This is a genomic window from Amycolatopsis sp. NBC_01488, assembly GCF_036227105.1.
Classification (GTDB): domain Bacteria; phylum Actinomycetota; class Actinomycetes; order Mycobacteriales; family Pseudonocardiaceae; genus Amycolatopsis.
On record NZ_CP109434.1, the window covers coordinates 6,992,297 to 7,049,967 of the forward strand.

A 57,671-nucleotide genomic window follows, 5' to 3' on the forward strand; every position below is an offset into this window, starting at 1 on the left:
CGCTCGTGGGCGGTGCCGCGCGGCCTGCCGCCGGACTCCGCGGGCAACCGGCTCGCGGTCGCGGTGCCCGATCACGCGCTCGACCACCTCGCGTACGAGGACGACACGAAGAAGGTCGCCGACACCGGCTGGTGGGAGGAGCACGACCGGACGGACAAGCGGATCCTGTTCACCCTGCACGGCCGGACGGAGTCGGTCCGGTACGCGCTGATCCGCACCGATCGCGACTGGCTCCTGCACCGGACGCGTGAGCAGCCCGGCTAGACCGTCGGGAGCGTCGGCCGCTGTCCGCGCATCGCGCGGTGTGCCCAGCGGCCGAGCACGGCGAGCAGCGCGATCTCCAGCACCATCATCAGGCGCTCGACCAGGCCGGTCGCGACGGTCGGGAGATGGCCGCCGAGGACGACGTTCACCGCGAACGGCACGATGAACGGCAGGTAGAACGGGATCGCGGCCAGCGCCAGCCGCCGCGACCAGGTGGCGAAACGGCGCCAGCGGGGGTCGTCGCGGTGACGGCGGCCCAGCGCCCAGCCGACGATCGGCAGGCTCAGGCACGTCACGGCCGAGGCGTAGAGGTGGATCTTGCCGGTGGCGGTGATGGCGCCGCCCTGCGGGTCCTTGGCGAAGACGGCGACCGCGAGCAGGCTGACGCACCACAGCGCCTTCGCCGCCACCAGCGCCGGGTTGGCCAGCAGGCCCCGGCGGTAGAGCGCGACCAGCAGCAGCGCCGAGCCGGTGCTGGTGAGCAGCAGCGCGGCGTCCCACATCCAGCGGCCCGGGCTCAGCGCGTAGTCGCTGAGCATCGAGCTGACCGGATCGAGCGGCGCGAGCCGCCGGTCGAGGTGCAGCACGACGAGCAGCGCCATCGCGGTGGCGAGCGTGGCCAGCGCGCCGGGCACGAGCAGCCGGGCGCGGAGGGAGGGACGGACGGGTGCGGGCGACAGCATGTAGAGGGACACTCCCGGACGGCTCGGCTGGTTCAGGCGCAAGCCGGGGACGCTACCCGTGACCGTTTCGTGACCATCGCGGGACACGTCCGAGATGTGACGCGGCACACGTACAGATGTCGGTGATGGGGCGGTGGCGGTGATCGCTGGTGCTCCGCGGCGGCCTCTGGCCCGGCCTGGTGAGTCGGCTGGCGGCGCCGTTGGCTCCGCGCCCGCGGTCCGGCCGCGCTCGTGGTCGGCCTCGTGCCCGGTGGCCTGCTTCGCCGCCGCCGGCTTTCGCCTCGCAGGGCCCCGCGCAGCCGCTCGGTCCGGGTCGCGGGCGTCGCTTCCCGGGAAAGCGACCGCTCAGTGCTCGCCGTCCTGGGGGATCTCCGCGGAGTCCGTGAGCCGCAGCTTACGGCGCGCTCGCTGGTAGAACGTCGTCATCCCCAGCCGCACCACCCGCGCCGCGCTCGGGCGGGCGCGCAGGTCCAGGCAGTCGCCCGGCGACACGTAGCCCGCCACCTGGCCGTCGACCTCCACCGCCAGCCTGCCGCTGGTCGGCAGCAGCTCCAGCGTCACGTCGTCGTGCACCGACAGCACCACGCCCCGGCTGTACGCGGAGTGCGGCGCCGCGGGCGTCACCAGCAGTGCCTCCACCGCCGGGCTGGTGATCGGGCCGCCCGCCGAGAAGCTGTACGCCGTCGAGCCGGTCGGGGTGGCGACGACCACCGCGTCCGCCGAATAGCTCACGAACGGCTGGCCGCCGACGCGGACCGCGACCACCGCGCTGCCCTCACCCGGGACGCGGACCACGGCGATGTCGTTGAACGCCGTGATCTTCCGCCCCTCCAGCACGGCGTCCACGGCCAGCCGCGGCTCCACCGTGAACTGGTGGTCGTCGATGGCCGAGAGGGCGTCCGGCAGGTCGGGGACGTCGACCTCGGCCAGGAAGCCCAGCTTGCCGAGGTTGACCCCGAGCACCGGCGCGCGCTGCCCGTCGGCCAGCCGCATGGCCCGCAGCATGGTGCCGTCCCCGCCGAGGCTGACCACCAGGTCGGACCGGCGGCCGAGCTCCTCGGGCGTCACCCCGATCGCCGCGCAGTTCAGGCGGACGATCTCGTCGGCGATGCCGAGGATCTCGATGTTCCGGTTGCCGGCCCAGCCGAGCACGGCTTCGACGGCGGCCGCCGAGTCGCGGCGGGGGTGCAGCACGAGTCCCGCGGAGTGCATGTCAGCGGCCCCGGGCGGGCAGAGTACCGAGCGTCATGCGCTCAGTCTGCCCGCTCCCGCCCGTCGTCGCGAGAAGCGCAGCGCGCCGTCGTCGATCCGGCCGTGCCGCAGCTTGACGACGTCGTGCGCGTAGCTCATGCCCAGCGTCCACGGCGCCCGCGACCCGGCCTTCGGGAACTCGTCGATCGACCGCAGCACGTACCCCGCGTCGAAGTCGAGCAGCGGCCGCTCGGTGACCGCCGGATCGTCGTTGACCGGCACGCACTGGTCGTACCCGTGGCGGTCGAGGTGGCGCAGCAGCCGGACGACGTACTCGCCGACGAGGTCGGCCTTGAGCGTCCACGACGCGTTCGTGTAGCCGATCGTGAACGCGAAGTTCGGCACGCCGCTGAGCATCATTCCCTTGTACGCCATGGTTTCCGGCAGCTTGACCGGGTCGCCGTCGACGACCAGGTCGATGCCGCCGAAGGCCAGCAGCCGCAGCCCGGTGGCCGTGACGACGACGTCCGCGGGCAGCTCGTCGCCCGATTCGAGGCGGATCCCGGTCTCGGTGAACGACGCGATCCGGTCGGTGACGATCGACGCGTCGCCGTGGCGGATCGAGCGGAACAGGTCGCCGTCCGGCACCAGGCACAGCCGCTGGTCCCACGGCTGGTAGCGCGGCTTGAAGTGCGTGTCGACGGCGTACCCCGGCGGCAGCTGCTTCATCGCGGCCCTGCGGATCATCGCCTTGACCACGCCCGGGCGGCGCCGGCTCAGCTGGTAGATCAGCGTGCTCACGGCGACGTTCTTCCAGCGCGCGATCGGGTACGCCAGCCGCGCGCCGAGCAGTCCGCGCAGCCGGTTGGCCAGCGCGTCCTCCGAGGGCAGCGACAGGATGTAGGTGGGGGAGCGCTGCAGCATCGTCACGTGCTCGGCGCGGTCGGTCATGGCCGGGACGAGCGTCACCGCCGTCGCGCCGCTGCCGATCACGACGACCTTCTTGCCGGTGTAGTCCAAGTCCGCGGGCCAGTGCTGCGGGTGCACGACCGTGCCGCCGAAGTTCTCGATGCCCGGGAACTCCGGTGTGTGGCCGCCCGCGTAGTCGTAGTAGCCGCTGCACAGGTAGAGGAACTTCGCGGTGAACCGGACGGGCTCGCCGTCGTGCGCCGCCTCGACCGTCCACAAAGCGTCCTCTGTGGACCATTCGGCGCGGACCACCTGGTGCCCGAACCGGATCTGCCGGTCGATACCCGCCTCGGCGGCGGTGTCGCGGACGTACGCCAGGATCGACGGGCCGTCGGCGATGGCCGTCTCGCTGGTCCACGGCCGGAACCGGTAGCCGAGGGTCTGCATGTCCGAATCGGACCGGACGCCCGGGTAGCGGAACAGGTCCCAGGTGCCGCCGATGGCGTCGCGGGCTTCGAGGATCGCGTACGTCTTGCGCGGGAACGCCGTCCGCAGGTGGTGGGCGGCGCCGACGCCGGACAGCCCGGCGCCGACGATCAGGACCTCGACGTGCTCGGTCATCGCACGGCCTCCGTCCGCCGCGGACGCTTCAGCAGGCGCGTGAGCACGGCGTTGTAGTGGGTGGGGGTGACGCGGGCGAGCGCGTCGAACAGGTAGGCGTCCGGACCGACGAGGATCCGGGCCTTGCCGCGGTCGACGCCGGTGTGGATGATCGCCGCCGCCTTGTCCGGCGACGTCATCGTCATGGCCTCGAACTGCGCGGCCATCTCCTCGCGCGAGCGGCCCAGCCCGGTGGGGTCGCGGCGGACCCGGGCGTTGCGGGCGATGTTCGTCGTGATGCCGCCCGGGTGCACGGTGATCGCGCGGACCGCGCTGCCGGCCAGCTCCTGCCGCAGCGACTCGGTGAAGCCGCGGACGGCGAACTTCGCCGCGCAGTAGGCGCTCTGGTACGGCATCCCGAGCAGGCCGAACACGCTCGAGGTGTTGACGATCGCGCCTTCGCCCTGCTCGGCGAGGATCGGCAGGAACGCCCGCGTCCCGTGCACCACGCCGCGGAAGTTGATGTCGTGCAGCCAGTCGTCGTCCTCGGGCACGGCGTCGAGCACGCTCGAGGTGACCGCGACACCGGCGTTGTTGAAGACCGCGGCCAGCGGCGCCGGGAGCCACTCACGCACCTCGTCGGCGAACCGGAGCTGGTCCGCGGCGTCGCGGACGTCGAGCACGCGCGTGAGGACACGGCCGTGCAGCGCCGCGGCAGTGGCTTTCAAGCCGTCTTCGTCGACGTCGGCGAGGGCGACCGGCGCGCCGAGGCGGGACAACCGGGTGGCCAGTGCCCGGCCGATGCCGGACGCCGCGCCGGTGATCACCACCGGACGGCCGGTAATGCTACGGGGCCGTGACATCGCTGCTTCTCGCGTGGTCGCCGATGAGGTCGAGCAGCACCGGCCACGCGCCCGCGGGCAGGTCGTGGCCCATGCCGGGAACGGTTTCGAGGCGGGCGCCGCGGATCGCGCGGGCCGTGGCGGCGCCACCGGTGGGATGGACCATCCGGTCGCGGTCGCCGTGGATCACCAGCGTGGGCGCGGTGATCTTCTTCAGCCACGCCGTCCGGTTGCCGGACTTGAGGATCGCGCCGAGCTGACGGCCCACGCCGCCCGCCGTCGGATCGCGGTCCCAGCCCGCCCCGGCCTTCTCCCGCACCCACGCTTCGTCGAAGGGGAAGCCGTGCGAGCTGATGTGGCGGAACATCTTCACGGCGCTTTCGACGGCTTCGTCGCGGGACTTCGGCGGCTTCGCGCCCATCAGCCGCAACGTCGAGAGCGCCGGGCGGCCGATGAGCCGGGACCCGGTCGTCGACATGATCGACGTCAGGGTCCGGACGCGCGCCGGGTGCAGCGCCGCCACGGTCTGGGAGATCATGCCGCCCATGGACACGCCCGCGATGTGGGCGGTCTCGACGTCGAGGGCGTCGAGCAGGCCCACGGTGTCGGCGGCCAGGTCCTTGAGGTCGTACTGCTCCGGCGGGAAGCGGCCGGCGACCATCGCGGGCAGGCTCGACGGCCGGAAGCGCGGGTGCGTCGAGCGCCCGGCGTCGCGGTTGTCGAACCGGACGACCTCGAAGCCGCGGTCGGCGAGCTGCGCGCAGAACGCGTCCGGCCAGCTGTGCAGCTGCTGGCCCAGCCCGGCGACGAGCAGCAGCGGGTCGGCGCCGCGGTCCCCGATCCGTTCGTAGGACAGGGAAATCCCCCGGCCGGTGTCGGCGATCTCTTCGGTCACGAATCCCCTCCGGTGCTCCGGCGGCGCACGATCACGCGGCCGCCCTTGGCGGGGGCGTAGGCGACGCCCCGCGAGTGCCGGCGTTCGCCGGCTTCGGTCGTCGGCTCGAGCGTGAAGTCCCGCAGCAACGTCCGCAGCACGACGGTCAGCTCCATGGTCGCGAAGGCGGCGCCGAGGCAGCGGCGCGTGCCGCCGCCGAACGGGATCCACTGGTAGAGGTCCGGGCGCGCGCCTTCGAAGCGATGCGGATCGAAGGTGGCCGCGTGCGGGAACACCGCGTCGTCGTCGTGGATCAGGGCGATGCTGACGAGGACCGCGTACCCCTTCGGCAGCGTCCAGCGGCCGAGCCGGAAGCCGTCCTGCTTGACCTGCCGGGCGGTGAGGTCGATGACCGGGCGGGTGCGCTGCACCTCGAGGATCGTGGCGTCGAGGAGCTTCCCGTCGTCGTTCGCGAGTTCGTCGAGCAGCGCGGGGTGACGGCGGAGGCGTTCGACCGCCCAGGCCAGCGTCGTCGCCGTCGTTTCGTGCCCGGCGGTGAGGAGGGTGAGGAGCTGGTCGGAGATCTCGTCGCGGCTGAGGCCGGACCCGTCGTCGTAGCGGGTCTGCAGCATCATCGCGAGGACGTCGTCGCCGTCGGGGCGGGCCTTGGCGATCAGGCGGTCGACGATCGCGTCGTACCGGCGGCGCATCTTTTCGAAGCGGCGCCAGGGGTTGAAACGGCCCTTCTTGGAGATCGGCGCGACGGCCAGCCGGGAGCCGAGGGTGACGAACGGCGGGAGCAGCTCGCGCAGCTCGGCGAACTCGGCCCCCTCGGCGCCGAACACCGCGCGGAGGATGGCGTTGAGCGTGATCCGCATCATCGACGGTAGGGTCGCGAACGCTCTTCCGTCCGGCCAGCTCACCAGCTCACGGACCGTTTCCTCTTCGACGATCTTCTCGTAGGCCGCGAGGCGGCGGCCGTGGAAGGGCGGGACGAGGAGCTTGCGCTGCCTTCTGTGGTCGTCGCCGGACAACGCGAACATCGAGTGGGGGCCGAGCACCCGGCCCAGGTTGACCTCGAGGTTGTCGACGAGGTCCGGCCCGGAGGTGAACAGCTGCTTGATCTCGCCCGGGTCGCTGATCACGACGGCGCGGCCGAAGATCGGGACGTTCACGGTGAAGGCGTCGCCGTAGCGCTCTTTCAGCCGCCGCATGCCCCGCAGCGGGAACGTCAATGCGTAGGCGCCTTGAACGGCGCGGGGTGCGGTCGGCCCCGGCGGCAGCGTCGCCGCGGTGGTCATGGTCGTCATCGACCCTCCCGGAAGGTGGTACGCGAGCGTACCGTCGGTATGGTACGCCGGTGTACCATCGACGTTCAAGAGGAGGGGGTTGTAGCGTGACTTCCGTGGACGTCGACACCCGCCGGTTCCGGCAGCGGCTGCTGGACGGACTGGCGGCGTCGATCACCGAGAGCGGGTTCCGCGACACGACGGTCGCCGACGTCGTCCGCCGAGCCCGCACGTCCCGCCGGACGTTCTACGAACACTTCTCCAGCCGCGAAGAGTGCCTGATCGCGCTGCTGGCGGAGGCGAACCGCGCGATGATCCAGCAGATCTCCGACGCCGTCGACCCGCGCGCGCCGTGGGCCCTTCAGGTGCGCCAGGCGATCGAGGCGTGGATCGCCTGCGCGGAGTCCGAGCCGGCGATCACGCTGAGCTGGATCCGCGACGTCCCGGCACTGGGTGCCCAGGCCCGCGACCTCCAGCGCGACGCGATGGAGGGCTTCATCGCGATGACCCAGCGCCTGACGGACACGCCCGCGTTGCGCGCGGCGGGGATCAGCCCGCCGTCCCGCCAGCTGGCGATCATGCTCCTGGGCGGCTTGCGAGAGCTGATCGCGACCACGGTGGAGGACGGCGGGCGAGCCGAGGACGTGACGGAGGTGGCCGTGCGGGCGTCGATCGCGTTGCTCGGCCCGGCCTGAGTCCGCTCGCCGGTCAGGCGGTCACGGCGGGCCGGAGCACTTCCCGGCACCACGTCCGGAAGCTGGTCGACGCGACCGCCGCGGTCGCCCAATCCGCGTCGTAGACGCCCTCGTCCTGGGCGGCGAGCATCGCGACCGCGTCCTCGACCATCCGGTCGCTCGCTCCGCGGGCCCGGCGCAGCGAGGCGAAGTCGGCCAAGGCGACGCGGCGGTACCCGATTGGCCGCCCGAGCTCTTCGCTCATCACCTCGGCCATGCCGTCGGGGGTGAGCCGGTCGGGACCGAACACCGGGACGTCCTCCTGCCCGGTCCAGGCGAGGTCGCTCAGCAGGCCGGCGGCGGTGGCGGCGACGTCGCGGGTCGCGATCGAGGCGAGTGGCCGGTCTCCGGCGCAGGTCAGCGAGAACACGCCCGCCTCACGGATCGCGTCGAGCTGGCCGAGCAGGTTCTCCATGTAGAAGGGCGGGGACACCGCCCGGTAGGCCGCGCCCGATTTCTCGAATTCGGCGTCCATCGCGAAGGCCGCGGAGAGGACGCCCGCCGGGCGGCCCCAGCCGTGCCCGGCACTGCTCACGCTGACGACGTGGCCGACGCCGTGACGGCGGACGGCCGCGGCGCCGGCCCGGGCGAAGCCGACGTAGTGCCCTTCGGCGCTGGGCGCGGCGGCGTTGGGCGGGACGAGCCAGAACAGCGCGTCGGCCCCGGGCAGTGCGGCGTCGAGCGCGGCCGGATCGTCGTGGGTGCCGGTCACGACGTCGATCCGCTCGCGGACGTCGTCGTCCAGGCGGCCGGCGTCCCGGGCGATGACTCGGACCTTGCGGTTGCGGGCGAGCAGCTCGCGGACGAGCCGGTTGCCGATCTGCCCGGTCGGGGTGGTTACGACGATCATGGAACCCTCCTAAGATGAACCTGAACTCCGGTTCCGGATATAGCGCGCATCCTCGGGCCGTCAAGTAGGCTGGGCCGACCATGACCGCTTCTTCCCGCTCGCTGCGCGCCGACGCCCGGCGCAACCGCGATGCCATCCTCGACGCCGCCGGCGAACTGTTCGCCCGGCGAGGCGATGCCGTGCAGATGGACGAGATCGCCGACCGGGCCGGGCTGGGTGTCGGAACCCTGTACCGGCACTTCGCCGACAAGAAGGCGCTGCGCGCGGCGATCATCGGCCGCCGGTTCGAGGAGATGACCGTCCTCGCCCAAGCCGCCGAGGGGGCCGAAGACCCGTGGGTGGCGTTCGAGTCGCTGCTCCACGGCTACCTGGAGGCCGCGGAACCCGACGCCGCTTTCCGCTTCGCGCTCCTGGGTCCCGAGGAACCGGACTGGGGCGACATCGAAAGCCAGAAGACGGCGTTCTCGGCGATCGTCGAGCGCATCGTGCGGCGCGCGATCGAGGCCGGCCGGCTCCGCGCGGACTTCCGCCCCGGAGACTTCATCCTCATCACCCGGGGGGCGATGGCCAACATGACCGGCGCCGGCCAGTGGCGCCGGTTCGTCGACCTCCAGCTCGAGGGAATCCGCGCCACCGGGCGCTGAGCACGCGACGAGGGCGCGGCACCCGATGCCGCGCCCTCGTCGCTTCTGCCGATCAGGCGTCGAGGTCCTGGGCGATCAGCTCGGCCAGCGCGTCGACGGACTCCCGGGCCGCGTCGCCGTCGGCGGTCAGCTCCACCTCGTCCCCGTGGGCCGCGCCCAAGGTCATGAGACCCAGGACGCTGGCCGCGTCCACCGGATCACCGGCGACCCCGGACGTGATCTTGGCGATCCGGACCTTCGCGGGCTGACCGGCCGCCGTACGGGCGACCAGGCCGGCCGGGCGGGCGTGGAGCCCGACCGCGCTGGCGACTTGCGTGCGGCGTTGGTACACAGTGGACTCCTTCAGGCGTTGACGGGCCGGCCGGAAACGGCCGCGGAGCGTTCGGTCGCGCGGAAGCGCACCTGCTTCAACAGGATCACCGACCCGGCGGCGACGGCGGTGCCCACCACCAGTGCCAGCAGGAACAGCAGCGGGCTGCCGATCAGCGGGAGCACGAAGATCCCGCCGTGCGGGGCGCGCAGCGTCACGCCGAACGCCATCGACAGGGCGCCCGTGACCGCCGAGCCGAGCATGATCGACGGGATCACCCGGAACGGGTCCGCCGCCGCGAACGGGATCGCGCCCTCGGTGATGAACGACGCGCCGAGCAGCCACGCCGCGCGGCCGTTTTCGCGTTCGGCTTCGGTGAACAGCTTCTTCCGCACGGTGGACGCGAGCGCCAGCGCCAGCGGCGGCACCATCCCGGCCGCCATCACCGCGGCCATGATCTGCAGCGACGCCGTCGCGCCGGTGGTCAGGCCGCCGACCGCGAACGCGTACGCCGCCTTGTTGACCGGCCCGCCCATGTCGAACGCCATCATCAGGCCGAGCAGTGCGCCCAGCAGCAGCGCGCTGACGCCGCTGAGGCTGTTGAGCCAGTGCGTGAGACCCGACGTCGCGGCCGCGATCGGCTTGCCGACCACGACGTACATCAGCACACCGACCACGATGGACCCGAGCAGCGGGTAGACGACCACCGGCATGATCCCGCGCATCGCCTTCGGGACCTGGATCTTCTTGAGCGCCAGCACGACGCCGCCGGCCAGGAGACCCGCGACGAGGCCGCCGAGGAACCCGGCGTGGACGGTGACGGCGATCGCGCCGCCGACGAACCCGGGCGCGATCGCCGGGCGGTCGGCCATCGCGAAGGCGATGAACCCGGCCAGCACCGGCACCAGGAAGTCGAAGGCGGCGCTGCCGATCTGGAACATCAGCGCGGCCCAGCCGGCGACCGAACCCGCGTCGAAGTGCTCGGTGACCTTCGGCGCGTCGACGATCTGGTAGCCGCCCAAGGCGAAGCTCAACGCGATCAGCAACCCACCCGCGGCGACGAACGGGATGAGGTAGCTGACGCCGGTCATCAGCCACTGGCGGATCCGGGTGCCGGTCTTGTCGTTCGTACCGACCTTGCTCGTCAGTTCCGGAGCGGCCGGACCGGTGGGCACCGGTTCCCGTGCCGCGGCCTTCGCGCGTTCGAACAGCCCGGCGGCGTCGTTGATCGCGGCCTTGACCGGCGCTTCGACGATCGGCTTGCCGGCGAAGCGCTCCCGGCCCTGCACGGCCAGGTCCGCGGCGAAGATGACGGCGTCCGCGCTCGCGATGTCCTCTGTGGACAGTGGCTCGGACCCGGCCGATCCCTGCGTCTCGACGACGATCGTGTCGCCGTTGGCCTGCGCGGTCTGCTCCAGCGACTCGGCGGCCATGTACGTGTGCGCGATCCCGGTGGGACACGCGGTGATGGCGACGAACTTCATGGTCAGGACACCTCCTGGCGGATGTACTCGGCGACGGCTGCCGCGTCGGTCGCGTCGAGGAGGTGCTGCTTGAACTCCGCGCGGACGAGCCGGCGGGCGAGGGCGGCCAGGACCTTGAGGTGCTCGCTGCCGCCGCCTTCCGGTGCGGCGATGAGGAAGATCAGCTTCGCCGGGCCGTCCGGGGCGCCGAAGTCGACGCCCGCGGCGCTGCGGCCGAACGCCAGCGTCGGCGCGGTCACCGCGGCCGAGCGGCAGTGCGGGATGCCGATGCCGCCTTCGAGCCCGGTGGCCATCTGCTCTTCGCGGGCGGCGACGTCCTTGAGGAACAGGTCGAGGTCGGTCACCCGGCCGGCATCGACGAGCCGCTGCGCGAGCGCGCGGGTGGCGCCTTGCTTGTCGGCGGCGTCGAGGCCGAGGTCGACCAGGTCGGCGGTGATCAGGTCTGGGGTGGTCATGCGGCGGCTCCGCTGAGGGTGAGGGTGGGGTCGGCGTCGAGCACGCGCACCTGGTCCGGGTGCACGTCGTGCGGGGTGGGCATGCGGCTGCCCTCCTGCGTGACCGCGGCGGTGCCGTAGGCGACCGCGGTCCGCAGGGCTCGGGGGCCGGTCCCTCCCGCGTGGAGGAACCCGGCGAGTGCGGCGTCTCCGGCGCCGACGGTGCTGCGCACGGCGACCAGCGGGCCGAGCGCGTGGCAGGTTTCGGTCTCTTCGACGAGCACGGCGCCGCGCGCGCCGAGGCTGACCAGCACGCGGCCGACGCCACCGTCGAGGAGTTCCCGGCAGAACGCGACGACGTCGCCGAGCAGCGGCAGCGGTCGCCCGGCCAGCTCGATCAGCTCGTCGAGGTTCGGCTTGAGCAGGTCGGGCCCGCCCGCTGCCGCGGCGGCGAGCGGCGCGCCGGAGGAGTCGACGGCGACCTTCGCCCCGGCGTCGTGGGCCAGTTTCGTGAGCCGCGCGTAGAAATCGCCGGGTACGCCGGCGGGGAGGCTTCCGCAGCACACCAGCCATTCCGCGCGTGCGGCCAGCTCGACGGCGCGGCGTTCGAGCGTCGCGAGCTCGGCGGGGGAGATCTCCGGGCCGGGCTCGTTGATCTTCGTCGTGGTCCCGTCGGCTTCGACGAGCGTGATGTTGCTGCGGGTCGTCCCGGCGATCGGCACGGCGACGACCGGGACGCCTTCGGGTGCGAGCAGGTCGGCCAGTCGCTCGCCGACCAGGCCGCCGGCGGGCAGGAGCGCGACGGTCGGGGTGCCGGCGGCGGCCAGCGCACGGGCGACGTTGACGCCCTTGCCGCCGGGGTCGAGCCGCACGGCTTCGGCCCGGTTGACTTCGCCGCGGCGCAGCTCGGCCAGCCGGGCGGTCCGGTCGAGGCTCGGATTCGGGGTCACGGTGACGATCACGCCAGCACCACCTCCGGGCCCGCCTCTTCGAGTTCGGCCACGGCGCCGGCGTCGAGGCCGCTGTCGGTGACCAGGACGTCGATCTCGGCCAGCCGCGCGAACCGGCTGAGCTGGTCGGTGCCGTACTTGCTGTGGTCGGCCAGCAGCACCCGCCTGCGGGCGGCGGCGACCACGGCGGCCTTCACCGCGGACTCGGCCATGTCCGGCGTCGTGCAGCCGTGCTCGGCGGAAAAGCCGTTGGCGCCGAGGAAAGCGACGTCGACGAGCAGGCCGTCGAGGGCGTGCAGCGTCCAGGCTTCGACGGCGGCGAGCGTCGTCCCGCGCACGCGGCCGCCGAGGATGTGCAGCGTGACGCCCGGGCGGGTGGCCAGGATCGAGGCGACCGGGATCGAGTTGGTGATCACCGTCAGCTCGCGGTCGGCGGGCAGGAGCGTCGCGAGCCTGCTCGTCGTGGTGCCCGCGTCGAGCAGGATCGAGCCGCGGTCGGGCAGCAGGTCGAGCGCGGCCCGGGCGATCGCGTCCTTCTCGGCGGCGTTGGTCTGGTCCCGTTGCGCGACTTCGGGTTCGAAGTCGAGCCGCTCGACCGCGACGGCGCCGCCGTAGACGCGGCGGACGACGCCCTGGCGCTCGAGGACGCCGAGGTCGCGGCGGATGGTCTCGGGGGCGACACCGAGTTCGGTCGCGACGTCGTTGACGTCGACCCGGCCGTCGCGTCGTGCGCGCTGTGCCAGGAGCTGATGCCGTTCGGCGGCGTACATGCCCGTTCCTCTCCGATGTTTGCCCGTTGCAGTTTGATTGTGCCCGTTGTTACCGTACTGTCAATCCCCAGTTACGAGATCCTTTGCTCCCGGAGGTCCGCCATGCAGTTGTCCGGAGTCGGAGTCAGTCCCGGCCGGGTCGCCGGTCCGCACGTCGTCGTGGTCGCTGACCTGCGGGAACCGGATTCCACGCCGGTCTCGGGTGAGCTGTCCGCGGAAGCGGGCAAGATCGGGCCGGCCGCGGAATCGGTCGCCGCGGCGCTGTCCGATCGTGCCCGTTCCGTGTCCGGAGATGCCCGATCGGTCCTGGAGACGACGGCGGCGATGGCAGCAGACCCGGCCTTGCTCGCGTCCGCGGAGAAGCTCGTGCTCGAACGTTCCCTGTCCGCGCCGCGCGCGGTGTGGGACGCGGCGGGTGAATTCATGACGGCGTTGCGAGCGGCGGGCGGCTACCTGGCCGAGCGCGTCGCGGACGTCGCCGACGTCCGCGACCGGATAGTCGCGGCGTTGCTGGGACTGGCGCCGCCCGGTGTTCCGGACCTGACGGCGCCGAGCGTGCTGGTGGCGCGCGACCTCGCGCCCGCCGACACCGCCGGGCTCGACCCGGACCTCGTGCTCGCGCTGGTGACCGAGGAGGGCGGCCCGACGAGCCACACCGCGATCTTGGCCAGGGCACTGGGGATTCCCGCCGTCGTCGCGTGCGCCGGAGTCCTCGATCTGTCCGGACCCGGGCTCGTGGTCGACGGTTCCGCGGGCACGGTCTCGCCGGCCGACGGCCGCGTCGTGGCGCCCGCGCGGACGTCCCAACCGGTGTGGGACGGCGTCGGCAGGCTCGCCGACGGCCACCGCGTGAAGCTGCTCGCGAACGTCGGCTCGGCCTCGGACGCGGCCGCTGCTGCGTCGGCCGGGGCCGAGGGAGCCGGGCTGTTCCGGACGGAGTTCTGTTACCTGTCAGCGACTTCGGAGCCGACCGAGTCCGCGCAGCGAGCGGCCTACGCGGCGGTGCTGGCGCCGTTCGCCGGGAAGCCGGTCGTCGTCCGGACGCTGGACGCCGGTTCGGACAAGCCGCTCGCGTTCCTCCCGGTGGGCGCGGAACCGAACCCCGCGCTGGGCGTCCGCGGGCTGCGGATCGCGGTCGACCGGCCGGACCTGCTGGACCGCCAGCTGGCGGCGATCACCGCGGCGGCGGCCGACACGGGCGTCGAGCTGTCGGTGATGGCCCCGATGGTCGCGACGGCGGCGGAGGCGGCGTGGTTCGCCTCGCGGGCACGTGCGGCGGGGATCGCCCGCGTGGGCGTGATGATCGAGATCCCGGCGGCGGCGCTGTGCGCGGCGGAGATCCTCGCCGAGGTCGACTTCGTGTCGCTGGGCACGAACGACCTGGCGCAGTACGTCTTCGCGGCGGACCGCCAGCTCGGCGCGGTGGCCGCGTTGAACGACCCGCACCAGCCGGCGTTGCTGCGGCTGGTGGGCCTGGTCGCGGAAGCCGGTGCGGCGGCGGGGAAGCCGGTGGGGGTGTGCGGTGAAGCGGCGGCGGATCCGGCGTTGGCGCCGGTGCTGGTGGGGCTGGGCGTCACGTCGTTGTCGATGAACGCGGTGGCGCTGGCGGGCGTGGGCGCGGCGTTGCGCGCGGTCGACTTCGCCGAAGCCTGCTCGCGGTCTCAAATTGCGACTGCCGGGCGTCGGCGGCGGTCCTAGCGTCGAGGACGGCCGTGCTCGATTACGGGAGCCGGGCGGCCGATGGAGGCGACGATGAAGGCGCTGGTTTACCACGGTCCGGGTGCGAAGGCTTGGGAAGACGTCCCGGACGCCGCCGTCCAGGAGCCGACCGACGTGGTCGTGCGCGTCGACACCACCACGATCTGCGGCACCGACCTGCACATCCTGCAGGGCGATGTCGCCGCGGTCACCGACGGCCGGATCCTCGGCCACGAAGCGGTCGGCACGGTGACCGCGGTCGGGGACGCGGTCCGGGCGTTCGCGGCGGGGGAACGGGTGCTCGTCCCGGCCATCACCCAGTGCGGGCGGTGCGAGTACTGCGGGCGCGGGATGCCGTCGCACTGCCAGACGGTCGGCGGGATCGGCTGGATCTTCGGCCACCTCATCGACGGCACCCAGGCCGAACTGGTGCGCGTACCGTTCGCGGACACGTCGCTGCACGCGGTCCCGGACGGCGTCACGAACGAGCAGGCGATCTTCCTGGCCGACTCCTTGCCGACCGGGTACGAGGTCGGCGTCCTGGCCGGCCGCGTCCGCCCCGGCGACACGGTGGCGGTGGTCGGCGCCGGCGCGGTCGGGCTCGCGGCGATCCTGACCACGGGCCTGTGGGGCGCGTCGAAGGTGATCGCGGTGGACTCCAACAAGTTCCGCCTGGAGAAGGCCCTGGAGTTCGGCGCGACGGACGCGTTCGAAGCGGGCCCCGACACCCGCTCGGACGTCCTCGGCCTGACCGACGGCCTCGGCGTGGACGTCGCGATCGAAGCGGTCGGCTACCCCGAGACCCTGCGGACGGCGGCGTCGCTGGTCCGCCCCGGCGGCCGCATCGCGAACATCGGCGTGCACGGCGTGCCGGTCGAGCTGCCGATGCAGGAGATGTGGATCCAGAACCTGACGCTGACGATGGGCCTGGTGGACACGGTCTCGATCCCGACCCTGCTGAAGATGGTCGCGTCCGGCCGCATCCCGGCCGAGCGCATGGGCACCCACCGGTTCACGTTCGCGCAGCTGGAGGAGGCGTACGACGTCTTCGCCAACGCGGCCGCGAACTCGGCGCTGAAAGTGGTCATCACGCCTTAGGTGACGGTCGGATCCCCGAGCCCGAGCTCGGGCGGGCGCCCCCGCCGGTTGACGACGACGGCCGCGGACCTTACGGGCGAGGCGGAAACCCCGGGGCGTGACATCTCGAGCCGCAGCACGCGGGCGCCGGTGACGTCGAGGTCGATCGTCGCCGGCTTCCCGACCGCGACGGCGTGCTCGGACCGGGGCTTACCGTCGAGCAGCACGCGGAAGTGGCCGACTTGGAAGGGATCCCGGGCATCGTCGAGCACCCCGGCGACGGTGGTGAACCGCTGGTAGTGACCGCCGAGGTCCAGTTCGACGAAGCCCGGCCCGGTGGCGGTGGGCGTGGTGGGCCGCAGGACGATGCTGTGTTCGTACCGCACGTCGTCGATCGACGCCGCGCCGCGGCGCACCCCTTGGCTGGCGCACGTCCACGGCAGCTCGGCGGCGAGCACCGGCCGCGGTTCCCGTGCACCGCCGAGCCAGACCCCGCGGCGGGGCATCGGATACTGTCCCTGTCCGGTGATCGCGGCGAGGAGATCGGCGACGCCGGCCTCGGTGAACTCGCCGACGTGGTACCTGGCCGTCGAATGCGCATTGAGGAACGCCGGGATCTCGTCGATCGAGCGGCCGGGCAGGACGACGGGGAGGACCCGTTCAGTTTCGCGGCGCAGGTCCCGGGTCAGGTTGTCGCGGATGATCGCGGCTTCGAACTGGGAACCCCGGCCCTCGTGGGGCATCGCCGTGCCGTCAGCACGGCGTTTGTACTCGGCAGAAGCGATGACCAGGATGAAGTCCGCTTCGCTCAAGTGCTGGGTGGCCCACAGGGACCAGTCACGACGGACGTTGTCGTACCACGAGTCGAGGTGCACGTCCAAGCCGATGACGCCGCGCAGGAACGTCGCGAACTTTTCCACTTGAGCCTTGTGTTCGGGCGTGTCGTGCGCGTAGGTGACGAACACCCGGGGTACCTCGCGGTCGGACATCGGTCGCTCCTCGGGATCGGTCGGTGATTCACCGATCCGGGAGATCGGTATTCCGGAAACACTACGCGTGTGTAGCCGTGGCTTCTGTATTTGTCAAGGTGTCATTCGCGCCGTAACTTCGGGCGTGGCCAGTTATTGTCCTGTATCTGTCAGGTTTCCCACCTTCTACGTTGACGTCAAGCGGATCTAGGATGACATCCGCCTGGTGGGGAGCGGTGAAGGAGCGTCGGCACGCGTGTACGAGTTTGACGTGTTCATCAGCTACCGGCGCACCGCGAGCGACATAACGGAATGGATTCGCCACCATTTCCATCCACGTCTGTCGGAAGTGCTCGACAACAACCGCTACGAGGACGCGAAGATTTTCTTCGACGACCGGATGCGCACCGGGTCGAGCTGGCCGGGGGAACTGCGGTCGGTGCTGCAGCACTCCCGTGTGCTGGTTCCGGTCTGCTCCCCGAAATACTTCCGGGACGAACTGTGCCTGGCCGAGTGGTATTCGATGGCGGAGCGGGAGGCGCTCGGCACCGGGCCCCGGCGGCAGCTGATCTACCCGGTGATCTTCTGCGACTCCAAGAACTTTCCCGGCTGGGCGCACGAGCGGCGCATGCGCGACCTGCAGGAGTGGAACCACCCCTTCGAGCACTTCCAGACCGCGCCCGCCTACCTCGACTTCAACCAGGAGATCAAGCGGATCGCCGGGGAACTGGAGGACCTCATCGAACGGGCGCCCGAGTGGCGCGACGACTGGCCGGTGCGGACGCCGGCCCCCGAACCGCCGAAGCGGGCGCGGATGCCGAGGTTCTGACGGATGCCGGGATCGGTCTTCACCTTCTACTCCTACAAGGGCGGAGTCGGCCGGAGCTTCACCCTGGCCAACGTCGCAGTGCTGCTGGCTCGCTGGGGGCACCGGGTGCTCTGCCTGGACTGGGATCTCGAAGCCCCCGGCCTCGGCGACTACTTCCGGCCGCGACTGCCGGCGAAGCCCGCCGGGGGTGTGGTGGACCTCGTCGACGACTTCCGCTGTGGCCGGTTCGCGCCGGAGGCCCACGTCATGCGGCTGAAGGACGTCGGCGAACTCGACTTCGTCGCCGCGGGTACCGAGGAATCCGGTTACGTCGGACAGGTGCAGGAGATCGACTGGGCGGCCCTGTACGACGACGGGTTCGGCGAGTACCTCGAGCGGTGCCGTGAGCAATGGTCCGCCGAGTACGACTTCGTGCTCATCGACAGCCGCACCGGGATCTCCGACATCGGCGGGATCTGCACCGCGCACCTGCCGGACCACCTCGTCGTCCTGTTCACGGCGAACCGGCAGAGCATCCGCGGCGCGATGGACCTGGCCAGGCGCGCCGACACCGCGCGCAACCTCCTGCCGTTCGACCGTTCGCGGCTGACCGTCCTGCCCGTGCTGTCGCGGTTCGACAACCGTGAGGAGTACGACCGCTCTGAAACCTGGAGAGGCATCGTCGTGGACGAGACGGCCGAGCTGTACCGCCCGTGGCTCGACCAGTCGGTGACCGCGGAGACGATGTCGCGCCACCTCACCCTGCCGTACGTGTCCTACTGGAGTTTCGGCGAGCAGCTGCCGGTGCTGTCGGAGAAGACACCGAGCGCCGACCAGATCGGGTTCGCGCTCGAAACGGTCGCGGCGGTGATCGCCTGCCGCCTGGACCGCACCGACCTGCTGGCCGAGAACCGCGACGCCTACGTGGCGGCGGTGCGGGCGAGCAGGCAGGAGTTCAAGCACGACCTGCGGGTCAGCATCCCGCGGTCGTCCGTCGGCACGGCGAACAAGCTGGTCGCCGAGTTGGAGAAGCTCGACGTCCGCGTGGTGAAGTCGTTGTCGGGCGATCGCTCCCTGCTCGTGCGGGCCGAAGACGACGCTCGGCACCTGTGCCTGCTCGTCGACGGCAAGGTGAGCCGCTGGCAGTCCGCCGAGGTCGAGCTGTTCCTGCACCGCACCCTCGGCCAAGACCGCCGCGTGATCCCGATCCTGACAGCGGGCACCGAGGCGGCGTCCCTGCCGGGCTACGTCGGCAACCTCCGCTACCTGCGCCTCGGCGGTTCGCGCGGTCCGGCGGAAGTGGCCCGCGATCTCATCGGCCAGCTCAAGGGCTTCACCTCCCTCGTCGACGCGGGCGACGACGTCGACCTCGCGGCGGTGCTCACCCGGGCGCGCGGGTCCCGGCTACGCCCGTCCCGGTGGGACCTGGTGGACGAGCTGGTCACCGCCCTGCAGGCAGCCGCTGCCGCGGGCGACGGCGCCCGCACGAGAGAGCTGGCAGCGGACCTCGCGGTGGCGACGAAACCCCTCACCCCGAACGGCGACGGCCACCACCCGGCCCCGATCCCGACCCGCCAGTCGATCGACTGGCTCTTGCGGACCCTCGACGCCCGCGTGCAGACCACGACGCAGCAGCCGAACCACCGGAAGGATCACGGATGACCGACCGCCTGCCACACAAGGAAACCGCGGCAATGCTGACGCTGCTGGCGCTGGGCCGGGCGATACCCAACCCCGAGCTGGAGACGCTGGCGGGTTTCACGCTCACCGGCAAAGAACGCCGGCACCTCAAGGACATCGGATACATCACCAGCGAAAAGGTCGGTCGCCCCTTCGTGCACGAGCTCACCGCGAGTGGCTGGGTCTGGTGCCTGAAAGAGCTCGAAGAGCAGACCCCGCCGCCGCCTCGTGCGCAAAGCTCCCTCTGCTCCGCACTCTACGTCTTCGCCGGCGGTATCGGCGAAAGCCTCGAGCGCCGCGATCTCCGGTTCGCGGACATCTTCCCCTGTCCGGGTGGCACCATCGAGGACCGCATCCGCATCGCCTACCGGGAGCTGGTGACGGAACCCCGTGGTTGGGTCGGGCTGGTGGACCTGCGGCCGAAGCTCGGCGCGACCACCGAAGAGGTCGACGCTGCGCTGAAGGAGCTGAGCCGCGCCGGCAAGGTGCACCTGGTGCCCGAAGAGAACCGCAAGGCTCTCACCGACGCCGATCACGAGGCGGCGATCCGCATCGGCGGCGAAGACAACCATCTGCTCTCGATCGAGGCATCGTGATGGACGAGCTGACCGCACTGGCGACGCTGCGATTCGACTGGGCGGACACGCCGGACCACGTTTGGCGGGACTCGCCCTATCATGTCGACGGGCTGCACGCCGACGCCCTCGCCGCACTCGACACGGGCATCCGCGACGCCTCGGCCAGCGAGGGACCGAGCCCGATCGGGCTCGTGCTCCGCGGGCTGAAGGGCGTCGGCAAAACCCACCTCCTCGGTCTGGTCCGGCGGCACGTGCACCGGGCGCGGGGGTACTTCTTCCTCGACGACGTCACCGCGGCCGAGGCGTTCTGGGACAACACGGCCGAGGCACTGCGCCGTGGCTTCCTTCGGCTGGACGATTCGAGACAGTCACAGCTCAAGAGCTTCCTCCTGCGCGTGTGCCTGCGGGCTCAAGTCAGCGCCGAAGTCACCGACGCGATCCGTCGTGGACGCGGGCTGACCGTCGACCACGTCGAGGCATTCGTCGATGGCGTACACCGCCTGGACACGGTGGTCGGTGGCCAATGCGAGGATACGGCGCGAGCTCTGGTACTCATCGCGAGCCGGGACCGGGGCGCCAAGTACATCGGCGAAGACTATCTCGACGGGGACGAAGACCTCACCCCTGAGGCTCAGCGGTGGAACATCTATTCCCGGCCGAAACGGGCGCGCGTGCTCGTGGAGGAAATCACCCAGCTGCTCGCTCTTACGGGTCCGGTCGTGATCGCCGTGGACCAGCTCGACACCCTCGTCGCGCGGTCGATGAAGCGGACCCAGGAGATCGGCGACAGCACCGAGGAAGACCTGCTCGTCGCAGAGATCGCCGATGGGCTCATGGGGCTGCGGGAAGTCACCCGCAAGACCCTCACCGTGCTGGCCTGCCTGCCCAGCACCTGGGACCAGATCAAGTCGAAGGCAGCAGGCACCGTTCCCGACCGGTTCCGCGAGTCGGTGACTCTCGGGCGGATCCTCGACGCGGAGCTCGGCCGGGCGCTGGTCGCGAAGCGACTCGGTGTCGCCTACCAGAACATGGGCTTCACCCCGCCGCATCCGACCTGGCCCGTCGCTCCCGCGGCGTTCGACGAGCCGTGGGAACAGTGGACCCCGCGACAGATGCTCAAAATCATCGGCGCGCACATCGACGTGTGCCTGCGCACCGGACAGGTCAGCGAGCTCACTTCCTTCGACGAAAAGGTCTCGGTGCCGGTCACGCCCGTGCGGACCGTGGTGGCGGACGACCGGTTCGCCGAACTCGACGCCGAGTTCGGGAAGCTGAAGGCGGAAGCCGATCCGGAGAAGCTGCTCGCCGAGAAGACCGTGGACAAGGTGATGCCGGATCTCCTGTCGGCCGCTCTGCGCTGCTGGGTCACCGAGGTCGGCGACGACGACATGGAATGGTCGTGCGAACGCCAGAACGAGCGAAGCGAGGTGCACGCATGGCTGAGCCGGACGCTCGACGAGACCGCAGACCTCCAGGAGCACTGGGTCTTCCGGGCGATCGCGGCCCGGGATCCCCGTGCCGCGCTGAGCCGGTTCCGCAAGGCCAGGTCTGCGGCCGGGCAGCGGCAAGGAGTGGACAACCGGCATCTCGTCATCCTTCGGGACGTCTGGGGACGCGGGGCCAAGACGCGCGAAGAGGTCGAGAAGTTCACCGACGCCGGCGGCAAGACGATCCCGCCCACCACAACCGATGTGCGGACCTTCTGGGCGTTGGAGAGGATGCTCGGCACCGGCGGCCGTGAGCTGCACGAGTGGCTGATCGACCGGCGGCCCGCGAGCCGGTCGGACCTGCTGTCCGCCGTGCTGCCGGAGAAGCCGTCGGGGCAGCCCGCCGAAGGGACGCACCCGCCGCCGGCGGAGATGGCGCCGCCCGCTGAAGGCGAGATCACGCTCGGCTCCGTCGTCGGCTCGGGGGAGCCGGTGCGCGTTGAGCTTTCCGCGCTGCGCAAGCACGCCGCCGTCTTCGCGGGGTCCGGTTCGGGGAAGACCGTGCTGCTCAGGCGGATCGTGGAGGAGTGCGCTCTGCTGGGGGTCTCCGCGATCGTCCTGGACCCGAACAACGACCTCGCGCGGCTCGGCGACGCCTGGCCCACGCCGCCCGATGGCTGGGGGCCCGACGACGCCCAGCTCGCCAAGCGGTACCTGGCCGAGACCGACGTCGTCGTCTGGACGCCGGGACGGGCGACCGGGCGGCCGCTGGCCTTCCAGCCGCTGCCGGACTTCGCCGGCGTCCTCGACGACTCCGACGAGTTCGGGGCGGCCGTCGAGGTGGCGGTGGCGACGCTCGCGCCGCAGGCCCGGCTCACCGGGACGACGGCGAAGACCAACATCGGCCTGGCGGTGCTGCGCCAGGCGGTCGTCCGGCACGCGCGGACCGGGTCGCGCAGCCTGCCCGAGCTGATCGAGCTGCTGACCGACCTGCCCGGGGACGTCAGCAACCTCAACGACGCCCCGCGCATTGCGGCCGGCCTCGCCGAGATCCTGAAGGCGGCGATGGTCAACGACCCGCTGTTCGCGGGCGGCGGCGAACCGGTCGACCCGGGCGCGCTGCTGACCCCGGCGTCCGGCAAGCGGGCGCGGGTCTCGGTGATCAGCTTCGTGGGCCTGCAGGCGGAGGAGCAGCGGCAGAACTTCGTCAACCAGCTGCAGATGGAGCTGTTCGCGTGGATCAAGCGCAACCCGGCGGGCGACCGGCCGCTGGGCGCGTTGTTCGTGATGGACGAGGCACAGACGATGGCGTCGTCGGGCAGCCTGACGGCGAGTACGCGCAGCACGATCGTCCTCGCGTCGCAGGCCCGCAAATACGGCCTGGGCCTGCTGTTCGCGACCCAGGCGCCCAAAGGACTGCACAACCAGGTGGTCGGCAACGCGATGACGCAGTTCTTCGGCCGCCTGAACAGCCCGGCCCAGATCGCGGCGGCCAACGAGCTGGCGCGGGCGAAGGGGAGTCCGGTCGCGGACATCTCGCGGTTGGAGCGGGCCCAGTTCTACGTGGCGGGGGAGGCGTTCGGCTTCCGCCAGGTGGCGACGCCGCTGTGCCTGACCCACCACCCGGCGAGTCCGCTGCGGCTGGAGGAGGTGATCAGCCGGGCACGCGGCGAGGAGGTGTAGCGGACGTCGGCGATCATCGCCCGTGCCGGCGAGCCGCGCGGACCAGGCCCGGAAGGTCGATGATGAGGCTGCACCCCGGCGGGGAAAATCATCTCGGCTCCGCGGTCGATTCGGGCGCGTCCCGTTCGACGCCTGGGTGACGACGACCCGAAGGAGGCGGTTCAGCGATGACCGGACCGATCAGGCTGTACATGACGATCTCACTCGACGGCTTCGTGGCCGGGCCGGACGACCGGCCGGGCCAGGAGATGGGCCGCGGCGGCTTCCGGTTGTTCGACTGGCTGGCCGACGGCCACGGCGACGGGCCGAGCGCGCAGGTGGTCGCCGAGGCGACGGCGACGGGCGCGCTGATCTCCGGCAGGCGGACGTTCGAACTGGCCGGCCGCTGGGGCGGGGACCACCACGACGGCGTCCCGATCCACGTGCTGACCCACCACGTCGACCCGGACGACGTGCCGCCCGGGAGCGCGCGGTTCTACACGGACGTGGTGGCGTGCGCGGAAGAAGCTCGCGAGGCGGCGGGCGACCGCGGGGTCATGGTCCACGGCGCGGGCGCCGCGCAGGCGCTGCTGAAGGCGGGCCTGCTGGACGAACTGGACCTGCAGGTCGTCCCGGTCCTGCTCGGCGCCGGGCGCCGGCTGTTCGGCGAAGGGGCGCAGATCGAGCTCGAACCGGTGCGGCGGCTGGAGGATCGCGGCGTGCTGCACCTGCGGTACGCCGTGCGCCGGTGACGGCGCCCGGTCCCGGGCGCCGCGCACCCGGGACCGAGCGGAACGTCAGTCGGCGTCCGGGAAGTGGATGTCGGCGACGTGGACGTCCACGGTCGCGACCTCCAGCCCCAGGTACTGCTCGACGGCTTCGATCACCTGGACGCGGATCTGCTCGGCGAGCGCCTTGACCGCGTGGCCGAACTCGATCACCAGCGCGACGGTGATGGTCGCGTCGTCGCCGAGGACTTCGACGGACGTGCCCGCCTCGTCCAGCTCGTACACGCCTTCGGCCTTCGCGGCGACCCGGGTGACGATCTTGGCGACGACGCCGTCGGCCACCGTGGTGGTGCCGCGAACGCCCGCGGCGGAACGGGTTGCGGCCTCTTCTGTCTCTTCCGGCTCCCCGGCCTCGGCGGCCTCGGTCTCCTCCCCGACGGCATCGTCGGCGTCCGCCTCGGACTCGTCGTCCTCGCCGTCGGCGACTGCCTCGTCCGCGACCGTCTCGTCGTCCTCCTCATCGGCGACTGCCTCGTCCGCGACGGCTGCGTCGGACTCCTCGTCGTCGGACTCCACGGCGTCGACGGCGGCGTCCTCGACGTCCTCGGCCTCGTCGGTGCCAGTCGTGTCGTCGGAGTCTTCGGCGTCGTCGCTCGAGTCCTCGTCGGCTTCGTTCACGTCGGCGGTCTCGTCGACGGCGTCCTCGACCTCGGTGGTGTCCTCGGCCGTCTCGGCCTCGGGGGTGGCGGCCTCGACGGTCCCGGTGGGCGCGGTGCCGTAGCCGTAGCCTTCTGAACTGGGCCTTTCGTTCTGGGCGCGACCGAAGATGCTGTTGATGACGTCGGACATGTTTCCCCTTTTCGGGAGCGACGACTGCGGATGGGGACGAGCAGAGACGGCGACAGGATAGGGGTACCGCCCATGATCCCCGGCACGGCCCCCGGGTTCGAGACTCGGTTGTGTCCCAACGGATATCCGGCGCAAGACAACGCTCTCCGGGTTGACTGGACCTGTGCTCACGGTCCGTCAGGCCGGGGTGAGCGATCAGTGATCGCCATTCGGAAACCGCGTCCGGGAATTGTCCACTTTCTGGCCCGATCCCATTCCGTCAGCCATTCCGGAATAGCCCTGCCGGTACGCTCGAAGCCAGCGCGCGATACCCGGCCGGATTCAGGTGCAGGTGGTCGCCGACGTCGTAGGCGGGCAGCAGCCGGGTCGGTGCCGCCGGGTCGCGGGCCACGCGGTCGAAGTCGAGGACCGCGTCGAAATGGCCGCGGATCCACGTGTTCACCGAAGTCCGCGCCGCTTCGCGCAGCGGGTTGTCGTACCCCTCGTTGCCGCCGAACGGCGTCAACGTCGCGCCGTAGACCTGGATCCCGGCCGCGTGGGCGCGCGTCAGGATCTGGTCGTACGCGTCGATCAGATCCGACGCCGTGGCCGCGGCGGCGTCCGGAGCGGCCGTGCCGAGGTCGTTGATCCCCTCGAAGACGATCGCCCGCGAGACGCCGCTCTGAGCCAGCAGGTCGCGGTCGAGGCGGGCCAGGACGTTCGGGCCGAGGCCGTCCTGCAGCACTCGGTTGCCACCCGCGGCTTCGTTGACCACGGCCGACGGTATCCGGGACGCCAGCACGTCCGGCCAGCGGTCGTTGCCGTTGGTCGTCGAGCCGCGGCCGTCGGACAGCGAATCCCCGATCACCGCGACCGCCGATGCCGGCGAGAGCACTTCGATGCCGCTCAGGAAGTACCAGTGGTCGACCGGCGTCGCGCCCGGCAGGTCCGTGGCGCTCACCTGGTCGCCCGCGATCAGGTACGACGTCGTGCGCGAGCCCGGGTGGGAGGTGATCGACAGCGAATGCTGACCGTGCGCCAGGTAAGCCGTCACCGTGATGTTCTCGAAGGCGCGTACCGGGAACGGCAGCGGGTCGGACACCACCTGCGCGCCGCTCGGGACCGTCGTCGACGGCTTGCCGTGGAACGTCACCGGCACCGAGCTCCCGGGCGTGATCGCGCTGACCCCGGCGGCGCCGGAGACCGGACGGGCCACGGCAACGGAAGTCAGCGGCAACGGCGCTCCGCCGAAGGCGTTCGAGAACCGCAGGCGGATCCGCGGCCCGCCAACCGACACATGCGCCGTCTGCCGCAGGGAAGCGTTGTCCAGCACCCGGTCGGTCCCGGTGAACGGCGCCGGCGGCAGGTTCGCCGGTTCCGTCAGCTGCGGCATCGACGTCCACGTCGCCACCCACCGCGAGTCGGGCGGACGGCCGGAGGCACCCACGAACAACGCGGTCAGGACCGCGAGGCAGCAGACCGCGAAGGACCGTTTCACGACCCGAACTCCGGAGCCGGCACCCGCTCGAAGCCGACGTGCCGCCGCGGTCCGGTGAGCGTGCAGTGCAGGGTCGCCACGATCTGCTCGCTCGACGTCCCGACCCGCAGCTCGACGTCGCCGGGCTCGACCAGGCGCCGACCGGCCCGACCGGTGTACGACGTCAGATCGGCGTGCAACCCGATGTCCACCACGACCGTCGCCCCCGGCTCGACCGAGACCCGCCGGGCCGCGATGAGCTGACGCTCGGGGCGCGCGACCTCCGCCACCGGGTCGTGCAGGTACACCTGGACGACTTCCGACGCGGGCCGGGCGTGGTCGTTGCGCAGCCTCACCTGGACCCGGCACACGCCGTCGGTCGGCCACAGCGAGCCCGTGGCGCTGACGTCGACCCAGGTCACCGGCGCGTACGACAGCCCGTGCCCGAACGGGAACAACGCCGACGGGTCGATCGTGCTCACCTCGCTGCGACGGCCGAGCGGCGCCGCGAGGTACGTCGACGGCTGGCTCGCCCCGGCCGCCGGGAAGCTGACCGGCAGCCGCCCGGACGGATCGATCCGTCCACTGAGGACACCTTCCAGCGCCGGCGCGCCCTCCTCGCCGGGGTAGAACCCGCAGACCACGGCCGCCAGCCGGTCGATCTGCCGGGAAAGCTCGTAGGGACGTCCCGACAGCAGGACCACGACGACCGGCTTGCCGGTGGCCAGGAGTGCTTCGAGGAGTTCCTCCTGACGGCCTGGCAGCCGCAGGTCCGGCGCGTCGCAGCCCTCTCCGGACGTCCCCCCGCCGAACAGTCCCGCCCGGTCGCCCAGCACAGCCACGCAGACGGACGCGTCCGCGCAGGCCGCCACGGCTTCGGCGATCCCGTCGTCGTCGCCACCGGTGACCGGGCAGCCCAGCGCGTACGTGACGTCGAAGGACGACCGCAGGGCCTCCACCACGGTCGGCACCGAGACGCCGAACGGGACGTCCGGGTGGTGGACGCCGACGTGCAGCGGGAACGAGTAGCAGCCGAGCATCGCGCCCGCCGCGTCCGCGCGTGGCCCGACCACGGCGAGGCGCGCGCCGGGGGAGAGGGGCAGCGTCCCGTCGTTGTGCAGCAGCACGATCGACTTCTCCGCCACCTCCCGCGCCAGTGCGCGCGAAGGAGCGTCGTCGAGGTCGACCTCCTCGGGCACCGCCGGCGCCCAGTCGGCGTCGAGCAGCCCCAGCTCGCACTTTTGGCGCAGCACCCGCTCGAGGGCGCGGTCGACGGCGGCGGCGTCGACCGCGCCCCCTTCCACCGCGGCGAGCAGCGGCTCGCCGTAGCAGTCCATGGTCGGCAGCTCGACGTCGATGCCCGCGGCCAGCGCCTGCCCGGCCGCGTCGGCGCGGTCGGCCGCGACCCCGTGCAGCCGGTGCAGGAACGCCACGGAGAAGTAGTCGGAGACGACCGTGCCGGTGAAGCCGTAGGTGTCGCGCAGCAGCCCGGTCAGCAGGGCCGGGTCGGCGGCGCCGGGGACGCCGTCGATGTCGGTGTAGGTGTTCATCACCGAGCGGGCCCCCGCGCGCAGGGCCAGCTCGAACGGCGGGAGCAGGACGTCCGCGATCTCCCGCGGCCCGGCCGAAACCGGGGCGAGGTTGCGCCCGGCGCGCGAGGCGGAATAGCCGACGAAGTGCTTGAGCGTCGCGACGACGCCGGCGGACTCGAGGCCGGCGACGTACGCGGCCCCGATCGTCCCGACCAGGTACGGGTCCTCGCCGATCGTCTCTTCGACGCGGCCCCAGCGCAGGTCGCGCGCGACGTCGAGGACCGGCGCGAGCCCTTGGTGCACGCCGAGTCCCCGCATGGTCTGCCCGATGCGCGCGCCCATCCGGCGCACCAGGTCGGGGTCGAACGTCGCGCCCCACGACAACGGCGCCGGGTAGATCGTCGCCTGCCACGCGGCCAGCCCGGTCAGGCACTCCTCGTGGACGACGGCGGGGATGCCGAACCGGTTGCTGGAGACGATCTGGCGCTGCGTGCGCGCGAGGCTGTGCGCCCCGGTCAGCGGGTCGACGGGCCGGGTGCCGAAGACGCGGGTCAGCTGGCCGATGCCGTGGCGGACCAGTGCGTCGAGGTCGACCGCGGCGTCGACGAACTCGTGCTGGTGCGGCGCCATTTCCCCGCCGGCGTCGATGCCGACCCAGACGCCGTAGAGCTGGGCGAGCTTCTCGCGGAGGGTCATCCGCGCCATCAGGGCGCGGACGCGCTCGCCCGGGTCGGCCGCGGGGTCTCGCCACGGTTCGGAGGCCGTGGCAGGCTGCGTGGTCAAGGCTTTCCGCCCTTCGTCAGGAGGGGAGCTTTCGGGGTTGCGGGTGGCGATGCCCCGGATGGCACCGGATCAGGGGAGGGCGCGGGTGGAGCTCCGCACCACCAGGCCGGTGTCGAGCGTGACGTGGGTGCGCCCGACCTCGTCGCCGTTGATCAGCGCGATGAGCATGCTGATCGCCCGGTGGCCCATCTCCCGGATCGGCTGGTCCACTGTGGTCAGTGGCGGGCTGCAGAGCGCGGACTCGGGGACGTTGTCGAAGCCGACCACGGAAAGGTCGTCCGGCACGGAAAGGCCCAGCTCGCGGGCCGCGCCGACGGTCGCGATGGCCGAGATGTCGTTCGCGGCGAACACCGCGGTCGGGCGGTCCGGGCCGGTCAGCAGGTCGTGGGCCGACGCCGCCGAGACTTCCGGGTCGTAGGCGCCGATCCGGATCAGGCTCTCGTCGGCAGGCACGCCCGCGGCCTCGAGCGCCCGCAGGTAGCCCGCCTTGCGCAGCGACGCCGATTCGAGGTCGGGACGGCCGGCGAGGAACGCGATCCGCCGGTGCCCGAGGTCCAGGAGGTGCTCGGTGGCCAGCTGCGCGCCGCGCAGGTTGTCGGAGTCGATGGTGGGCAGGTGCGACGGGCCGGTGTGCGGGTCGACCGCGACGACCGGCGTGCCGGGCACGGCTTCGAGCGAGACGGCGGGCGTGACCAGCACGGCGCCGTCGACGAGCGTGCCGGAAAGGCGGGACAGGTACCGCTTTTCCCAGCCGACCGGGTCGCCGGTGCGGCCGCCCGCGGAGTAGACGACGAGCTCGAACCCGCTGCCGCGGATGGCGTCGGCGGCGCCCTTGAGCAGCTCGGTGGAGAACGGTTCGAGGTCGGCGACCAGGATCCCGATCACGTTGGTCCGGTGGTTGCGCAGGCTCTGCGCCACGAGACTCGCCTCGTACCCGAGCTCTTCGATCACCGCGCGGACCTTCGCGAGCGTCGCGGCGGAGACGCCGTAGCGCTCGTTGATCACTTTGGACACCGTGGCCACCGAGACGCCGGCGTGGGCCGCGACGTCACGGATGGTCACCCTGGAACTGGGCTGCATCGGCTCAGACTAGCCATGTAAAACGTTATCGACAACGATTGACATCCGATTTACCCGGGAGCAAACTCTTCGCCAACCCGGGTGCAGTCGCGCCCCGTCCAACTCGGCCGAAGTCGTCAGGAGTGGACCCAAGATGTCTCTGAAACACCGGATCCCCGTTCTCGCCGCCCTGGCGGCCGTGGTCCCGCTCGCCCTTTCGGCGTGCAGCGGGGGGAGCGACGCCCCCGCGCAGCCGAGCGGGCCGGTCACCCTCACCTGGTGGCACAACGGCACCACCGACCCGATCAAGTCGATCTGGGAAAAGGTCGTCGCCGACTACCACCAGGCGCACCCCGATGTCACGATCAAGGCGCAGCCGCTGCAGAACGAGGACTTCCCCACCAAGGTCCCGCTCGCGCTGCAGGGGGCCGAGCCGCCGGACGTCTACCAGTCCTGGGGCGCCGGCGACCTGGCTTCGCAGATCACCTCGGGCAAGGTCGCCGACATCACCGACGCCACGAAGTCGTGGATCACCCAGACCACCGGCAAGTTCGGGGAGAACTGGCAGGTCGACGGCAGGCAGTACGGCGTGCCGTTCGAGCAGCACTTCGTCGGATTCTGGTACCGCAAGGACCTCTTCCAGCAGGCGGGGATCACCACCCCGCCGAAGACGATGGACGAGCTGAACACCGCCGTCTCGCAGCTGAAGGCGAAGAACATCGCGCCGATCTCGGTCGGTGGCAAGGACCGCTGGCCCGACGCCTTCTACTTCAACTACTTCGCGGTCCGCGAATGCTCGGTCGATGTGCTGAAGCAGTCGGTGAAGGCGGTCAAGCTCGAAGACCCGTGCTGGACGAAGGCCGCGCAGGACCTGAAGAGCTTCCTGGCCACGCAGCCGTTCCAGACCGGGTTCGCCGGCACGCCGGCCCAGCAGGGCGCCGGCAGCTCCGCCGGCCTGGTCGCCAACGGCAAGGCCGCGATGGAACTGCAGGGCGACTGGGAACCCGGCACGATGTCGGCCCTGACCGACGACAAGCAACTGGACTCGAAGGTCGGCTGGTTCCCGTTCCCGTCCGTGGCGGGCGGGCAGGGCGACCCGGCGGCCGTGCTCGGCGGCGGCGACGGTTTCGCCTGCACCACCCGCGCGTCGAAGGCGTGCGCGGACTTCCTGCAGTACCTGGGAAGCGAGCCGGTGCAGACGCAGCTCGCCGCCCAGGGGGCCGGCCTCCCCGTCAACACCGTGGCCGCGAAATCGCTGAAGACCGACACGCTGCGGGCCGTCTACGACTACGGCACGAAGTCGCCGTACCTGCAGATGTACTTCGACCGGGCGTTCCCGACCGCGGTCGGCGCCGCGCTGAACGACGCGGTCGCCAGCATGTTCGCCGGCCAGGGCACCCCCGAAGGCATCGTGACCGCCGTCAACCAGGCCGCGGCGGGCAACAAGTGACCACGGCGACGACCCCGGTGCGGACGGCGCAGCGGCCGTCCGCACCGGCGGTCCGCGCCCGAAGGAAACGTCCGAGCCTGCGAAAACGGCTCGAGCTGGTGCTCTTGCTCGGGCCGGCCCTGCTGGTGTTCGCCGGGTTCGTCCTGGTGCCGATCGGGATCGCCGCCTTCTACAGCCTGTTCCAGTGGAACGGCTTCGGCCCGCTCGACAGGTTCATCGGTCTCGACAACTACGTCGACGCCTTCACCGGCACGGTGTTCCAGGGCGCGATCGTGCACAACCTGATCATCGCGGGGCTGTCGATCGTGGTGCAGCTGCCGCTGTCGATCGGGCTGGCGATGCTGCTCAATCGCAAGCTGCGGGGCCGCGCGGTGCTGCGCGCGCTGGTGTTCGCGCCGTACGTGCTCTCCGAGGCGATCACCGCGGTGATCTGGGTGCTCATGCTCCAGCCGAACGGGTTCGCCGACCAGGTGCTGAAGGGCGCCGGGCTCGGCGGCCTGGTCCACCAGTGGCTGGCCGACCCGGGCATCGTGCTCTACACGATGTTCGCGGTGATCACCTGGAAGTACATCGGGTTCGGCATCATCCTGCTGCTCGCCGGTCTCCAGGGCGTGCCGGCGGAGCTGCGCGAGGCCGCCGCGCTCGACGGCGCATCGGCGTGGCAGACCACCCGGCACGTCGTGCTGCCGCTGCTCGGGCCGACCATCCGGATCTGGATCTTCCTTTCGGTGATCGGTTCGCTGCAGCTGTTCGACGTGGTCTGGATCATGACGCTGGGCGGCCCGGCGAACGCGTCGGCGACGATGGCGACCTACCTGGTCGACCACGGGTTCAAGCGCTACGAGTTCGGGTTCGGCTCGGCGGTGGCGGTGATCCTGTTCGTCATCTGCTTCGTGTTCGCCCTGTTGTACCAGCGGTTCGCGCTCCGCCGGGACACCCAAGGGGCCCTGACGAGGATGGTGAGCTGATGCGTTCGCGCCGGTTCGGCCTGTCGATGGGGTACCTCGCGGCGATCGTCGTGCTCGGCGTGACCGTCGTGCCGCTGCTGTTCGTGGTGCTCGGCGGGTTCCGCACCAACGCCCAGATCAACAACGACCCGGCCGGCCTGCCCGGCCCGTGGGTCACCGACAACTACGCCTCGGTCCTCGGCTCGAGCGCGTTCTGGACGTTCCTCGGCAACAGCGCGGTGATCGCGGTGATCGCGACCGTGGTCGCCGTCGGCCTGGGCTCGATGGCCGGGTACGCGCTTTCCCGGTACCAGTTCAAGGGCCGGGAGGCGCTGTACACGCTGTTCACCCTCGGCCTGCTGTTCCCGCTCACGGTGGCGACGCTGCCGCTGTACCTGTGGCTGCGTCAGCTCGGCATGCTCGAGAGCTTCTGGGGCGTCGCGATCCCCGAGGCGGCGTTTTCGTTGCCGGTGACGGTCGTGATCCTGCGCCCGTTCATGCACGCCATCCCGGGCGAGCTCGAGGACGCCGCCGTGCTCGACGGCGCGAGCAGGCTCGGGTTCTTCTGGCGCATCCTGCTGCCGCTGTCGGCGCCCGCGCTGACCACGGTCGGCGTGCTCGCCTTCGTCACCAGCTGGAACGCCTACCTGTTGCCCCTGCTGGTGTTCAACGACTCCGCGCACTTCACCCTCCCGCTCGGCGTCGCCACGTTCCAGTCCCAGTACTCCCAGGACACCGCCCGGGTGCTCGCGTTCACCGCGTTGTCGATGATCCCGGCACTCGCGTTCTTCGTGCTCGCCGAACGGCGCATCGTCGGCGGGCTGACCGGATCCGTGAAGGGCTGACTCAGGAGGTCTGCCGTGCCGTCCGAGGTACACCGTCGTGCCTTCTTGCAGTTGATGGCCCTGGCCGGGGCGGGATCCGCCGCCTTGCCGGGCCTCGCCGAAGCCGGGACCGGGTTCCCGCTGGTGTCGCGGGGAACGGCCGCGACGATCGTGGTGAGCGCCGCAGATCTGCCGGGAGTCCGGCGGGTCGTCGGCGACCTGGCCGCCGACGTCGAGCGCGTCACGGGCGTGCGGCCGGCCGTGTCGAACGTGGTTCCCGACCACGGACCAGTGGTGCTGGTCGGCACGTTCGGCCACAGTCCGCTGGTCGACGGGCTGGTCGCGGCGGGAAAGCTCGACGTCACCGGGATCGCCGGGAAGTGGGAGACGTCGCTGAGCCAGGTCGTCGACGGGCAGCTGGTGCTCACCGGCAGCGACCAGCGCGGCGTGATCTACGGCGTGTACGAGGTTTCCCGGCGGATCGGCGTCTCGCCGTGGTACTGGTGGGCCGACGTCCCGCCTGCGCGGACGCCGGAACTGCACCTGCCGGGCGAGCGGTTCAGCCTGGGCACACCGCACGTGAAGTACCGCGGGTTCTTCATCAACGACGAGAACCCGGCGCTCGGCACCTGGGCGCCGGCCTTCTTCGGGCCGGGTCTCGCGCCGGGCTTCCCGAACGGCTTCAACCACCTGTTCTTCGCCAAGGTCTTCGAGACGATGCTGCGGCTGCGGGCCAACTACCTGTGGCCGGCGGTGTGGGGCCGCGCGTTCGCCGAGGACGACTCGCTCAACCACGCGACGGCCAAGGAGTACGGCATCGTGATGGGCACCTCGCACGAGGCGCCGATGATGCGCGGGATCGAGGAGTGGAACCGGCACGCGGTCCCGGCCGTCCGCGACGCCGCCGGGATCATCACGACGCCCGGCCACGACCCGTACGGCGGCACCGGGGAGTGGAGCTTCCGCCGCAACGGCGTCGCGATCAAGGCCTACTGGACCGACGGCATCCGCCGGATGGCCCGCGAGGGCTTCGAAGGCGTCGTCACGCTCGGCATGCGCGGCAACGGCGACGTGAGCCTCCCCGACGGCGACGGCATCGAGCTGATGTCGGAGATCATCGCCGCCGAGCGGGACATCCTCGCCCGCGAGCTGAGCACCGACGTCCCACAGGTCTGGACGCTGTACAAGGAGGTCCAGCGGTACTGGGCGCAGGGCCTGCGCCCGCCCGACGACGTCATCGTGGTCTTCACCGACGACAACTGGGGCAACATCCGCAAGCACCCGGACCTCTCGCTGCCCCCGCACCCCGGCGGGTACGGGCTGTACTACCACTTCGACTACGTCGGGGGCGGGCGCAACTACAAGTGGGTCGACACCGCCCTGCTCGCGAACACGTGGGAGCAGCTGCACCAGGCCGTGGCGTACGGCAACGACCGATTGTGGGTCGCGAACGTCGGGGACGTGAAGGGCAACGAACTGCCGCTGCAGTTCTTCCTCGACTACGCGTGGGACCCGTCGGCGTGGCCGGCGTCGCGCTTGTCCACCGGGGAGCGTGCGTTCGCCGCGGCGAACTTCGGGTCCGCGCCGGCTTCCGACATCGCGTCGGTCTTGCACGACTACGGGCGGCTCCAGTCCCGCCGGAAGCCGGAGCTGCTGAACCGCCGGATCACGATCGACGCCTCCGGGGCGATCACCTACGACGACCAGGCGACGCCGTTCAGCCTGGTCGGCTACCGCGAGCTGGACCGGGTCACCGACGAATGGCAGGATCTCGCGGCGCGGGCGGCTCGCATCGCGGCCCGGCTGCCCGCGGCTTACCGGGACGCCTACTACGAACTGGTTTCGTACGAGGTCACGGCGTCGGCGAACCTCTACGCGTTGCGCCGCGCCGAGTTCACGAACCTGCTTTACGCGGCCCAGGGAAGGGCTTCGGCTAACGGGCTCGCCGCTGTCGCCGAGGCCCGCTTCGCCGACGACCTCGCGCTGGCGGAGAAGTACAACACCGGCATCGCGGGCGGCAAGTGGAAGGGGTTCCAGACCCAGCCGCACATCGACTACGGCGACATCGCGCGCTACGGCCCGAACGCGCCCTGGCAGCAGCCGGAGCTGAACAACGTGGCGTTGCCCGACGTGCTCTTTCCCGCGGTGAAGCGGCTTTCGCTGCCCTCGGCTGCCTCCCTGGGGGTCGCCGTGGACGGGTCCGTGGAGGCGTGGCCGGGCGCGGCGGGGCGGCCGGCGCTGCCGGAATTCAGTCCGTTCCAGAGCGCGCCCGCCCAGTACATCGACGTGTTCAACCGCGGCCGGACGCCGTTCCGGTGCACGGTTTCGACCGGTGCGCCGTGGGTGCTGGTCGAGCCGCGCGGCGGCCGGGTCGAGGAGGAGCTGCGGATGACCGTGCGGATCGACTGGAGCCGGGCGCCGAAGGGAGCCACGACCGTGCCGATCACGGTGTCGGGCGCGGATCGGTCGGTGGAAGTGGACGCGGTGGTCCGGAATCCCTCGGTGCCGTTGCCGTGGCGGCGCGGGTTCGTCGAGGCCGGCGGGTACGTGTCCATGGAGGCCGCGCACTGCAGCGCGAACGTCCCCGCCGGAGAGGTCGCGTGGCGGTCGATCCCGGACCTGGGCCGGACGGGCGCGGGGATGACGCCGTTCCCGGTCACCGCGGCGAGTCGCGCGGCGGGGGCCGGGCCGCGGCTGGAGTACCGGATGACGCTGTTCACGGCCGGCCCGGTGACGCTGTGGGCGTACCTCTCGCCGCGCGCGAATGTCCTACCGGGGGACGGTTTGCGGTACGCGGTGGCGTTCGACGACGCGCAACCGCAGGTCGTGAACATCACGAAGGCCACGGGCGCGGACGACCTGACGATGAACCGCCAGTGGGAGCGGACGACCTCGGACAACGTGAACCTGACGTCGACGCGGCACGAGGTGGCGGCGGCGGGCCCGCACGTGCTGAAGGTGTGGATGGTGGATCCGGCGGTGGTGGTCCAGAAGCTGGTGGTCGACACCGGTGGGCTGCGGCCGAGCTATCTGGGGCCGCCGGAGAGCATGCGGTGGCCGGGATGAGGGGTGGCCACGGCTCAGGCCCGGCCGGCCGAAACCACCCGGGGCGCCTGGTGGGCGGGCGCGGCGGTGCTCTGGCGGACCACCAGGCTCGTCGCCAGCTCCAGCCGGTGGCTTTCCGGGTGCGTCCCGCGGGCCAGCGAAATGGCCAGGCGCGCACCCGCCGCCGCCATTTCCTGGAGGGGCTGGCGGATCGTCGTCAGCTCCGGGGTCAGCCACCGGGCCACCGGGAGGTCGTCGAAGCCGATCACGCTCAGGTCGTCCGGGATGCGCAGACCTGCGTCGCGCGCGGCCTCGTACACGCCCAGGGCCTGCAGGTCGCTGCCCGCGAACACCGCCGTCGGGCGGTCGGGGAGGGTCAGCAGTGACGCCAGCTCGCGGTACCCCGACCGGACGTGGAAGTCGCCGCGGCGGACCAGCGCCGGGTCGAACGCCAGGCCGGCCGTCTCCAGCGCCGTGCGGTAGCCGTCGATCCGGGCGCGGCTGCACAGCACGCCGTCCGGCCCGCCGATCATCGCGATCCGGCGGTGCCCCAGCTCCACCAGGTGCCGGGTGGCGGTCAGCCCGCCCTGCCAGTTCGTGGCCCCGATCGAGGGCGTCTCCGGTCCGGGCGCGCCGGCCGGGTCGACGACGACGAGCGGGATGTCCCGGGCCCGCAGCTTCGCCAGCTGGCCGCCGGTGAAGTCGGAGCAGACCGAGACGATACCGACCGGCCGCCGCGCCAGCACGCTTTCCAGCCAGCTCTGCCCGGGCGTGTGGCGGCCCGACGATTCCGCGAGCACGACCGCCATTCCGTTTTCGCGGGCGACGCACTCGACCCCGCGGATGATTTCCAGGGCCCACGTGCTTTCGAGTTCGTGGAACATCAGTTCCAGCAACCGGGAACGGCGGGACCGTTCGTCGGCGCGGCGGCGGTAGCCGTATTTCCCGATGACCGCTTCCACGCGGGCGCGGGTGCTTTCGGCGACGTCGGGCCGGCCGTTCAGCACTTTCGAAACGGTCGGCACGGAAACCCCGGTCTCGGCGGCGATCCGGGCGATGGTGATGCGGGACGCGACCGGCGCGGGATCATCGGACTTCGTTGTCATGAAGGAGATTCTAGGTCATCGAAACCCGGTTTGACACGCTCGAAACTTTCGAAAAACGGAAGGAAAGAGATGCTGAGAAGTATTCCTATTAAACGCGCTCTGGTGGTCGTCGCGCTCGCTGCGGGCATTGCCGTGTGGCAGGTGCCCACGGCATCGGCGTCCGTTCCGCTGAAAGACATCACGCACCGCTACGTCGGCAGTGCCGTCGGCGCGGCGTACCTGGCGGACGAACCCGATTACCGGGCCGTGCTCACGCGTGAATTCGACAACGTGACGCCCGAGAACGAGATGAAATGGGGGGTGGTCGAACCCGTGCGCGGCCAGTACGACTGGTCGGGCGCCGACGCGATCGTCCGGTACGCGCAGGCGCACCACAAGACCGTCCGCGGCCACACGCTGGTCTGGCACTCCCAGCTGCCGGACTGGGTCGCCGCGCTGCCCGCCGACGAGCTGCGCCGCGTCCTGCACGACCACATCACGACGGAAGTCCAGCGGTACCGGGGAAAGATCCGGGCCTGGGACGTCGTCAACGAGCTGTTCAACGAGGACGGCACGCGCCGCGACACCGTCTTCCGGCAGAAGCTCGGCGACGGCTTCGTCGCGGACGTGTTCCGCTGGGCGCACGCGGCCGACCCGGCGGCGACCCTGTACCTCAACGACTACAACATCGAAGGGATCAACCCGAAGAGCGACGCGGTGTACGACCTGGTGAAGACGCTCAAGCGGCAGGGCGTCCCGATCGGCGGCGTCGGGGTCCAGGCGCACCTGTCGATCCAGTACGGCTTCCCGGCGGAGTACCGCGAAAACCTGGCCCGCCTGACGCGGCTCGGCGTGGACGTCGCGATCACCGAGGCCGACGTCCGGATCCCGACCCCGCCCGACGCGGCGAAGCTCGACACGCAGGCGAGCTACTTCGACCGGCTGTGGGACGGCTGCCAGGCGGTCCGGCGGTGCGTCGAGTTCACGACGTGGGGCTTCACGGACCGGCATTCGTGGGTGCCGGGCGTGTTCCCCGGCGAGGGCGCGGCCTGCCTGTTCGACGAGAACCTGCGCCCCAAGCCGGCGTACCTGCGCATCAACCCCTGACCGGGGCCAGCCGCGAGCGGCTCAGCGCGCGAGCGCTGCCAGCCGCTTGGCGGTCGGCCACCGCACGTTCCACGCCCAGCCGAGCTTCTCGAACGCCCAGATGACCCGCGCCGAGATGTCGATCTGCCCGCGCTGCGCGCCGTGGCGGGCCGACGTCGGGTCCGCGTGGTGGGTGTTGTGCCAGGACTCGCCCATCGACAGGATGGCCAGCGGCCAGAAGTTCGCCGAGCGGTCGCGGCTGGTGAACGGGCGTTCGCCGATCATGTGGCAGATCGAGTTCACCGACCACGTCACGTGGTGCTGGAACGAGATCCGCGCCAGGCCGGCCCAGAGGAACGCGGTCAGGGCGCCCCACCACGACAGCGTGATCAGGCCGCCGAGCAGCGGCGGGAGCAGCAGGCTCGCCACCACCCACACCGGGAAGAGCCGGTCGACGACGCGCATGTCGCGGTCGGCCGCCAGGTCGGGGGCGAACCGGTCGACGTTGGTCTTGTCGCGCCCGAACAGCCAGCCCATGTGGGCGTGCCAGAAGCCGCGGGCGAGCGCCACCGGCGACGTGCCGAACAGCCACGGCGAGTGCGGGTCGCCGTCACGGTCGGAGAACGCGTGGTGGCGGCGGTGGTCGGCGACCCAGCCGATCACCGGGCCCTGCGCCGCGAGGCCGCCGGCGACGGCCAGCGCGATCCGCAGCGCCCGCTTCGCCCGGAACGCGCCGTGCGTGAAGTAGCGGTGGTAGCCGACGGTGATGCCGAGCGTCGACACCACGAAGAACCCGCCGCCGATGGTCAGGTCGAGCCAGCTGACGCCCCAGCCCCAGAACACCGGGACGGCTGCGGCGAGCGCGAGGAACGGGACCAGCAGGAACGTGCGGATGGTGATCAGCTCGGCCACGGTCTGACGGCCGGAGAGCACGGGTTTGGCGACGGGGCGGGGAGCCTTCACGGAGGCTGTCATGCACTACTCGTTTCGAGGTCATCGCGCGGAGCGAGGCTCACGCGCGGGGCCGGGGGCGGCACACCCGGCGGTCAGCGGTCTGCGGTGGGCCGGGCGGGTCGCCGCTCCTGTTCGGCGATCGGCCTGGCGGCCCCGGGTCGGGAGTGAGACCGGCGGGACGCCGGCATCCGAGGGGGCTCTCGACTCCTCCTACGTTACCTGACCGTTGTAAATCCGCAGTGTGGCCGGGCACGAGAAAGGCCCCCGCCCCGGAGGGCGAGGGCCTTCAATGCCTCGTGGCTCAGATGACGCTGACGCGCTGGGCCTGGGGGCCCTTCTGGCCCTGGCCGATTTCGAACTCCACCCGCTGGCCCTCATCGAGGGACTTGAATCCGGTGCCCTGGATCTCGGAGTAGTGGACGAACACGTCCGGGCCCCCGCCATCCTGGGCGATGAAGCCGAAGCCCTTTTCGCCGTTGAACCACTTGACACTGCCCTGAGCCATACCAATACCTACTCTTTGTAGTGAGCCTGGGCACCCCGATCGGACACCCCGGTCTCACCATCATCCTCCCATTCCCGTCCGCGTGGGGCACGCTCGGTGTCAAACACCCCAATCGGGCCGCAGCGGCATGCCCATCCCGCCCTCGCGATCGGTCCGCACGCCGAGGATCTGGTGCAGCTCGATCTCGCGCCGTTCGAAGGCCAATCGGCAGGCCGCGAGGTACAGCGCCCACACCCGGCTGCGCCCGGCACCGGCCTCGGCGACGGCCTCGTCCCAGTGCTCGTCGAGGTTCGCGCACCACCCGGCCAGGGTCAGCCCGTAGTGCTCGCGGAGGTTCTCCGAGTGCCGGACCTCGAGGCCGGCGTCGTGCATGGCCGTGACGAGCTCGCCCGGCGCCTCGAGCTCGCCGTCCGGGAAGACGTAGCGGTCGATGAACCCGCGCGAGCGGTGGGCGACGCTGGTGTCCGGGTTGGTGATGCAGTGGTTGAGCAGGCGCCCGTGCGGCTTGAGCTTCTCGGCGAGGAACCGGAAGTAGCCGGGCACGTTCCGGGCGCCGATGTGCTCGGTCAGGCCGATCGACGAGATCGCGTCGAACCCGGTCTCGGTGACGTCCCGGTAGTCCAGGTGGCGGACCTCCGCGCGGTCGGCCAGGCCGAGGGCCACGATGTTCTTCTGCGCCCACTGGGCCTGCTCGCGCGAAAGCGTGACGCCGAGCGCCTCGACGCCGTAGTGGCGGACGGCGTGCGCGACCATCCCGCCCCAGCCGCAGCCGACGTCGAGCAGTTTCATCCCCGGCTGGAGGCCGAGCTTGCGGCAGACCAGGTCGAACTTGTGGAACTGCGCCTCCTCCAGCGAAGCGTCCGCCTCCGGGAAGACCGCGCACGTGTAGGCCATCGACGGGCCGAGGACCAGCTCGTAGAACCGGTTGGACACGTCGTAGTGGCTGGCGATGGCCTCGCTGTCGCGGCTCTTGGAGTGCCGCAAAGCGGTCATCCCGCGCCGGAACCGGCTCGGGTGCTCCTCGGCGGGCGGCTTGACGACCCGCAGGTGGCGGGGGCCGAGCTTGCGCAGCAGCCACAGCCGGTCGGCCGGGGTGAGCTGGTCGACCTGGGCCGAGAGCGCGTGCAGCGCGGTGTAGAGGTCGCCGGTGACGTCGAGCGCGCCCGCGACGTACGCGCGGGCGAGGCCGAGGTCGCCGGGGGAGGACATCAGGTAGTCCAGCGCGAGCGGCGAGCGCACCTGGATGGCGACCGGCGCGTCGGCCGGGCCGCTGCTGCTGCCGTCGTAGGCGGTGATCGACACGGTCGCGCGGGGGCCGAGAAGCCGCTCGAAGACCTCGCCGACGGAGGTGGTTGCCTGGGTCACGTTCGTTCCTTTCACCGGCGGCGGACGCATTTCTCGTAGAGGCCGAGCAGGCGCCCGGCCGGGTCGTAGGTCCGCTTGAGCGCCCGGTAGGTGTCGCCGTTGTAGAGCCGCCAGAACTCGTCCTCGGAGTAGAAGCTGTCCGAATAGAGCGACTTGTGGCCGCCCAGCCGGGTGACCTCGGCTTCGATCATCCGGTTGTGCACGCCGTCGCGCTCGCCGGGGTCGAGCGGCACGGCCGACCAGAAGCCGAAGTTGACGTACAGCGCGTCCGGGTCCAGCTCGTAGAGCGGCCAGCGCACGCCGCCGGGACGCTGCCGCAGCGGGCAGATCCAGACCGGGCTGATCGGGATCTCGCGTTCGAAGAACTCGAGGAAGTCCGCGGCCCGGCCGACCGGCACCTCGATGTCCTGCACGATCGTCTCTTCCGGCGGCAGCCGCCGGAGCTTGAGCAGCCGCTGCGCGATCTTGAGCCGGCGGTCGAGCGCCACGGCCTTCCAGTACACCGACGAGCGCAGGAACCGGCGGCCGAGCAGCAGCCGCGGCAGGCGGTGCTGGACGCCGAACGCGCGCGAGCACCAGAACCAGTCCGTGTCCCAGCGCCAGAGGTAGTCGCGGACGGTGAGGTGGTCGGTCTCGCGGGCCCGGATCGACCGGTAGTAGATGTCCAGCCAGGTGTAGTCGCTGGTCGCGGGCGCGGTGTCGGTGAAGCTCGCCAGGGTCAGGTAGAGCTCGTCCGGGCCGAACACCGTGCCGTCGACGAAGTCGTGCTCGCCGCTGTCGCAGGCCTCCGTGAGCGCCCGGAAGTAGGTGTCCCGGTCGTGGTAGCGGACGTGGTGGAGCTCGACGAACGGCTTGACCGGCTCGAGGAGGATCTTCAGGCGCAGCGCGTAGCCGAGGGTGCCGTAGGAGTTGGGGAAGCCGCGGAAGAGAGCCGCGTGCTCGTTGTCCGGCGTGGCGACGACGATCCGGCCGTCCCCGGTGAGGATTTCCAGCTCGAGCACCGACTCGTGCGGCATGCCGTTGCGGAACGACGAGGACTCGATGCCGAGGCCGGTGACCGCGCCGCCCAGGGTGATGGTCTTGAGCTGCGGGACGACCAGGGGCATCAGGCCGTGCGGCAGGGTGGCGTCGACGAGCTGCTCGTAGGTGACCATCCCCTCGACGTCGGCGGTGCGGGTTTCGGGGTCGACGCGCAGCACGTTGGTGAAGCCCGAAACGTCCAGTCCGGGGTGTTTCGCGGCGGCTCGGGAGCGGAAGAGGTTGGACGTCCGCTTCGCCAGCCGGACGGTGGCTTCGCCGCCGATCGCGGTGAGCTGCCGGCGCAGGGCGTCGACGCGGGCTTCGTGCTCGGGGAACGCCGGGCCCGGACGGGCTTCCGGCACCCCGGCCTGATCGATGGTCACGGACTCGATCCTGCCTCACGGGGAGGGCGGACGCACTGTGCCGTCGGGCATGACCGCCGGATCTTCGCGGTTGATCGTCGCGGGGCCGGGGTATCCGGCGCTCGGACCGCGGGGATCCCGCGACGTCCGGGGGCGTCCTGGGGAAAGCGAGGCGGCGTTGAGCATTCTGATCGATTTCGGGCGCGACACGGAGTTCTCGTTCGAGCGGGGGCTGCGCGGGTACGTGGCCGCGGTGGCGCGCGGGGTGGGGGTCGGGCTGGAGTCCTGCACGCTGGACGCGGGAACCCCCGCGGTCGCCTACATCGCGCTCGACTGGCGGCTGAGCCGCTTCCCCGACCACGACCTGGCGCTCGTCTGGGACGAGACCCACGGCTGGGCGGCGGCGGTCGAGGACGCCGACGGGGCGACGGTGCTGTCGTATCTGGGCGGCGAGGTGCTGCCCGAGCCGCGCGCGGTGGTCCGGTTCCTGGCGGCCCTGCGCGCCGACGACCCGGAGGCCGGGACGCTCGAGGCACCGGCGTTGCGTGCGCCGGGCGCGCACGAGGAGCTGCTGGGCGCGCTGGGCCGTTAGCGGCAGACTGGCCCCATGGACGTGGGGGAGCTGACGGCGGAAGCCGTGGTGGACCGGGTGGTGCCGCGCGAGCCGCGGATCTCTCCGGACGGCCGGTGGGTCGCTTACGTGACGGCGCCGGTGGGCCGGGTGGGCGAGTTCCCGGTCACCGGGTTGTGGCTCGCACCGGCGGACGGGAGTGCGGCCCCTCGGGAGCTGGCGGCGGGTGCGGCGGAGAACCACTCGCCGCGGTGGGCCGCGGACTCCGGTTCGGTGTTCTTCCGGTCGGATCGCGCTCGGAGGGGAACCGCGCAGCTGTACCGCGTCGGCCTGCACGGCGGTGAGCCCGAGCGGCTGACCGGGGCCGCCGGAGTCAGCGGGTTCGCGCCGCTGCCGGGGGCGGAGTCGGTCGTGGTGATCGCGCCGGATCCGGAGGATCAGGCGGGCGACCCCCGGGTCCGGATGGTCCGGCCGGGCGGGGATGGGAGCCCGCGGCCGTCCGGAGAACCCGAGGGCCGTCCCGATCCGCCGGGCTCGTCGCGCGTCTGGGACACGCAGGCCCGCCCCGACCGGCTGTGGCGGCTCGACCTCCGCACTTCGGCCGTCAGCCCGCTCGGCGACCTCGGTGACCGCCACGTCCGGGAAGTCGCCGTCCGGCCGGACGGCACCGCCCTCGCCGTCATCACCTGGTCCTGCGCCGACCGTGAACCCGGTGTCTTCGAACCCGGCCTGCACCTCGTCGATCCCGCCACCGGGGAGACCCGCGACCTCGCCGCCCCGGCCGTGGAAGCGTCCTCCCCGGTCTGGTGGCACGACGGCACCGGCTGGCACCTCGCCTACCTCGGCCTGACCCCGCCCGGCCTGGTCGGCGGCACCGCGATCTTCGACGGCGCCGAGAACCTCACCGCGGGCCTCTCGAGCTGCCCGACCGAACTCGTCCAGGTCGACGGCGGCCTGCCCCTCGTCCTGTTCGCCGACGGCCTGGACACGATCATCCGCCGCCTCGACGCCACGTTCACCGAGGTCGCCGGAGTCCAGGGCACCGCCCTGACCGCGAGCCGCGACGGCGAAACCGTCGCCCTGGTCCGGAGCACCGGCACCGAGCCAGACGAGGTCCACGCCGGACCACCGCACGCACTGGTCCGCGTCGGCCGAACTGCCCCGAACCACCAGTGGGGCACCCAGCACCGGCTGAACTACCGAGCCGCCGACGGCCTCGACCTCGACGGCCTCCTCGTCCTCCCGCCGGGCAGGACGGCGAGCGACGGCCCGTTCCCGCTGGTCACCCTCGTCCACGGCGGCCCGCACGACCGGTACGCCGACCGCTTCCACCTCGGCTGGTACCCCTCGGGCCAGTGGCTCGCCGCCGCCGGCTTCGCGGTGTTCCTCCCGAACGCGCGCGGCGGTCTCGGCCACGGTCACGCCTTCGCCGCCAGCGTCGCCGGGGACGTCGGCGGCGCGGAGTTCACCGACGTCCTCACCGGGATCGACCTGCTGGTGCACGACGGCGTCGCGGACGAACACCGGCTCGGGATCGGCGGCTGGAGCCACGGCGGGTTCTTCGCCGCCTGGGCCGTCACGCAGACCGACCGCTTCGCCGCGGCCGTCGTCGGGGCGGGCGTCACCGACTGGCCGCTGCTCGCGGCCACCGGTGAGCACACCCGGTTCGAAGCCGCGCTCGGCGGCCGGGCGAACAGCCCCCTCACCCACGCGGCGAAGATCCGCACGCCGGTCCTGATCCTGCACGGCGAAGACGACACCAACGTCCCGCTCTCGCAGGCCGAACTCCTGCACCGGGCGCTCAGCGGAAAACACCACGACTTCGTCGTCTACCCGCGCGAGAACCACTCGATCCGCGAACGCGCGCACCAGATCGACGTCCTGCACCGCACGCGCGACTGGTTCTCACACCTGCTCGCCTAGTTTGAATTCCGTGTTCCCGGGGGTGCAGGAGAACCCGTCTGCGCCGATGGTGATGTCGGTCTCCTGCGGCTGAGCTCGGGTGACGACGGGTGTCACCGAACCGGAAAGGCCGAGCACGGCCGACGCGTCGGTGTACCAGCTTGGCACTACGGGGTTGCCCCACCAGTCGCGGCGTTGGGGGTTGTGCACGTCCCAGGTGATCACGGGGTTGTCCGGGTCGCCGGTGTAGTAGTCGTGGGTGTAGATCTCGATGCGGTGCCCGTCGGGGTCCCGGAGGTAGAGGTAGAACGCGTTCGACACACCGTGCCGGCCCGGGCCGCGCTCGATCGTGGCGGGTTGGCGCAGTGCGCCGAGGTGATCGCAGATGTGCAGGATCTGGTGCCGTTCGTGTGACGCGAACGCGATGTGGTGCAGCCGCGGTCCGTCGCCGCCGGTCAGGGCGACGTCGTGCACCGTCGGTTTGCGGAACATCCAGGCGGCGTAGAGCGTGCCGTCGGCGTCCTGGATGTCCTCGGACACGCGGAAACCCAGGCCTTGGTAGTATGTCCGGGCCGCCGCGACGTCCGGGGTGTCGAGGTTGAAGTGGTCCAACCGCGACAGTGCGCCGGCGCCGTGGAGGTCGTAGCGCTGCGTGAACCGCTCGACGTGCTCGGCGTCGTGGAAGAACTCCACCGGGAATCCCAGCGGGTCGATGACGCGTACCGCGTCGCCGATGCCGCGTGTGGCACCCGCCGGACGGCGCTCGACGGGGCAGCCGAGTTCGCGGTAGTAGGCCTGCGCGAGGTCGAGGTCGGTCGCGTTCCGCACGCGGTAGGCGAGCACGGCCAGTGCGGGTGCCGGTCCGGTGCGCAGGATCAGCGAATGGTGCAGGTACTCCTCGAAGGCCCGCAGGTACAGCGTTTGCGCATCTTCGTGGGTGACCACGAGTCCGAGCACGTCGACGTAGAACGCGCGCGACGCCGCCAGGTCGGTGACGACCAGTTCGGCGTAGGCGCAGCGGAGGACGTCCGGCGGGGCGGCGGTCATGATTGTCCCTTCCAGACGGTGCCGAAGCGGGGCGGGTGCACCGGCCCGAGCGAGACGTGGATCGCCTGCTGGTGGGTGTAGAAGTCGAGCGACCGGTAGCCACCCTCGTGACCGAGGCCGGAGGCCTTGACCCCGCCGAACGGCGTCCGCAGGTCGCGGACGTTGTGCGAGTTCAGCCAGACCATCCCGGCGTCGACCGACTGCGCGAAGGTGTGCGCGCGCTGCAGGTTCGCCGTCCAGAGGTAGGCGGCCAGGCCGTACTTGACGGCGTTGGCCAGGGCCAGGGCTTCGGCCTCGGTGTCGAACGGCGTCAGCGCGACGACCGGCCCGAAGATCTCCTCCTGGAAGATCCGCGCGGACGACGGGACATCGGCGAACACCGTCGGCGCCAGGTAGTTGCCGGTGGGCAACCCGGGCGGACGGCCGCCACCGGCGAGCAGGCGGCCTTCGGACTTGCCCAGCTCGACGTAGCTCAGCACCTTCGCGTAGTGCTCGGGGTGGACCAGCGCGCCGACCTCGGTGCCCGGGTCGTGCGGATCCCCGACGACGATGTTCGCCGCGCGCTCGGCGTAGCGGGCGCAGAACTCGTCGTAGACCGGCCGCTCGACGAGGATCCGGCTGCCGGCGGTGCACCGCTCACCGTTGAGGGAGAACACACCGAAAAGCGTCGAGTCGAGGGCGGCGTCGAGATCGGCGTCGGCGAACACGATCGCCGGGGACTTGCCGCCCAGCTCCATCGACATGCCCTTCAGCCCGGCGGCGCAGTTGCGGTAGATCGTCTGCCCGGTCGTGGTCTCGCCCGTGAACGAGATCAGCGGGACGTGCGGGTGCTTGACCAGCGCGTCACCCGCCTCCTCCCCGACGCCGTTGACCAGGTTGAACACGCCCTCCGGCAGGCCCGCGCCGGCGAAGATCCCGGCCCACAGGCCCGCCGACAGCGGCGTGAACTCGGCCGGTTTGAGCACGACCGTGCAGCCCGAAGCCAGCGCCGGCGCGAGCTTCCAGCTCTCCAGCATGAACGGGGTGTTCCACGGCGTGATCAGCCCGGCGACGCCGACCGGCTTGCGGTGCACGTAGTTCACCTGCCGCCCCGGCACCCGGTAGGTGTCGTCGGCCTGCGCGACGACGAGGTCGGCGAAGAACCGGAAGTTCTCGGCGGCGCGGTGCGCCTGCCCGAGCGCCTGGGTGATCGGCAGGCCGGTGTCGAACGTCTCCAGCTCGGCGAGCCGCCGGTCCTGCGCTTCGACAGCATCAGCGATCCTGTTCAGCACCCGCGCCCGTGCCCGCGGCAGCATCCGCGGCCACGGCCCGTCGGTGAACGCCGTGCGCGCCGCCGCGACCGCCCGGTCGACGTCCGCCGCCTGCCCCGCCGCCGCGGTCACGTAGGGCGTGTTGGACACCGGGTCCAGCACGTCGAACGTCTTACCGGAGACGCTGCCGACGAGCTCGCCGCCGATGTAGTGCCTCAGCTCGCCCGGCAGTCCCTCCGGCACGTAGTGGGTCATGCCGTCCCCTCCACGGTGAAGCCGTCGACCGGCGAAAGATACTTCTCGCCTTCCGCCAGGAAATCCCGGATCCGGGCGATCCCGGCCTCGGTCGGGGTGATCAGCGGCGGCCGCACCTGCCCGGACGCGATCAGCCCGCGCTGCTGCAGCACCCACTTGCCGGGCGCGGGATTGGTCTCGACGACCAGCAGGTCGACCAGCGGGTGCAGGCCGTAGTGGATCTCCCGGGCACGTTCGTGGTCGCCCGCCTGCCAGGCGGTGTACATCTCGGCGCACGCCCCCGGCGCGATGTTGGCCGTCGCGCTGACGAACCCGGCACCCCCCAAAGCCAGCAGCGGCAGACAGAGCAGCTCCACCCCCGACCACACCAGCAACTCCCGGCCGCACAACTGCAGCACCCGGGAGAAGTGCTCGAAATCCTTCGTCGTCTCCTTGATCCCGACGAAGTTGCCGCACGAACGGAACAGCCGCGCGACCGTCTCCGGCGCAAGATCGACCGCGGTCCGGCTCGGCACGTTGTAGGCAACGATCGGCAGGTCCGGGAACTCCCGGCACACCGTGCGGTACCAGACGAACAACGCCTCCTGCGTCGGCCGCGCATAATACGGCGTGACCACCAGCGCAGCGTCGATCCCCGCGTCCCGCGCGGCGCCCGTCAACTCCACGGTCTCCTCGAGCTTCGCCGACCCGGTCCCCGCAACGATCGGAACGCGGTCGCCGACCTCCGCGGCCACCGTCCGGATCACCTCCGCCCGCTCGGCAACGGACTGCGAACCCGGCTCGCCCGTGGAACCGCCGATCGAGATGCCGTGGCTACCCGCAGCGAGCTGCCAGCGCACCAGGTTCGCCAAGCCGTCGAGGTCGACGACCCCAGCGGCGGTGAACGGCGTCACCAGCGCCGCGATCGACCCGCGGATGACCTGAGGATCGGAGCGGAAACGCATGAGAGTCCCTTCCAGGCGTCAAAGGTGGCGGTAGACAACGAGACGATCCGCGACTCACCCGGCGCGGCACCATTCACCGCCTCGCGAGCCATCCGGCGTACCTCCCCCGCCAGTGCTCGTCCATCGGATAGAGGCCTTCGACGCGCTCGCCCGCGGCGACCTGCTCGGCGATGAACGTCTCCCGCAGCTCCTGCTCGATCGCCGCGTCGACGACCGCCTCGACCAGGAGGGGCGGGATGACCAGGACGCCGTCGGAGTCGCCCACGATCACGTCGCCGGGGCACACGGCCGCGCCGCCGCAGGCGATCGCGACGTCGACGTCCCACGGCACGTGCCGGCGGCCGAGCACCGCCGGGTGCGGCCCCGCGTGGTAGGTGGGAATGTCCAAAGCGGACACCGCGGCCAGGTCGCGGACCCCGCCGTCGGTGACGATCCCGGCGGCGCCGCGCACCTGCGCCCGCAGCGCGAGGATGTCGCCGACCGTGCCGGTTCCGCGTTCCCCGCGGGCTTCCATGACGAGCACGTCGCCGGGGCCGAGGCTGTCGATCGCGCGTTTCTGCGCGTTGTAGCCGCCGCCGTGCTCCTTGAACAGGTCTTCGCGGTAGGGCAGGTAGCGCAGGGTCCGCGCGCGGCCGGTCAATCGGGTGCCCGGCCGGGTCGAAGTGAGCCCGTCGATCGACACCGCGTCGTACCCGCGCGTGCGCAGCTGTGCGGAAAGCGTTGCAGTGCCGACGGACTCGATGCGTTCCCGGAGTTCCGCGGTCAGTGCGAAGTCCGCTGTGGACGCTCCGTACGCGTCCGCCCGCTGCTGCTCGTCGACGCGGGGGAGTGCGCCGTACGGTCCGAACGGGACGGTGCCCTCGGTGATCGGCGTGACCAGGCGGCCGGTGGTGCGCCCGGCCGCGTCGACCTCGACCTCGACGACGTCGCCGGGGATGGCGACCGACGCGCCCGCGGGCGTGCCGGTCAGGACGACGTCGCCGGCGTCGAGGGTGATCAGCTGGGAGAGGTCGGCGATCAGCCGGCCGAAGCCGAAGAGCAGGTCATCGGTGGTGTCCTCCTGGACCAGCTCGCCGTTGAGCCACGTCCGCAGCCGCAGCCCGGCCGGGTCGACCTCGGCGGCGGGCAGCACCGCGGGGCCGAGCGGGGTGAAGCCGTCGCCGCCCTTCGAGCGCAGGTTGCTGCCCTTGTCGGCGTAGCGCAGGTCGTACACGCCGAAGTCGTTGGCCGCGGTGACCCCGCCGACGTACGACCACCCCGTCTCCGGCGTGACGCGGCGGGCGGTCCGGCCGATGACCAGCGCGATCTCGCCTTCGAAGGCCAGCAGCTCGGTGCCCGCCGGCCGTTCGAGGGCGGCCCCGCTCGCGGCGACGGACGTCGGCGGCTTGAGGAAGTACGACGGCTGCTCCGGGACCCGGCCGCGCTGGGCGGCGCGGGAGCGGTAGTTCAGGTGCAGCGCGATGATCTTGCCGGGCCGCGCGATGCTGGTCATCGGTGGTTCCTGCCTGCCGGTTCGGGAAGGTATCGCAAATAATATACGATCTGCGGCCTGGGGAAACCCCTCTCGGTCTCGGTAGTGCAGCCTTGTTGCCGCCGCGGCGCGGCCCCGACGATCTTCGACGGCGAGAGGCTCGGCTGCTGGCGCCCGCCCACCGCGGCGTGTGATCCTCCTCCGGGGAGGAGGGCGGGGATGGATTCCTTCGGGGCGGGGCTGCGCCGTCTCCGGCGCGCCGCGGGGCTGACGCAGGAAGGGCTCGCCGAGAAGTCCGGGCTCAGTGCCCAGGCCGTCGGCGCGCTCGAACGCGGGGACCGCCGCTATCCGCACCGCGAAACCCTCGAGCGGCTTGCCGACGCCCTCGGCCTGACCGGCGACGACCGCGCGGGATTCACCGCCGCGGCCGCCCGGCCCGGGAGCCCGGCGAGCCCGGCGGTCGTCCCGCGCGAGCTGCCCGGCGGGTTGGCCGTGTTCACCGGCCGGGACGTCGAACTCGAGCGCGTGCTCGGGTTGTTCGGCGAACCGCGCCAGGGCGTCGTGGTCGCCATCGCCGGGATGGCGGGCGTCGGCAAGACCGCGCTCGCCCCTCGAAGCCGGGCACCGGCTCGCGCGGCGCTTCCCCGACGGCTCGCTGCACCTCGACCTGCGTGGGCACGCGGCCGATCCGCCCGACCCGCTGGACCTGCTCGACCGGCTCATCCGCGAGCTCGGGGGCGAGCCGCCGAAGCCGTGGTCGCTCGACGCCGCGTCGGCCCGCTTCCGGACGCTGCTCGCGTCGAAGCGCGTGCTGCTCCTGCTCGACAACGCCCGCGATGCCGCGCACGTCGCGCCGCTGCTGCCCGGCGCCGGCGGGTCGGCGGCGATCGTCACCAGCCGGGCTGCGCTGACGGAGCTGCCGCAGGCGCACCAGGTCCTGCTCGACGTCTTGCCCGAAGCGGACGCGCTGCGCCTGCTCGCGGCCGAGATCGGGGCCGAGCGCGTCGCGGCCGAGCCCACCGCCGCGCGGAAGGTGGCGCGCCTGTGCGGATACCTGCCGCTGGCGCTGCACCTGGTCGGCGCGCGGTTGGCGACCCGGCCGCGCTGGCCCGTCGACCACCTCGCGCACCGGCTCGACGACGAGCGCCGCCGCCTCGGCGAAACGGGTGTCCGGGCCAGTTTCGCGCTCGCCGTCGGGGCTTTGGACGACCCGGCGGCCCGTGCGTACCCGCTGCTGTCGCTGCTGGATGTCACGGAGTTGTCGGTGCCCGTCGCGAGCCGCCTGCTCGACGCGCCGGAACGCGAGACGGAGGAGCTGCTGGAGCGGCTCACCGACGAGCACCTGCTGACCACGCCCGCCCCCGGCTGGTACCGGCTGCACGACCTGCTCCGGCTGTACGCCCGCGAGCTGGCGCCGCCGGGTGAGCGGGCCGCGGCGATCACCCGGGTCGTCGAGCTGTGCGCGGCGATGGCGTGGCAGAGCATGGCGCTCGTGTCGGCGGCTTCGCACCGGCACGACTGGGCGGCCGGGCGGTGGGCGGCGGGACCCGCGTCGGCGGCGGAGGTGTTCGCGTGGCTCGACCGGCACCAGGCGCACCTCGTCACGGTCGTCCGGCAGGCCGCCGCGACGCCCGGGGTACCGCCCGAGGCGATCGCCGCCGTCGGGCTCGGCCTGTACGAATACCACCGCGCGCGGGCTCGCTGGCGCGACGCGATCCAGGTCGACGAGGTGGCGTTGCGGCTGGTCGACGGCGTCGACCCGGTCGCGGCCGCGACGCTGCGCAACGACCTCGGGGTCGCCGAGGCGGAGCTGGCGAGCGGCGGCGAAGCGGCCGGCTTCCGGCGGTCGCACGCGTTCCTCCGCCGCAGCCTCGCGGAGTGGGAGGCGATCGGCGACGAGCGTCAGCTGGCGGGCATCCTCAACAACCTCTGCTTCGTGTACGGCCTCGGCGACGACGTCGACACGGCCATCGACTTCGGCGAGCGGAGCCTGGCGCTCAACCGGACGCTTGGGCTGCGGTACGTCGAGACGCTCACCCTCGTCAACCTGGCGGTCCTGTACGGCCGCCAAGGAGACCGCTCGCGCGAGCTGGCGTACGCGACCGAAGCGGTGGCCGTCGGCGAGGAAACCGGCGACGTGCGCGGCATGGCGTACGGCCGGATGCGGATCGGCGTCGTGCACCGGGAGCTGGGCCGGTTCGCCGTCGCCGTCGAGGAGCTGAGCCGCAGCGCGGACCTCTGGCGCGAGGCCGGGGTCCGGCTGTACGAGGCGATGACGCTGGCCGAGCTGGGCCGCGCGCACCTGGGCCGGGAGGATCGCGGCAGGGCGCGTGAGGTGCTCACGGAGGCGCTGGAGCTGATGCGGGAGTACGGCGGCGAGGAGCGCGCGGCCGCGGTGCGAGCGGAGCTGGACCGGTTGTGACAACAGCGGTCAGGTAGGGCCGGGCCCGGTGGACGGGAGCGCAGCCGATCAGGTCGTCGTGTCGCGCACAGGCGAAGGCGACGGTGTCGCGGACCCGCTCCACGACAACGACGTGCGTCTGTTCTCCGGCCGCGGCGGCGGGCACCCCGGCGAGGAAGGACGCCGCGACGAGCGCGGCGAGAAGCATTCTGCAGGCGGCTCTCACCGGTGCCCTTCTCGTCGGGAGTGGCGACACGGCCGATCTTCGCGGCGCGCGTCCCGGTGCGACAGCGACAACCTCTACGAAGGACCTCTACAAACGCACGGGTGATGCCCGCTCAGTCACGCGTGATGCCTCTTCAGACACGGGTGATGCCCGCTCAGGGTCTCCGCGAGCAAGACGTCGACGAAGTTCCCGCTTCGCCACGAGTTGCGCGGGTGTGGACGCTTCCCCCGCCGGGCACCCGGCAGCATGACCTCAACCCGGGCCTACCGCGACGGCACGCTGCTCAAGGAAGGCTTCCCCGTCGCGGACGTTTCCGACTTCCTGGCCGAACCGGACACCGCCGTGTGGGTCGACCTCTGTGAACCGTCCGAAGCAGACCTGACCGAGCTCGCCGGGGAGCTGAACCTGCATCGGCTCGCCGTGGAAGACGCCGTCCAAGAACACCAGCGGCCCAAGCTGGACCGCTACGAGGGCCACGCCTTCCTCACGGCCTACGCGGTCCGGTTCGACTCCGCGAGCGACCGCACGACGACCTCCGAGCTCGCCGTCTTCATCACGCCCCGTGCGCTGGTGACGGTCCGCAAGGACGACGGCTTCGACATCGAGGCCGTCACGCGCCGCTGGGACCAGGCGCCGGACCTGGCGAAGTCCGGGGTGCCCTTCCTGCTGCACGGCCTGCTCGACCACGTCGTCGACGGCCACTTCGGTGCCGTCCAGGCGCTCGACGAAGAGGTCGAGGAGCTGGAGGACATGGTGTTCGACGACCGGCCGGACACCGCGGAGCTGCAGCGGCGCTCGTTCCGGTCGCGCCGGAACGTGACCGCGCTGCGCCGGGTCGTCAGCCCCATGCCCGACGTCGTCGGCGCGTTGATGCGGCCGGACCTGAAGCTGGCCGACGGCACCACCCGCCCGTACTTCGAGGACGTCCACGACCACGCGCGGCAGGCCGCCGACCACGCCGAGGCGCTGCGCGAACGCCTCACGACGGTCCGGGAGACCCAGCTGAACCTGCAGAGCGACCGGCTGAACCTGATCATGAAGAAGGTCACCGGGTGGGCGGCGGTGATCGCGGTGCCCACCGCGGTGACCGGGTTCTACGGCCAGAACGTCCCGTACCCGGGCAACGGCACGACCGGCGGGTTCTGGGTTTCGACGGTCGTGATGCTGGTGCTCTCGGTCGGGCTGTACGGGCTCTTCAAGAAGAAGGACTGGCTGTGACCCCGGGCTCGTCGCACAATTCACTCCACAGTGGAGTGTCCGCAAGGGAGTGTCCACTGTGGACGCCCAACGGCGGGCACGCCGAGGGGCGGCGACGTGGTCGAGTCCCACGTCACCGGTCCCCGGGACGGCGTTCAGCCGAACGGGTCAATGCGGCCGAATGGCCTGGCAGGAAAGGAAAGGCTTGCGAGCACCGCCTGGAGGACGCGCACGGGTACGGGCGCGGCTGGTTGCTCAACCGTTGCCGCTCAGCATAGTGCAGCTGCACTATGCTGAGCCATCCGGTGGGCACACCGGGACGGCGCCGGGCGCGCCGGCAACCGGAGAAACGGGTGGCGGATGGGTGGGGCAATGGTCGAGGGGACGCGCCCGGGTGCGGGGGCGGACGCTTCGGGCGTGGGCGAGGCGGGCGAGCAGGAGCTGCGCCGGCTGCTGGCCGGCCTGACCGCGGTCCGCGACGGCGACTTCGGCATCCGGCTGCCCGGCGGGGCCGACGGCCTGCTGGGTGAGATCGCCACCGTGTTCAACGGCATGGCCGACCAGCTGTCGCTGTTCACCTCCGAGGTCACCCGCGTCGCGCGGGAGGTCGGCAGCGAGGGCCAGCTCGGCGGCCAGGCGAAGGTCCCCGGCGTGTCCGGCACGTGGAAGGACCTCACCGACTCGGTGAACGCCATGGCCGGCAACCTCACCACCCAGGTCCGCGACATCGCCCAGGTCGCCACCGCGGTCGCGAAGGGTGATCTGTCGCAGAAGATCGACGTCGACGCGCGCGGCGAGATCCTGGAGCTGAAGGACACCGTCAACACGATGGTGGACCAGCTGTCGTCGTTCGCGGACGAGGTCACCCGGGTGGCGCGCGAGGTCGGCAGCGAAGGCCGCCTCGGCGGGCAGGCGCAGGTGCCCGGCGTCGGCGGCGTCTGGCGCGACCTCACCGACTCGGTGAACTTCATGGCCGGGAACCTGACCGACCAGGTCCGCAACGTCGCCCAGGTGACCACCGCGGTGGCGAAGGGTGACCTGTCGCAGAAGATCACCGTCGACGCCCGGGGCGAGATCCTCGAACTGAAGAGCACGATCAACACGATGGTCGACCAGCTGTCGTCGTTCGCCGACGAAGTGACCCGCGTGGCGCGTGAGGTCGGCACCGAGGGCCGGCTGGGCGGTCAGGCCGACGTCAAGGGCGTCTCCGGCACCTGGCGCGACCTCACCGACTCGGTGAACTTCATGGCGGGCAACCTGACCGACCAGGTCCGCAACATCGCCCAGGTCGCCACGGCCGTGGCCAAGGGCGACCTGTCCCAGAAGATCAACGTGACCGCCCGCGGCGAGGTCCTGGAGCTGAAGGACACGCTGAACACGATGGTGGATCAGCTGTCCGCGTTCGCGGACGAGGTCACCCGGGTGGCGCGTGAGGTCGGCACCGAAGGCCGCCTCGGTGGCCAGGCCGACGTCAAGGGCGTCTCCGGGACGTGGAAGGACCTCACCGAGTCGGTCAACGTCATGGCCGACAACCTCACCGCGCAGGTCCGCTCGATCGCCCAGGTCACCACGGCCGTCGCACGCGGCGACCTGTCGCAGAAGATCCGGGTCGACGCCCGCGGCGAGATCCTCGAGCTGAAGGACACCATCAACACGATGGTGGACCAGCTGTCCGCGTTCGCGGACGAGGTCACCCGCGTCGCCCGGGAGGTGGGTACCGAGGGCAACCTCGGCGGCCAGGCGACCGTCCGCGGCGTCTCCGGGACGTGGAAGAACCTCACCGACAACGTCAACGTCATGGCGTCCAACCTGACCGGCCAGGTCCGCTCGATCGCCCAGGTCGCGACGGCCGTCGCGCGCGGCGACCTGTCGGGCAAGATCACCGTCGAGGCCAAGGGCGAGGTCGCGGCACTGGCCGACGTGATCAACACGATGGTCGACACGCTGTCGGCGTTCGCGGACGAAGTCACGCGCGTGGCGCGCGAGGTCGGCACCGAAGGCATGCTCGGCGGCCAGGCCCGCGTGCCGAACGTCGCGGGCACGTGGAAGGACCTCACCGACAACGTCAACTCGATGGCGAACAACCTCACCGGGCAGGTCCGCAACATCGCCCAGGTGACCACCGCCGTCGCGCAGGGCGACCTGACGCGCAAGATCGACGTCGACGCGCGCGGCGAGATCCTGGAACTCAAGACCACGATCAACACGATGGTCGACCAGCTCTCGGCGTTCGCCGCGGAGGTCACCCGCGTGGCGCGCGAGGTCGGCAGCGAAGGCCGGCTCGGCGGCCAGGCCGAGGTCGAAGGCGTGTCCGGCACCTGGAAGCGGCTCACCGAGAACGTCAACGAGCTGGCCGGGAACCTCACCCGGCAGGTCCGCGCGATCGCCGAGGTGACCAGCGCCGTCGCCGAGGGCGACCTGACCCGCTCGATCACCGTCGACGCCTCCGGCGAGGTCGCCGAGCTGAAGGACAACATCAACTCGATGGTCGAGTCGCTGCGCGAGACGACGCGGGCGAACCAGGAGCAGGACTGGCTCAAGTCCAACCTGGCCACCATCACCGGGCTGATGCAGGGCCGGCGCGACCTCGCCGTCGTCGCGGCCGCGGTGATGGACGAGCTCGTCCCGCTGGTCAACGCCCAGTTCGGCGCGTTCTACCTGGCCGACGACACCGCCGAGGTCCCCGAGCTGCGGCTGGTCGGCGCGTACGGCCACCCCGACGGCGACGGCCCGGCGGTGCGGTTCCGGATCGGGCAGTCCCTCGTCGGGCAGGCCGCGCGCAGCCGGCGGCCGATCGCGGTCGACGACGTCCCGCCGGGCTACGCCACCATCTCCTCCGGGCTCGGCCGCACCGCGCCGGCCAGCCTGATCGTGCTGCCGATCGTCGTCGAGGACCAGGTCCTCGGCGTGCTCGAGCTGGCGTCGGTGCACGGTTTCACCGCGGTGCACCGGGCGTTCCTCGAGCTGCTGATGGAGCAGATCGGCGTCAACGTCAACAGCATCGTCGCCAACGCCCGCACCGACGAGCTGCTCGGCGAGTCCCAGCGGCTCACCGCCGAGCTGCAGGCCCGTTCGGAGGAACTGCAGGCGCGGCAGGAAGAACTCCAGTCGTCGAACGCCGAGCTGGAGGAGAAGGCGGCGCTGCTGGTCACGCAGAACCGCGACATCGAGACGAAGAACCTCGAGATCGAGCAGGCCCGCCAGGAGCTGGAGGCGCGCGCCCACCAGCTGACGCTGGCGTCGAAGTACAAGTCGGAGTTCCTGGCCAACATGAGCCACGAGCTGCGCACCCCGCTCAACAGCCTGCTGATCCTCGCCCAGCTGCTCGCGCAGAACCCGACCCGCAACCTGACCGCGAAGCAGGTCGAGTACGCCGGGATCATCCACTCCGCCGGGTCGGACCTGCTGCAGCTGATCAACGACATCCTCGACCTGTCGAAGGTCGAGGCCGGGAAGATGGACGTCACCCCGGAGCAGGTGTCGCTGCGCGGGCTGCTGGACTACGTCGAGGCGACGTTCCGGCCGATGACCTCGCAGCGGAACCTCGACTTCCGGATCACCGTGGCGCCCGGTTCGCCCGCCGAGCTGCTCACCGACGACTCGCGGCTGCGGCAGGTGCTGCGCAACCTGCTGTCGAACGCGGTCAAGTTCACCGAGGTCGGCGGGATCGAGCTGCACATCGAGCCGGTCGAGCCCGAGCGGCTGCCGCGGCCGCTGCGCGTGCACGGCCCGGCCGTCGCGTTCCGGGTGATCGACACCGGCATCGGGATCGCCGAGCACCAGCTGGAGTCGATCTTCGGCGCGTTCCAGCAGGCCGACGGCACCACCAGCCGCAAGTACGGCGGCACCGGGCTCGGCCTGTCGATCAGCCGCGAGATCGCCCAGCTCCTCGGTGGCTTCATCACGGCCGAGAGCACGCCCGGCGAAGGCAGCGCGTTCACGTTCTCGCTGCCGGTCGCGCGGCCGGACTTCGCGACGCTGCCCGCGGGGGAACACCCCCGCACCGCCCTCGCCGCCGGGGACTCCGGTGCCGGCGTCACGACGTCGGCACCGCGGGCCCACCGGCGGCTGCTGGTCGTCGAGGAGCGCCAGCACGGGCTGCTGACGCTCGTCGCCGAGAGCGCCGCCGCGGACCTGGCCGACAGCCGGGACATCGGCATCTCGCCGGCCGAGGTCGAGGTCGTCACGGCGGTCGGCACGCAGGAGGCCGCGGCCGCGCTCGCCACCGACGCCTACCACTGCGTCGTGCTGGACCTGGACCTGCCCGACCGCACCGCGTTCGGCTTCCTCGACGCCATGCAGGGCGACAGCGCGCTGCGGCTGGTGCCGGTGCTCGCGCACAACAGCCGCCGGCTCGACGGCGAGCTGGAGCAGCTGGTGCAGTCCCGCGCGGACGTCCAGTCGCTGGAAGTGCTGTCGGGGCTGGACGAGCTGCGCGAGCGGATCGCGCTGCACCTGTCGGCCGAGGAGCCCGGCGCGGTGCTCCCGCTGGTCCGCCCGGACGAGCCGGCCGAGCCGGTGCGGGCGGCCGACGTCGACACCACCCTGGCCGGGCGCACGGTGCTGATCGTCGACGACGACCCGCGCAACGTCTACGCGCTCACCGGGATCCTGGAGCTGCACGGGATGCA

At 71.6% G+C, this 57,671-nt stretch carries 46 protein-coding genes and 1 pseudogene (2 of these 47 running past the window's edge); 21 read left to right on the forward strand and 26 right to left on the reverse strand.

Features of this window, described 5'->3' with window-relative positions; genetic code table 11:
- Positions 1-264, forward strand: partial view of a DNA polymerase ligase N-terminal domain-containing protein gene (locus OG738_RS33220; RefSeq protein ID WP_329047004.1) — the 3' portion only. Its footprint begins 81 nt before the window's first position; the window shows 264 of its 345 coding nt (coding positions 82-345); the start codon falls outside the window, past its left edge; it ends in the stop codon at positions 262-264.
- Here OG738_RS33220 and OG738_RS33225 read toward each other — a convergent pair.
- The 6 genes from OG738_RS33225 to OG738_RS33250 all read right to left on the reverse strand — a co-directional run bounded on the left by OG738_RS33225 (position 261) and on the right by OG738_RS33250 (position 6,673).
- A complete protein-coding gene (locus OG738_RS33225; protein ID WP_329047006.1) occupies positions 261-989 on the reverse strand; it encodes a DUF998 domain-containing protein in 729 nt (242 codons plus the stop codon). The genes OG738_RS33220 and OG738_RS33225 overlap by 4 nt on opposite strands.
- A 303-nt stretch (positions 990-1,292) precedes the next feature.
- Positions 1,293-2,159, reverse strand: a complete 867-nt coding sequence (locus tag OG738_RS33230; RefSeq protein ID WP_329047008.1) for an NAD(+)/NADH kinase — start codon at positions 2,157-2,159, stop codon at positions 1,293-1,295.
- A 33-nt stretch (positions 2,160-2,192) separates the two neighbouring features.
- Complete coding sequence (locus OG738_RS33235; protein WP_329047009.1) at positions 2,193-3,668, reverse strand: flavin-containing monooxygenase; 1,476 nt, start codon at positions 3,666-3,668, stop codon at positions 2,193-2,195.
- Positions 3,665-4,510, reverse strand: a complete 846-nt coding sequence (locus OG738_RS33240; RefSeq protein ID WP_329047011.1) for an SDR family NAD(P)-dependent oxidoreductase — start codon at positions 4,508-4,510, stop codon at positions 3,665-3,667. The genes OG738_RS33235 and OG738_RS33240 overlap by 4 nt, the downstream gene beginning before the upstream one ends.
- Complete coding sequence (locus tag OG738_RS33245; RefSeq protein ID WP_329047013.1) at positions 4,494-5,384, reverse strand: alpha/beta fold hydrolase; 891 nt, start codon at positions 5,382-5,384, stop codon at positions 4,494-4,496. Before OG738_RS33245 ends, OG738_RS33240 begins: the two co-directional genes overlap by 17 nt.
- On the reverse strand, positions 5,381-6,673 hold the full coding sequence (locus OG738_RS33250; RefSeq protein WP_329047017.1) for a cytochrome P450: 1,293 nt from the start codon (positions 6,671-6,673) through the stop codon (positions 5,381-5,383). The genes OG738_RS33245 and OG738_RS33250 overlap by 4 nt, the downstream gene beginning before the upstream one ends.
- An 86-nt stretch (positions 6,674-6,759) precedes the next feature.
- On the opposite strand from OG738_RS33250, the gene OG738_RS33255 reads away from it, so the two are divergent.
- On the forward strand, positions 6,760-7,347 hold the full coding sequence (locus OG738_RS33255) for a TetR/AcrR family transcriptional regulator (protein WP_329047019.1): 588 nt from the start codon (positions 6,760-6,762) through the stop codon (positions 7,345-7,347).
- A 13-nt stretch (positions 7,348-7,360) separates the two neighbouring features.
- Here OG738_RS33255 and OG738_RS33260 read toward each other — a convergent pair whose 3' ends face one another.
- Positions 7,361-8,236: an NAD(P)H-binding protein gene (locus tag OG738_RS33260; protein WP_329047020.1), complete on the reverse strand. Its 876-nt coding sequence runs from the start codon at positions 8,234-8,236 to the stop codon at positions 7,361-7,363.
- Between the two features lie 80 nt (positions 8,237-8,316).
- On the opposite strand from OG738_RS33260, the gene OG738_RS33265 reads away from it, so the two are divergent.
- Entirely contained in the window at positions 8,317-8,880 is a 564-nt protein-coding gene (locus OG738_RS33265) for a TetR/AcrR family transcriptional regulator (protein WP_329047022.1), read from the forward strand.
- A gap of 52 nt (positions 8,881-8,932) precedes the next feature.
- Here OG738_RS33265 and OG738_RS33270 read toward each other — a convergent pair whose 3' ends face one another.
- From OG738_RS33270 to OG738_RS33290, 5 genes are read right to left on the reverse strand one after another with little or no spacing between them, the layout of a single operon-like run.
- Entirely contained in the window at positions 8,933-9,211 is a 279-nt protein-coding gene (locus OG738_RS33270; protein WP_329047024.1) for an HPr family phosphocarrier protein, read from the reverse strand.
- An 11-nt stretch (positions 9,212-9,222) separates the two neighbouring features.
- Positions 9,223-10,674 carry a PTS fructose transporter subunit IIC gene (locus OG738_RS33275; protein ID WP_329047026.1) on the reverse strand — a complete coding sequence of 484 codons (1,452 nt, stop codon included), beginning with the start codon at positions 10,672-10,674 and terminating at the stop codon, positions 9,223-9,225.
- A gap of 2 nt (positions 10,675-10,676) precedes the next feature.
- Positions 10,677-11,129, reverse strand: a complete 453-nt coding sequence (locus OG738_RS33280) for a PTS sugar transporter subunit IIA (RefSeq protein WP_329047028.1) — start codon at positions 11,127-11,129, stop codon at positions 10,677-10,679.
- On the reverse strand, positions 11,126-12,070 hold the full coding sequence (gene pfkB / locus OG738_RS33285; protein ID WP_329047030.1) for a 1-phosphofructokinase: 945 nt from the start codon (positions 12,068-12,070) through the stop codon (positions 11,126-11,128). Before pfkB ends, OG738_RS33280 begins: the two co-directional genes overlap by 4 nt.
- Positions 12,067-12,828, reverse strand: coding sequence for a DeoR/GlpR family DNA-binding transcription regulator (locus OG738_RS33290; protein ID WP_329047032.1), 762 nt, complete (start codon positions 12,826-12,828; stop codon positions 12,067-12,069). The genes pfkB and OG738_RS33290 overlap by 4 nt, the downstream gene beginning before the upstream one ends.
- A 102-nt stretch (positions 12,829-12,930) precedes the next feature.
- On the opposite strand from OG738_RS33290, the gene OG738_RS33295 reads away from it, so the two are divergent.
- Positions 12,931-14,526, forward strand: a complete 1,596-nt coding sequence (locus OG738_RS33295) for a putative PEP-binding protein (RefSeq protein ID WP_329047034.1) — start codon at positions 12,931-12,933, stop codon at positions 14,524-14,526.
- Positions 14,527-14,580: 54 nt separating this feature from the next.
- A complete protein-coding gene (locus OG738_RS33300) occupies positions 14,581-15,624 on the forward strand; it encodes a zinc-binding dehydrogenase (RefSeq protein ID WP_329047036.1) in 1,044 nt (347 codons plus the stop codon).
- Here the strand turns inward: OG738_RS33300 and OG738_RS33305 are convergent.
- Positions 15,621-16,592 carry an SEFIR domain-containing protein gene (locus OG738_RS33305; RefSeq protein WP_329047038.1) on the reverse strand — a complete coding sequence of 324 codons (972 nt, stop codon included), beginning with the start codon at positions 16,590-16,592 and terminating at the stop codon, positions 15,621-15,623. The genes OG738_RS33300 and OG738_RS33305 overlap by 4 nt on opposite strands.
- A gap of 235 nt (positions 16,593-16,827) precedes the next feature.
- Between OG738_RS33305 and OG738_RS33310 the strand changes: the two genes are divergently transcribed.
- From OG738_RS33310 to OG738_RS33330, 5 genes are all read left to right on the forward strand, one after another.
- Positions 16,828-17,400, forward strand: a complete 573-nt coding sequence (locus OG738_RS33310) for a TIR domain-containing protein (RefSeq protein WP_329047040.1) — start codon at positions 16,828-16,830, stop codon at positions 17,398-17,400.
- 3 nt (positions 17,401-17,403) lie between these two features.
- Positions 17,404-19,041: a CATRA system-associated protein gene (locus OG738_RS33315; RefSeq protein WP_329047042.1), complete on the forward strand. Its 1,638-nt coding sequence runs from the start codon at positions 17,404-17,406 to the stop codon at positions 19,039-19,041.
- Positions 19,038-19,655, forward strand: a complete 618-nt coding sequence (locus OG738_RS33320; RefSeq protein WP_329047044.1) for a hypothetical protein — start codon at positions 19,038-19,040, stop codon at positions 19,653-19,655. Before OG738_RS33315 ends, OG738_RS33320 begins: the two co-directional genes overlap by 4 nt.
- A complete protein-coding gene (locus tag OG738_RS33325; protein ID WP_329047046.1) occupies positions 19,655-22,747 on the forward strand; it encodes a helicase HerA domain-containing protein in 3,093 nt (1,030 codons plus the stop codon). Before OG738_RS33320 ends, OG738_RS33325 begins: the two co-directional genes overlap by 1 nt.
- 167 nt (positions 22,748-22,914) lie before the next feature.
- On the forward strand, positions 22,915-23,478 hold the full coding sequence (locus tag OG738_RS33330; RefSeq protein WP_329047048.1) for a dihydrofolate reductase family protein: 564 nt from the start codon (positions 22,915-22,917) through the stop codon (positions 23,476-23,478).
- A gap of 45 nt (positions 23,479-23,523) precedes the next feature.
- Here the strand turns inward: OG738_RS33330 and OG738_RS33335 are convergent, their stop codons facing one another.
- The 4 genes from OG738_RS33335 to OG738_RS33350 form a co-directional block, all read right to left on the reverse strand.
- Positions 23,524-24,303 carry an Asp23/Gls24 family envelope stress response protein gene (locus tag OG738_RS33335; RefSeq protein WP_329047050.1) on the reverse strand — a complete coding sequence of 260 codons (780 nt, stop codon included), beginning with the start codon at positions 24,301-24,303 and terminating at the stop codon, positions 23,524-23,526.
- A 259-nt stretch (positions 24,304-24,562) separates the two neighbouring features.
- Positions 24,563-25,780 (reverse strand): SGNH/GDSL hydrolase family protein, encoded by a 1,218-nt coding sequence (locus OG738_RS33340; RefSeq protein WP_329047052.1) that lies wholly within the window; start codon positions 25,778-25,780, stop codon positions 24,563-24,565.
- Positions 25,777-28,074 (reverse strand): beta-glucosidase family protein, encoded by a 2,298-nt coding sequence (locus OG738_RS33345; RefSeq protein WP_329047054.1) that lies wholly within the window; start codon positions 28,072-28,074, stop codon positions 25,777-25,779. The genes OG738_RS33340 and OG738_RS33345 overlap by 4 nt, the downstream gene beginning before the upstream one ends.
- A 69-nt stretch (positions 28,075-28,143) precedes the next feature.
- The gene (locus tag OG738_RS33350) at positions 28,144-29,154 is read right to left on the reverse strand and encodes a LacI family DNA-binding transcriptional regulator (RefSeq protein WP_329047056.1); all 1,011 of its coding nucleotides are present in this window, start codon (positions 29,152-29,154) and stop codon (positions 28,144-28,146) included.
- A gap of 133 nt (positions 29,155-29,287) precedes the next feature.
- Between OG738_RS33350 and OG738_RS33355 the strand changes: the two genes are divergently transcribed.
- The 4 genes from OG738_RS33355 to OG738_RS33370 are packed head-to-tail and all read left to right on the forward strand — an operon-like array spanning position 29,288 to position 35,420.
- Positions 29,288-30,583, forward strand: coding sequence for an extracellular solute-binding protein (locus OG738_RS33355; protein WP_329047059.1), 1,296 nt, complete (start codon positions 29,288-29,290; stop codon positions 30,581-30,583).
- On the forward strand, positions 30,580-31,551 hold the full coding sequence (locus OG738_RS33360) for a carbohydrate ABC transporter permease (RefSeq protein ID WP_329047061.1): 972 nt from the start codon (positions 30,580-30,582) through the stop codon (positions 31,549-31,551). The genes OG738_RS33355 and OG738_RS33360 overlap by 4 nt, the downstream gene beginning before the upstream one ends.
- Positions 31,551-32,375 carry a carbohydrate ABC transporter permease gene (locus OG738_RS33365; protein WP_329047063.1) on the forward strand — a complete coding sequence of 275 codons (825 nt, stop codon included), beginning with the start codon at positions 31,551-31,553 and terminating at the stop codon, positions 32,373-32,375. Before OG738_RS33360 ends, OG738_RS33365 begins: the two co-directional genes overlap by 1 nt.
- 54 nt (positions 32,376-32,429) lie before the next feature.
- Positions 32,430-35,420 (forward strand): glycosyl hydrolase 115 family protein, encoded by a 2,991-nt coding sequence (locus OG738_RS33370; protein WP_329056915.1) that lies wholly within the window; start codon positions 32,430-32,432, stop codon positions 35,418-35,420.
- Positions 35,421-35,434: 14 nt separating this feature from the next.
- Here the strand turns inward: OG738_RS33370 and OG738_RS33375 are convergent, their stop codons facing one another.
- Positions 35,435-36,505, reverse strand: a complete 1,071-nt coding sequence (locus tag OG738_RS33375; RefSeq protein WP_329047066.1) for a LacI family DNA-binding transcriptional regulator — start codon at positions 36,503-36,505, stop codon at positions 35,435-35,437.
- Between the two features lie 69 nt (positions 36,506-36,574).
- Here OG738_RS33375 and OG738_RS33380 point away from each other — a divergent pair, with 69 nt between their 5' ends.
- Complete coding sequence (locus tag OG738_RS33380) at positions 36,575-37,591, forward strand: endo-1,4-beta-xylanase (RefSeq protein WP_329047067.1); 1,017 nt, start codon at positions 36,575-36,577, stop codon at positions 37,589-37,591.
- Between the two features lie 21 nt (positions 37,592-37,612).
- Here OG738_RS33380 and OG738_RS33385 read toward each other — a convergent pair whose 3' ends face one another.
- The 4 genes from OG738_RS33385 to OG738_RS33400 form a co-directional block, all read right to left on the reverse strand.
- Entirely contained in the window at positions 37,613-38,545 is a 933-nt protein-coding gene (locus tag OG738_RS33385) for an acyl-CoA desaturase (RefSeq protein ID WP_329047069.1), read from the reverse strand.
- A gap of 280 nt (positions 38,546-38,825) precedes the next feature.
- Entirely contained in the window at positions 38,826-39,029 is a 204-nt protein-coding gene (locus OG738_RS33390; protein WP_086680104.1) for a cold-shock protein, read from the reverse strand.
- A 99-nt stretch (positions 39,030-39,128) separates the two neighbouring features.
- Positions 39,129-40,424 (reverse strand): class I SAM-dependent methyltransferase, encoded by a 1,296-nt coding sequence (locus tag OG738_RS33395; RefSeq protein WP_442875828.1) that lies wholly within the window; start codon positions 40,422-40,424, stop codon positions 39,129-39,131.
- Positions 40,406-41,797, reverse strand: a complete 1,392-nt coding sequence (locus OG738_RS33400) for an FAD-binding oxidoreductase (protein ID WP_329047080.1) — start codon at positions 41,795-41,797, stop codon at positions 40,406-40,408. The genes OG738_RS33395 and OG738_RS33400 overlap by 19 nt, the downstream gene beginning before the upstream one ends.
- Positions 41,798-41,954: 157 nt before the next feature.
- On the opposite strand from OG738_RS33400, the gene OG738_RS33405 reads away from it, so the two are divergent.
- Positions 41,955-42,368 carry a DUF6292 family protein gene (locus OG738_RS33405; RefSeq protein WP_329047082.1) on the forward strand — a complete coding sequence of 138 codons (414 nt, stop codon included), beginning with the start codon at positions 41,955-41,957 and terminating at the stop codon, positions 42,366-42,368.
- Positions 42,369-42,383: 15 nt separating this feature from the next.
- Positions 42,384-44,270, forward strand: coding sequence for a S9 family peptidase (locus OG738_RS33410; protein ID WP_329047084.1), 1,887 nt, complete (start codon positions 42,384-42,386; stop codon positions 44,268-44,270).
- On the opposite strand, the gene hpaD is transcribed toward OG738_RS33410, so the two are convergent.
- The 4 genes from hpaD to OG738_RS33430 all read right to left on the reverse strand — a co-directional run bounded on the left by hpaD (position 44,253) and on the right by OG738_RS33430 (position 49,237).
- Positions 44,253-45,296, reverse strand: a complete 1,044-nt coding sequence (gene hpaD, locus OG738_RS33415) for a 3,4-dihydroxyphenylacetate 2,3-dioxygenase (protein WP_329047086.1) — start codon at positions 45,294-45,296, stop codon at positions 44,253-44,255. The two genes, OG738_RS33410 and hpaD, sit on opposite strands and share 18 nt — an antisense overlap.
- On the reverse strand, positions 45,293-46,801 hold the full coding sequence (locus OG738_RS33420; RefSeq protein ID WP_329047088.1) for an aldehyde dehydrogenase: 1,509 nt from the start codon (positions 46,799-46,801) through the stop codon (positions 45,293-45,295). Before OG738_RS33420 ends, hpaD begins: the two co-directional genes overlap by 4 nt.
- The gene (dapA, locus tag OG738_RS33425) at positions 46,798-47,745 is read right to left on the reverse strand and encodes a 4-hydroxy-tetrahydrodipicolinate synthase (protein ID WP_329047090.1); all 948 of its coding nucleotides are present in this window, start codon (positions 47,743-47,745) and stop codon (positions 46,798-46,800) included. The genes OG738_RS33420 and dapA overlap by 4 nt, the downstream gene beginning before the upstream one ends.
- 73 nt (positions 47,746-47,818) lie before the next feature.
- A complete protein-coding gene (locus OG738_RS33430) occupies positions 47,819-49,237 on the reverse strand; it encodes a fumarylacetoacetate hydrolase family protein (RefSeq protein WP_329047092.1) in 1,419 nt (472 codons plus the stop codon).
- Between the two features lie 198 nt (positions 49,238-49,435).
- Between OG738_RS33430 and OG738_RS44780 the strand changes: the two are divergent.
- The 4 genes and pseudogenes from OG738_RS44780 to OG738_RS33445 form a co-directional block, all read left to right on the forward strand.
- Positions 49,436-49,615: pseudogene (locus OG738_RS44780) on the forward strand (helix-turn-helix domain-containing protein); the annotation flags it as partial.
- A gap of 322 nt (positions 49,616-49,937) precedes the next feature.
- Positions 49,938-51,638: a tetratricopeptide repeat protein gene (locus tag OG738_RS33435; protein WP_329056916.1), complete on the forward strand. Its 1,701-nt coding sequence runs from the start codon at positions 49,938-49,940 to the stop codon at positions 51,636-51,638.
- 451 nt (positions 51,639-52,089) lie between these two features.
- A complete protein-coding gene (locus tag OG738_RS33440) occupies positions 52,090-53,061 on the forward strand; it encodes a magnesium transporter CorA family protein (RefSeq protein WP_329047095.1) in 972 nt (323 codons plus the stop codon).
- 351 nt (positions 53,062-53,412) lie between these two features.
- Positions 53,413-57,671 carry the 5' portion of a HAMP domain-containing protein gene (locus OG738_RS33445; protein ID WP_329047096.1) on the forward strand. 289 nt of this gene lie beyond the right edge of the window, so the window shows 4,259 of its 4,548 coding nt (coding positions 1-4,259); the start codon lies at positions 53,413-53,415; its stop codon lies beyond the right edge, outside the window.

What these genes read in the sequence shown, in the direction of transcription:
- OG738_RS33230 (WP_329047008.1), bottom strand. Translation starts at nt 2,159, where the DNA reads ATGCACTCCGCGGGACTCGTGCTGCACCCCCGCCGCGACTCGGCGGCC.
- OG738_RS33235 (WP_329047009.1), bottom strand. Translation starts at nt 3,668, where the DNA reads ATGACCGAGCACGTCGAGGTCCTGATCGTCGGCGCCGGGCTGTCCGGC.
- OG738_RS33240 (WP_329047011.1), bottom strand. Translation starts at nt 4,510, where the DNA reads ATGTCACGGCCCCGTAGCATTACCGGCCGTCCGGTGGTGATCACCGGC.
- OG738_RS33250 (WP_329047017.1), bottom strand. Translation starts at nt 6,673, where the DNA reads ATGACGACCATGACCACCGCGGCGACGCTGCCGCCGGGGCCGACCGCA.
- OG738_RS33260 (WP_329047020.1), bottom strand. Translation starts at nt 8,236, where the DNA reads ATGATCGTCGTAACCACCCCGACCGGGCAGATCGGCAACCGGCTCGTC.
- OG738_RS33265 (WP_329047022.1), top strand. Translation starts at nt 8,317, where the DNA reads ATGACCGCTTCTTCCCGCTCGCTGCGCGCCGACGCCCGGCGCAACCGC.
- OG738_RS33275 (WP_329047026.1), bottom strand. Translation starts at nt 10,674, where the DNA reads ATGAAGTTCGTCGCCATCACCGCGTGTCCCACCGGGATCGCGCACACG.
- OG738_RS33280 (WP_329047028.1), bottom strand. Translation starts at nt 11,129, where the DNA reads ATGACCACCCCAGACCTGATCACCGCCGACCTGGTCGACCTCGGCCTC.
- OG738_RS33290 (WP_329047032.1), bottom strand. Translation starts at nt 12,828, where the DNA reads ATGTACGCCGCCGAACGGCATCAGCTCCTGGCACAGCGCGCACGACGC.
- OG738_RS33295 (WP_329047034.1), top strand. Translation starts at nt 12,931, where the DNA reads ATGCAGTTGTCCGGAGTCGGAGTCAGTCCCGGCCGGGTCGCCGGTCCG.
- OG738_RS33300 (WP_329047036.1), top strand. Translation starts at nt 14,581, where the DNA reads ATGAAGGCGCTGGTTTACCACGGTCCGGGTGCGAAGGCTTGGGAAGAC.
- OG738_RS33305 (WP_329047038.1), bottom strand. Translation starts at nt 16,592, where the DNA reads ATGTCCGACCGCGAGGTACCCCGGGTGTTCGTCACCTACGCGCACGAC.
- OG738_RS33315 (WP_329047042.1), top strand. Translation starts at nt 17,404, where the DNA reads ATGCCGGGATCGGTCTTCACCTTCTACTCCTACAAGGGCGGAGTCGGC.
- OG738_RS33320 (WP_329047044.1), top strand. Translation starts at nt 19,038, where the DNA reads ATGACCGACCGCCTGCCACACAAGGAAACCGCGGCAATGCTGACGCTG.
- OG738_RS33325 (WP_329047046.1), top strand. Translation starts at nt 19,655, where the DNA reads ATGGACGAGCTGACCGCACTGGCGACGCTGCGATTCGACTGGGCGGAC.
- OG738_RS33330 (WP_329047048.1), top strand. Translation starts at nt 22,915, where the DNA reads ATGACCGGACCGATCAGGCTGTACATGACGATCTCACTCGACGGCTTC.
- OG738_RS33335 (WP_329047050.1), bottom strand. Translation starts at nt 24,303, where the DNA reads ATGTCCGACGTCATCAACAGCATCTTCGGTCGCGCCCAGAACGAAAGG.
- OG738_RS33350 (WP_329047056.1), bottom strand. Translation starts at nt 29,154, where the DNA reads ATGCAGCCCAGTTCCAGGGTGACCATCCGTGACGTCGCGGCCCACGCC.
- OG738_RS33355 (WP_329047059.1), top strand. Translation starts at nt 29,288, where the DNA reads ATGTCTCTGAAACACCGGATCCCCGTTCTCGCCGCCCTGGCGGCCGTG.
- OG738_RS33365 (WP_329047063.1), top strand. Translation starts at nt 31,551, where the DNA reads ATGCGTTCGCGCCGGTTCGGCCTGTCGATGGGGTACCTCGCGGCGATC.
- OG738_RS33370 (WP_329056915.1), top strand. Translation starts at nt 32,430, where the DNA reads ATGGCCCTGGCCGGGGCGGGATCCGCCGCCTTGCCGGGCCTCGCCGAA.
- OG738_RS33375 (WP_329047066.1), bottom strand. Translation starts at nt 36,505, where the DNA reads ATGACAACGAAGTCCGATGATCCCGCGCCGGTCGCGTCCCGCATCACC.
- OG738_RS33380 (WP_329047067.1), top strand. Translation starts at nt 36,575, where the DNA reads ATGCTGAGAAGTATTCCTATTAAACGCGCTCTGGTGGTCGTCGCGCTC.
- OG738_RS33385 (WP_329047069.1), bottom strand. Translation starts at nt 38,545, where the DNA reads ATGACAGCCTCCGTGAAGGCTCCCCGCCCCGTCGCCAAACCCGTGCTC.
- OG738_RS33390 (WP_086680104.1), bottom strand. Translation starts at nt 39,029, where the DNA reads ATGGCTCAGGGCAGTGTCAAGTGGTTCAACGGCGAAAAGGGCTTCGGC.
- OG738_RS33395 (WP_442875828.1), bottom strand. Translation starts at nt 40,424, where the DNA reads ATGCGTCCGCCGCCGGTGAAAGGAACGAACGTGACCCAGGCAACCACC.
- OG738_RS33410 (WP_329047084.1), top strand. Translation starts at nt 42,384, where the DNA reads ATGGACGTGGGGGAGCTGACGGCGGAAGCCGTGGTGGACCGGGTGGTG.
- hpaD (WP_329047086.1), bottom strand. Translation starts at nt 45,296, where the DNA reads ATGACCGCCGCCCCGCCGGACGTCCTCCGCTGCGCCTACGCCGAACTG.
- OG738_RS33420 (WP_329047088.1), bottom strand. Translation starts at nt 46,801, where the DNA reads ATGACCCACTACGTGCCGGAGGGACTGCCGGGCGAGCTGAGGCACTAC.
- dapA (WP_329047090.1), bottom strand. Translation starts at nt 47,745, where the DNA reads ATGCGTTTCCGCTCCGATCCTCAGGTCATCCGCGGGTCGATCGCGGCG.
- OG738_RS33430 (WP_329047092.1), bottom strand. Translation starts at nt 49,237, where the DNA reads ATGACCAGCATCGCGCGGCCCGGCAAGATCATCGCGCTGCACCTGAAC.
- OG738_RS33440 (WP_329047095.1), top strand. Translation starts at nt 52,090, where the DNA reads ATGACCTCAACCCGGGCCTACCGCGACGGCACGCTGCTCAAGGAAGGC.